The following is a 44,403-nucleotide window of genomic DNA, read 5'->3' on the forward strand; positions in this document are numbered from 1 at the left end:
ACCTTCTACACCAAGAACATCCTTCTGAATGAAGGTCTGCGTGCCTGGATGGCACCGGCTGACCAGCCGCACGAAAACTTCGTCTTCCCTGAAGAGGTTCTGCCCCGCGGCAACGCCCTCTGATCGCGGAGTCGACGTTTCCTTCAACCGCCCGACAGGGCGGTTTTTTTGTTCAGTTTTCGGCTGAATTAGTGCCCAGACGCAAGGTGAGATCAATGCAGTTGCATTGATCGAGCAGCGCTCGCAGAAGTGCATCGATCAGCAAAATAATGCCAAGCAGCTCCAAGGCTTCCTCCAAGCCTGTGATGGCCCCGTACCACGGGCTATGCAGGCGGATCAGGCTGGATCGAACGGCGAAACTGCCCACCATTTCCATGCCGATGGCACCGCCGATGTAAACGGCACCAGATCGCAGCAACCGTGATGCTGTTGCTCTGGAGAGCGAGCCGAGGAGGCGGCGAAAGCGCCATAGCAGGATGAGGACAAGGACGGCATAGGGCACCACCCAGGTGGATGCCAGGGCTGGGTGCACCTGGTGCCTGAGCCCTGGAATGATCAGGATCTCGTGGATCTGAAGGGCTTCGTCGAGTGCCAGAAAGATAAAAATCTTCGACAGCAAACGCCAGTCTTGGGCTGCGATGTGATCGCTGCTTTGCCCCAGTCGTCGCATCAACAAGGCCGCTATCAGCAACAGCGCGCTGCTGAACAGGGTGGGCAGGTTGAGCTCCCGGTCCATGTTGAGGCTGTCGAGCCAATGCTTCTCCGCCCCGAAGCCGTAAATGCCCACTTGCACGACGCTGTGGGCCACCAAAAGCCCTGCGGTGATGGCCATCAGAAGTTGGCGAATCGATCTTGGCGTGAGGGGAATGATTCCGATCTGGCTTGGATCCGTTGCAGTGGGTTGCTGAATCACGGTTGGCTTGTGCGGAGGATGAACCCCGGTCTCAGACTCCGGTTCTAAACCTCTGCTTAACCTGCGCATCGCGTAAGAGTCGGTTCGGTGGCATTGATCTACACACGGGGTCGCGCTCTTAAGACCGCCATTACCGGTTTGTTTGTAGTCGTTGCCGCAGCGTCACTGCTGACGGTGTTGGTGCAACTGGTTTTCGCGGCCTCGGGCGGACCGCCCCTGGATCCCGGCTGGGGGGTCATAGCTGGGGTGAGCACGGCGGTGGCAATCTGGACCACCCGTTCTCAGTGGCTGTTGCGGTTGCTGTCGGTTGCCGATCCATGGGCCCATCAGAGCCGCACCAGAGCGGTGTGGGGTCTGCTGGCGCTTGTGGTTTTGTTGGTTGTGGGCTTGAAGACCGGCTCGCCGGACCGTGACGCCTACAAAAACCTGGTGTTTGGTGAGGGGGGCCTGGTGGAGTGGAGCCAAGTGCTGGTCCTGGTGCTCGCCACCCGGGCAGCCTGGTTGATCGGCGCCGATTTGAATGCGCGTTTGCAGGAACGCCGACCCGGGCGTTTGTTCCAGTGCGGCGCCGCATGTCTAGCCCTGGTCTTGATGGAGGAGCTCGCCTGGGGGCAGGTGATTTTCAGTTGGCGGACTCCGCCCTTGTTGAACGAGATCAACGCGCAGCACGAGACGACCCTGCACAACATCGGTTGGTTACAGGATCGACTGGATGTGGGCACCTTCCTGGCGACCCTTGGGGTTTTGGCTGTTGTGGTTCTGGCACCTCGTTGGATGCGAGTTCTTACAACGAACTGGTCTGAATCGATGGCGGCCGTGACCCGGGCCCTCACGCCAGCTTTCTACAGCTGGCCGTTGTTCATGGCCGTTTCCGCACTCGCGTTTTGCATTGCCACTCGCACCTTCTCCGATCTGATCCTCAATCGGGATCAGGAGTGGGGTGAGCTGGTGCTCTATGCATCTCTCCTCCTCTTGCTTCTACGGACGCGAGTTCTGTTGGGTGCGGTGGAACCTCAAGCTCCTGATTGCGATGTAGAGGATCCTTAACCTTCCTCTATTGGACGTCAGGTTTGCATGAGCGATCCCAGCGCATCTGCTGCCCCATCCCGAGGTTCGATGCCAGCTCCGGTGGTGATCCTGGCAGCTGGATTTTTTTTGGCATGTCTGACCATTCAGGTCTGGCGGCTCGAGAGCCTTAGTGCCACCTATGACCAGGCCCTCTTCCTGCAAGAGCTCTGGTCAACGGCGCGGGGGCGGCCCTTTGAAAGTAGTTTGTCATCAGTGCTGTCCGCCGCTGTGAAAGTGGGCGGTGAGCTGCCGTCGGTGAGTTATCTCCACCTTGGTCAGCATGCCAATTTCCTCACGCTTTTGATTGCACCTTTGGTGCTTCTGCTCGGCAGCTGGGCGCTCCCACTGGTGCAGGTCTCTCTGTTGACTGCAGCAGGTTTGGTGCTTTGGCGGATTGCTGCCCGGCGACTGCCGGAGTCACTGGCGATCCGGATTACCGCCGCTTTTTACCTCAGTGGTGCTGTGATCGGCCCAGCCCTTGAAAACTTTCACGATCTGATCTGGTTTCCCCTGCTCGGGTTCCTTGTGGTAGAGGCACTCCTGGAGCAGCACAACCGTCAGCTCATTCTTTCCGCAGTGATGTTGTTGTTGGTTCGGGAAGACAGCGGGCTGGTGTTGTTCTCCTTGGGGCTTTGGGCATTGGTTCGTCAGCCCGCCGCTCGCTTGAAGGGTGTCGGCTTGATGGCGGGGTCGTTCTTCTGGGTCTTGCTGGTCACCGGATGGATCCAGCCGGCGGTTGATTCATCGTTATCCGATCGCTTTCTCCAGGAGAAGTTTGGTCATTTGGTGGATGACGTTTCGGGCGGCACCCTCTCGGTACTGGTTGCGATGTTGCGGAATCCACTGGCGGTTCTGCAGGCGATCCTTTCTCCCCCTGGAGCAACACTTGGTTTCCTGCTGGCCCTCAGTCTTCCTCTGCTGTTGATCCCGTTGCTGTCGGCCGATTCAGCTCTGTTGGTGGCCGTTCCTCTTTTTATCGCTTTAGTTTCGCAAGGGCGCTCGGCGCTGTCTGTGACGCTTCGCTATGTGTTGGCCCTGGTTCCTGGCCTTTATCTGGGCTCAGTTCTCTGGTGGCAGCGCCATGCATCGGTTTGGTCTATGCCTTGGATCCGTCGCTGCTGGTTTGGTGCTTTGGCGCTTGGTTTAACGCTCACCTTGGTGGCGAATCCCCATCGCAGCTTGTCGGCCCTCGTGCCCGATAGTTTTTCGCCTTGGGTTCATGTGTCTCCCGCGGCGATGCTCGAACGCCGTGCTGCATTAAGTGAAGCTGTGGCCTTGATCCCTGAGCAGGCCAGTGTCTCTGCCGATACGTCCGTGCTGCCCTGGCTGGCGCAACGAGAGATTCTGATTCGTTTCCCGATGTCCACGCAATATCTCGATCGTGCTGGAGAGCCTCAGTCGGTTGATTGGGTGGTGGCCTTCCCCGGTTACTACACACCGTTGGCACCGGTGTTCAAGCTCGAGCGCAATCTGCAACGCTGGATTGGCCGCAAGCTTTCAAAACTTGTTGCGACTGGGGATTATCAGCTGGTGCACTGTCATGAGGGGGCAGTGGTCTTGAAGAGGGTTTCAACTCAGGGCGGAACATCCGCTGAAGCTGCACTCGATCCTCGTTCCTGTTCGTGGTTGAACTGACCTTTGTCCTCTTTCCCGGCACGAACGTTGTGGATCGGAATTAAAAATTCTCTGGCAACCCCTCAATCGGAAGCAGGTAAGTTTGCTTTCGTGGATCAATCCAGGCGCCTGAGCTGGAAGCTGCCAGCTTTTCAAGCATCGTGCGCCGTTCTTTTGGCAGTGGGCTGTAGGTCTCTTCCCAGCGGAAGCCACCTGTGATGTGACTGGCTCCGGCGCGTTTCAACTTCGCGATGCGTTCCGGGGTGAGCTTCTTGTTTGAGATCAGCCAGCCCTGTCGTTGGGCCAGATTGAGCAGTGTCGGGTCGGGCCCTGTGACACTCACGATTCGGGCTTCGGACGGGAGTTCGCGGCGGATGGTGTCTGCAACTGGCATCCAGATGCTGCTCTGCCGTGCCTCTACAGCCCAGTAATCGAATGACAGCACCATCAAGCTGGTGAGGACTGCGAGGCTTAGCAACGTCTGAACCAGCCAGCGTCGCTGTTTGGATTGCCAGATTTGCCATCCCAGTCCCACCAATGGGGAGCTGAACAGCAACAAAGGGAACTGGTAGTACTCATGCACGGTGCTTGATTTCATCGTGGCCATGGTGCAGAGCAGCAATCCGATTACGCCTCCCAGGGCGATGCGCCCTCCCCCGAGCCGCCAGCTTCGAATGCTGCCGATCACGAGGAAGGGAATCCCCACCAAAACCAATGCGCGCAGCCCGGTTCGGATGCCAAGGTTGACCCAGCTCGAGAGATCCAGCACCAACGCGATGTTGCTGCGATCACTCTCCGCTCCCCAGAAGCCGAAGGTCAGACCGCTGGCTTCCCCCAATTGATAAGCGTGCAGATACCAGGCGGACGTCATGGCCAGGGCCGTTGCGGTGTAGACCCAGAACCATGGATTAAGCAGCAAACGCCTGATCCGTTGCAGCATCTGTTGAGGAGATTCAGCTGCTGCTTGGGGTGATGGGGTGAGCTGCACCATCAGCAGGGGCAGTCCCAGCCAAAGCAGTGGAATCACCTTGATCAGACCAGCGGTGGTGAAGCACATCCAGCTCAGGGCCAGGGCCCAGGGCAGCCGTCGTTCACGCCAGAGGCTCAGGCTCTCCAGGGCTCCTGCGGCACAGAGCAGCAAAAGGGCTTCGGCCTGAAAGGTGCGTCCGAAATACACCCCCAAAGGTGCGATGGCAAAGGCCAGGCCCGCCCACCAACCGGCTTCGGGGTTGAACCAACGTCGGCCCAGGCGCATCACCAGCCAGATAGTCAGTGCGCTGCAGAGCACTGATAGACCGCGACCCAGCCATTCCTGCACGCCCATCAGGTTGTAAAGGCGGCTCACCAGGTAGGGGTAGAGCGGAAATTCCGATTCCACAAAGCCGGCACTTGCACCGCCCCAATCGACCTGCGGCATCCAGATCGGTGTGCCTGCCTGGCTGAAATGCCTGGCCATGGCTGCAGTGTCGGCCTGCCGCCAGCTGTGAACGCCGACCACTGGCATCCAGATCTGCACCATCCGCAGCAGGCTTCCCAGGCCGATGGGCAGCCAGGTCGGCCTAGGGGCTGTTCCAGACAAATCGGGATGAGGCCGCATAGTTCCAGACGTAGACGACAACAATGCCCGCCAGTTGGGCCCACAGTGCATTGGCCTGGATCAGGGTGTAAAAACTGGTTGCAAGGCCGACGTTGGCGAGCGCCGGTAGGGAGGCCACCAGTAGGAACTTCAGCAACCCTTGGATCAATTGCCGTCCGCTCTGGCGTCGGTCGCGGAAAGTGAGGGCGTTGTTTACAAGGTAGTTCGAGCTTGCGGCTGTAATCACGGCCACCGGAAGCGCCTGCTGAAACGCCAGGTTGAACAAGCTCATCAGCAGTGCTGTTGACAGCAGCTGAACCATCACCCCGGAAGCTCCCACAAGCCCGAAACTGATCGCCCGTCGCGGCAGCAGACGCAGGGTTGCGGTGTGAATCAGGGACACCATGAAGTCCCAGAGGATGGCGAGATCGAGTTTGGAGCTGCCATGCAGCCGTGGCTGAAAGTTCAGTGGAATTTCTCCCACCTGCAGGCTGCCTTCGCTGATGGCCAGGAGCTCATAGAGGAATTTGAAGCCGTTGACGTCTACCTGCCGCACCAGCGGTAAGCAGCGGTTGAGGCGCAGCACGATGAAGCCGCTCATGCAATCGCTCAGGTGCCCATACGACCTGGGAAGACTCCATCGGGCCAGGCGGTTGGCGAGGGTGGAACCATCGGTGCGTCTATCGCTGAGCCCTCGGATTTCGGATTGGTCAAGGAAACGGCTCCCCGCTACGAGATCTAGCCCTTCTCGATTGAGGAACTGCACGGCCTCCACCACGGAGCCAGGTTCGTGCTGGCCATCGCTATCCATCACAACGGCGGTGGGATTGAGGGCTGCGATCAGGCCTTCTTTAATAGCGCTGGCAAGCCCGGAGCGTCCCACCCGTTGAATCATCCGGATCCTGGGGTCTTGGCGGGCGAGTGAGCGAACTAGATCAGGGGTGCCATCCCGGGAATCGTCATCAACGACCAGGATCTCGATCGGATGCTCCGTCTCAAGACGGAGCAGGGATTCGATCACTTGGCGGATCGAACCGCCCTCGTTGAAGGTGGGAAGCACAATCGACAGGCCGCTGTGGCTTGTCGCTCCTTCACGTTCCGAGGTGGACGACACAGTGTGCTCCAGTCGAAATCAGGTTACCGACAGTCGGCCAGCGTCCACCGCCCCGCTCGGCCTTCGACGATGCAACCCTCTTGGAGTTTGTCGCTTAAACGCCGGCTTGGGCCTTTTTTAAAACGACGGATGGGTTGTTCGGCATACCAGTTCAGGCTGGGGCGTTCGTCGTAACCCTTCAGCCTGATCTCACGTCCAGGGTTCGCTCTGGCTAAAGCTGCAACCGGTTGCACGGGCCAGGTTTCGTTGAGCTCCCATAGCCATAGGGGGGAGTGAAACAGCAGGGCCAACGCCGCCACGTTGCCGCAGCTCAGGCTCATCACCCCAAGGCGTCGTCGTTGCGGTGCGTCAGATCGCATCCACCATCCGCCGCCGCACCAGCCGAGGCCCAACACGGCCGCCAGGCTGCGATAGGGCGCCAAGGTGCTGCCAAGAAAGGTGAAGCTGCTTAGCCAGAGAAGAAGGAGCAAGAGCCCCAGCCCGCACCAGAACGAGGGAAGCCCTAACAGCAGCCAGCGGCATGGTGGCCTTGGGCTGTCGGGTGAATCTGATGCAGATGCGGGGGAGGATCGCTCTACCAGCCAGACCAACAGAGGAGCACAGAGGAGAGCGATGGGCAGCCAGAGTGGGTGGCTGTACCAGGGGAGCTGGGTGCGCAGCGGAAGAATGGCCCCGCCCAGGGTGACAAGGCAGGCCAGCGACCAGCGGCCCCAACGGCTCTGACGGCGCCGCCAAGCCCAGATCAGGGCGAAGGGCAGCAGCGGCAGCCAGGGCCAGCCCCCCTCCAGTACTTCGATCACCGGGACCCGCCAGCCCAGATCACTTCCTTCTCCAGCATTCAAAAGAACCCTCCCGGCGCCATCTCCGCCCCACAGCCAGAGCGCCTGGCTCCCGCGGATGTAGGCATGCCAGAGATGCCAGCCGATCCCCGGTGCCAGGCACAGCATCATTCCGCTGCAGGCTGCTGTGCGGTTGTTCCAGGCTTTCCATTCCTGGCCCCAGGCCAGCGCCAAGCCGCCGGCCACCACTGCCGGAACCAGCAGTGGGGCTTTAAGCAGGAGCATGGCGCTGGCCATCAGGCCGGCGAGTGCTCCCCAAAGTGCGCTGCAGCGGCTGCGGTTGAGCTGCAGCAGGGCCAGCCAGAACAGAGCCATGGCCGTCAGCTGGGTGCCATCAAGCATGGCCAGACGTCCGTGCCTGGCCACTGGCAACAGCGTCAGGAGGATCGCGCTGGTGGCGAGGGCGCTAGAGCGATCCCCCGGTCGCAACACCCATTGCAGCCAGCCTCCCAGGGGCACCACCAGACATGACAGCAATGCAGGAATCAGACGGACCGTCCACTCCGAGGGGAGTTGGTCGGGTCTGGTTGTTGCACTGATCACGAGGGCGATCAGGCTGTGCAGACCAGGGGCTTTGTTGAGGTAAGGCTTGTCCCAGAGGGTGGGTAGCAACGGGGCGCCCCCGAGCCCGTGGCGGAATTCCAAGGACACCCGGGCCACGGTGGCTTCATCGAAGTCCCGCAGGGGCAGATCACCGAGGCCGATCAGGGCCAGAACAGCAGCGGCTAAGCCGAGCCCTGCCAATGCGATCCAGGGGGCTGCCTTTTGAGCTGAGCCGGAGCGCATGGGTGCCCCTCGTTACGTCAAAAACTGAGTATGGTCCGGGTGTACAGGATGCAGCGGCGTGGAATGGTGAATCCTTCCTTCGGGAGGCGGTCACCCTTCCGAAGGCGTTGCCGGCATTCACAATCCTTCAGGAGGAGGTGTCCATGATTTCCAGTTGTTCGATTCAGGGTCTGCTGATCGCGGAGAACGCCGGCTGAACGGCGCCTTCTGATTGATCATCCGGTTCCGCGGCAAAAGCGGACCCGGCGAGAGCCCCCGCCCGGTTTGCCGAGCGGGGGCATCGTTCATGTAGGGGAAATTTGCCGAGGCTTAAACGGTATCTGTGGATACATGTCGATGTAAGCACCGGCACAAGCTTCATTGGATAACGAGTGACCAGCCCTCAAAATCCGGATTGGCGTAGTAGCGCCAATTTCCTGTGTGAGGAATTCAAATGAAGCTTTTCCAGCAACTGCTGGTGGCTCCTGCCGCCCTTGGCCTTCTGGCCACCGGCGCCAATGCCGCCGAGCTGAACATCAACGGCGTTTCTGATTACGCGGCTTCCGCTGATCAGGTCACCAGCGTCACCCAATTCTCCGACGTTTACCCCACCGACTGGGCCTATCAGGCTTTGGCTGGTTTGGTTGAGACCTACGGCTGCGTCGCCGGCTACCCCAACGGCACCTTCCGTGGTAACCGGGCCATGACCCGCTTCGAAGCGGCTGCCCTGCTGAACGCCTGCCTCGATCGCGTCACCGAAGTGACCGACGAGCTGCGTCGCCTCATGGCTGAGTTCGAGACCGAGCTGGCCATCCTTAAGGGTCGCGTTGATGGCCTCGAGGCCCGCGTCGGCGAACTGGAAGCAACTCAGTTCTCCACCACCACAAAGCTCAAGGGCTACACCGCTTGGGTTGCTGGTGCTGTTGACGGCATCGATGGCTCTGAAGCTACCACCCTCAACTACGACCTCCGCCTCAAGCTGGCTACCTCCTTCACTGGTAAGGACCAGCTGACCACCGTTCTGCGGTCCGGCAACTTCAACGATTCCATCTTCGGCACTGGCCTGACTTTCGTTGAAACCGCCATGAGCAGCGGTAACAGCGTGAAAATCGGCCGCTTGTTCTACACCTTCCCCGTTGGTGACTCTTTGAGTGTCACTGCAGGTCCCATCGTCCGTACGGACGATGCTTCCATGTACGCCGGCTATGCCACGTATTACCCCTCTGACCTGCTGCTGGACTTCTTCACCTACGGCGGTGCTCCTACCACCAACAACCTGGCTTACACCGGTTCTGGTATTGGAGCTGTCTACACCCTGGGTGATAGCGGCTTCAAAGTGAGTGGTAACTACGTTGCTGTTGATGGCGACGATTCCTCTAAGGGCATCGGTACCGACGACGGCACCACCACTTCTTCTTGGCAGTTGTTCTACGAAGGCGAAGTCTTCGATGGCAACCTCCTGGCTCAGGTTGGTTATTCCTACGAGCAGAATGCTGGCCTGGCTATTGGCACTGCTTCGACAACCGCTGACCGTAGCGGCTACAGCGTTGCTGCTGCCTGGAAGTCTGCTGATGCGGGATTCCTTCCCTCGATTAGCACTGGCTATTCATGGGCCGATGTAGACGGCACCTCCGACGACATTGACTCTTGGTATCTGGGCCTTGAGTGGAGCGATGTGTTCATCGAAGGCAACTCCTTCGGTGGCGCAATCGGTGAAGCTCCTAGCTTCGAAGATGAAGACTCCAGCACCATGTGGGAACTCTTCTACAGCTTCGCTGTGACCGACAACGTCACTATCACTCCTGCCATCTTTGGCATTGATGATGGTGGTGACGCCGATGAGGTCTTTGGTGGCTTGGTTAAGACGACCTTCGTCTTCTGATAGTAAGAATTTGGGGTCCCTTGGATCCTCATTTTCGGGAACTGCTCTCCACTTCGGTGGGGAGCTTTTTTTTTGGCGGATGGCGGATGGTCTTAACCGATACATAAACGCTGCTTCGCTAGTCCTTACTGAAAAAGTGATGTCACATCAATATCTTCGAAGCTCCGGCATGTCTTGCTGGAACTGTTCTCATGGTGTGAGATTCCAAAATGAAGCTTTTCCAGTAACTGCTGGTGGCTCCTGCCGCCCTTGGCCTTCTGGCCACCGGCGCCAATGCCGCCGAGCTGAACATCAACGGCGTTTCTGATTACGCGGCTTCCGCTGATCAGGTCACCAGCGTCACCCAATTCTCCGACGTTTACCCCACCGACTGGGCCTATCAGGCTTTGGCTGGTTTGGTTGAGACCCTTCGGCTGCGTCGCCGGCTACCCCAACGGCACCTTCCGTGGTAACCGGGCCATGACCCGCTTCGAAGCGGCTGCCCTGCTGAACGCCTGCCTCGATCGCGTCACCGAAGTGACCGACGAGCTGCGTCGCCTCATGGCTGAGTTCGAGACCGAGCTGGCCATCCTTAAGGGTCGCGTTGATGGCCTCGAGGCCCGCGTCGGCGAACTGGAAGCAACTCAGTTCTCCACCACCACAAAGCTAAAAGGAAAAGTCACCTTTGTAACTGGTGCCATTGATTCCCAGGACGATGGTGCCAAGGCTGATAACGACAAATTCAGCTTCTCTTACGACTACCGTCTCGGCCTGAAGACCTCCTTCACTGGAAAGGACCTTCTGTTTGCTCGCCTGCGTGCCGGCAACATGAAAGATGGTTCCGCTTTCTCCGGTGGCTTCCGAAAGTTGGATGTTTCCGGTATGTCCGGTAACACCCTTAAGTTGGACCGCCTGTACTACAAGTTCCCGGTCGCTTCAGGCTTTGAAGCCATCGTTGGCCCAATGGCCCGTAACACCGAAAGCCTTGGCATGAAGCCCACGGCTTACACGGTGAAGACCCTGAACATGTTCGGTGGGCAGTTTGGTGCTGGCAATGTCTACACCAAAGAGACCGGCGGTCTCGTTGGTGTGATCTGGAAGCAGAAAGTTGCCAAGGGTGAGCCCCGCCTGACAGCTGCTTTGAACTACGTCGCTGATGACGGAGAACAGGCCGATTCTTCTAAAGGCATGTTTACTGCTCAATCCAAGGGCAATACCACCGCTCAGATCGGTTACGGCACCAAAAAGTGGGGCGCTGCTCTCGGTTACCGCTATGGCCAGTGTGGTGCAGGCTTCGGCACCGCCTACAAGTCTGTTAAGCAGAGCTGTGGCAGCGACAATGTCGACTCCCAGAACTTTGCTCTGAACGGCTTCTGGAAGCCTGAAGAGACTGGTTTCATTCCTTCTGTAAGCCTTGCTTATGGCTGGTCTGATCTCGAGGGCAGCACCGTCGACGAGGCCCGCACTTGGATGGTGGGTCTGCAGTGGGACAAAGTCGCCAATACTCCCCACAGCCTGGCTGTTGGTTTCGGCGCCCCCCTTTATGTCGAGTCCCAAGACGGCACTGATCCCGATGCTCCCGAGCTTGCTTGGGAAGCCTCTCTGAAATACAAGGTCTCCAAGAACATCACCATGATTCCGGCAATCTTCTATCTGCCTGAGTCCAGCTCCAGCCAGGGCGTATCTGGTAAGGAGCAGTTTGGTGCCGTCCTCCAGACCGTCTTCAAGTTCTGATCATTTGGCCCAACTTCGGTTGGGTCATCAGAACATTTTCCTTACACACACATTTCAAGCCCTTCTCCTACGGAGGGCTTTTTTTATGGTCGTTCTGCGGTCAAGCTGCAGCCATGAGCATTGCTCCTGACATCACCGCCTTGATCGGCGGTACACCTCTGGTGAGGTTGAACCGCTTACCTCAGGCCTCCGGTTGCCAGGCCGAGATTCTGGCCAAATTGGAAAGCTTCAATCCTTCCGCCTCGGTGAAAGACCGCATCGCTAGCGCCATGGTGCTTGAGGCGGAGCAGGCCGGCACGGTCGTTCCCGGCCGAACGGTGCTGGTGGAGCCCACCAGCGGCAACACCGGGATCGCCCTGGCCATGGTGGCGGCGGCCCGGGGGTACCGGCTCATTCTCACCATGCCGGACACCATGAGTACTGAGCGTCGCGCGATGTTGCGGGCCTATGGCGCCGAGTTGCAGCTCACCGATGGTGCCCAGGGCATGAATGGGGCCATCGCGCTGGCCAAGGAATTGGTGGCGGAGATCCCCAACGCCTATCTGCTTCAACAGTTCGATAACCCGGCCAATCCAGCCGTGCATGAACGCACCACGGCTGAAGAGATCTGGCGCGATACCGAGGGCCAGATTGATGCCTTTGTGGCAGGGGTGGGGACTGGCGGCACCATCACCGGCTGTGCCCGTCTGTTGAAACAGCGCCAGCCTCAGCTTCAGGTGATTGCCGTTGAGCCCGAGGCCAGTGCTGTGCTTTCAGGTAAGCCCCCTGGGGCTCATCGTATCCAGGGGATTGGGGCTGGTTTTGTTCCTGTGGTGCTGGAACTGGACCGGATTGATTCGATCCTCACGGTTAGCGATGAGGAGGCGATGCAGGTGGGCCGGAGTTTGGCCCGGGAGGAAGGTCTGCTCTGCGGGATCAGCAGTGGCGCGGCAATGGCAGCGGCCCTTCGGGTGGGCCAAGACCCCTCGATGGCGGGCAAACGCCTGGTGGTGATGCTGGCTAGTTATGGCGAGCGATACCTCTCCACCCCGATGTTTAGTGCTGCGTCGCAACTCCCCGCTCGGAGGGATGGTCAGCTGTGAGCGACCCCTACACCGTGCTCGGAGTCAGCAGCACCGCTAGCAACGCTGAGATCAAGGCGGCTTATCGCCAGCTGGTTAAGCAGCACCATCCCGACGCTGGAGGCGACGATCAGCAGATGCTTGCCCTCAATGCCGCCTGGGAAGTTCTCGGGGATGTCGAGCGCAGGAAGGCCTTTGATCGCACGCGGCCTCAGCCGGGCCGTGCCGCATCCCCGACGGATCTGCACCGGGCCAGCCGTGCCCATGAGCGTGCTGTGGCTGCGGATGATGCCCTGGTGGAGTGGTTGCGGCGGGTTTATGCCCCCATTGACCGCATGCTTGGTGAGGTGATCAATCCCTTTCCCAAGCAACTCAAGGCACTGTCGGCTGATCCCTACGACGACGAGCTGATGGAGGCGTTCTGCAGCTATCTCGAGGCGAGCGGTCGCCGGATGGACAAGGTCAAGCAACTGTTCCAGTCATTGCCCACACCGGTCCCGGCCCGTGGCTTCGGTCTGAGCCTGTATCACTGCCTTTCGGAAGTGGAAGACGCTCTGGTCGAACTGGAGCGTTACACCATGGGTTACGTGGACGGGTACCTCCACGATGGTCGCGAGATGCTGCGAGAAGCAAAGCAGCGACGCAAGCGGCTCCAAGATGAACGGCGTCGCTTGGAGATCGTGTGAAACAGCGCTGGCGCTTCTGGGCTTCGGTTGGCCTGATCTGGGCGCTCTCCACCCTGGTGGATCGGCTGTGGTGGACGATGCAGACCGGAGTCCCTGCCTGGGATCAGGCTGACTATCTCAATAGCGCCATGGACCATGGCCGCGCCTTGGGCTTGCTGCCTGGCGGCGGTTGGCAGGGTTGGCAGGCGCTGCTGGATCTGTCACCGAAGATTCCGCCCCTGGCCTCGCTGGTGAACGGCAGTGTGATGGCCCTCAGTGGCGATGCCCCGGAGCAAGCGGCTTGGAGCCTGAGCCTCTGGCATGGGTTGCTGCTGGTGGTGATGGCGGGCTGGGGTCGACGGCTGCAGGGGGATGGCCTGGCATTGATCGCCTGCCTCTTGGCGGCTTTGACGCCAGCCTTTCTGGGTCTACGCACGGACTACGTGCTGGAGATGGCTCTGATGGCCAGCTGCAGTTTGGCGCTTTGGCGTCTTGGGATCTGGTGTGATCTCCAGAGCGGTGGCCGCTGGGGGCAGGCCTGGGGTTGCACCCTGGCAGCCATTGCTGCGGTGCTGGTGAAGCAAAGCGCCCTTCTGGTGCTGGCCTCCGCCGGTGTCTGGGCTGCAGGAATCGCGCTGCGACGTGGTGGCCCTTGGTTGCGGCAGGCCCTGCTCTTGCCCCTGCTCACCGCGGTGCTGATAGGCCCCTGGTTGCGTCATAACTGGATCACCAGTCTGGGCGGCACCAATCGGGCTGTGTTCGAGTCGGCGGTACGGGAGGGGGATCCAGGCGCGCTCAGTCTGACCAGCTGGCTTTGGTATCCCAGGATTTTGCCGGAACAGCTGGGCAGCGTGTTGTTGTTGGTGGGGCTGTCGGGGTTGTTGCTCTGGTGGCTGCAGCGCCAGCAGTCTTCAACCGATCACGCCTGGTCCTGGCGTTGGCTCTTGATCAATCTGGTGGCGGCCTGGGTGTTAACCACCCTGAGCCCGAACAAGGACGCTCGCTACATCACGCCGCTTTTACCGTCACTGGTATTGCTGCTGTCCCGGGGTTGGTGGCAGTGGGGCCAATGGTTGAAAGTCAGGCTTTCAAGGCTGGTGTGGCCCCTATTCGGAGCTGGGCTGCTGGCCTGCGTCCCTGCGGGTTGGTCTCATCAGCTGCATCGTTTTGAAGACCGGCCCCGTGGTCCAGTGCAGGCTTTGGTGGAGGCCGCCGGCGGTGCGGATCCCAGCAAGCCTCCTGCCACTTTGATCGTGGTGCCCAGCACCTCCGATCTCAACCAGCACAACGTTAGTTTTTACGGCCGTCGCCACGGGGGACGGACCGTTGGCCGGCAGCTGGGGGGCAGTCGCCAAGACCGTGAGCCTGTGCTGGCACGGACGGAGTGGGTGGTGTTAGCCGAAGGGAACCAGGGCTCGGTGCGCGAGGCGGCGATGCAGCTGGATCAAGCGGTGCGCAGCAGCGGTGTTTTCGAGCAGGTGCATCAGTTTGAGCGTACCCGGGGCGGAAGTTATTCCCTCTGGCGCCGCCGCGCAACGCATCCGATTGTGGGCCCCTCTTTTGTGGAGGTCTTCCCCGAGCTCGCCGCTGGTCTGGCGGCAGGGCCGGTAGGGCTCGATCCGGTGTTTGCTGTGGTGGGGCGGGAGCACATGTTGGGGGGCCATTTCAGCTATCGAGCTCCCGTGCGCTCTAAAGCCATGGAGGCCTTGGCCCAGGATCCCGATTCTGTTCAACCGCGTTGGACCCTTGCTCTGCTGGCGGTGCTGGAAAACCGCCCGGCGCAGGCAGCAGAGCAGTTCGAGGCTCTGGAACGGCTGTTGCCCGATAACCCCTGGCCAGCGGCTTACCGCAGTGTGGTCAGCTTGGCGGGTTGGGACCCCTGGCAGGCCGCCGCCGCTGCGGATGGGGCCAGCGTTTCGAATCCTGTGTTGGCTGCGCTTGGGGATCTCAGCGGCGTGCTTTCCGGTGCTGTTTGGCGCATCCCCGCAGCCATCACGTCAGTTCCTACGGCTGTCACTTCTGTGGAGGAGGCCCTGGAGCCCGCCTCCAATCAACGGCAGGGTCAGGAGCAGGCTTCCAGCTGATCCATGCGTAGCCACACATCGGGCACTGGACGGTTCCATCGCACCTGGCCGTAGTCCCCTCTTACCACCAGCAGTTCGCCGGGGCCTTCGAAGATGTAGTCGGGGGCAGTGGGGTCGCTGGCAGAGGCCTCAAGGCTGGCGCTGTAGGCGGCCTTGTTCACCTTGACCAAAGCACCTTTGCGCAACGCTGCAGGCTTGGCCTTGGCTGGGGCGGCGGCGTCGGATTCGGCCATGGCAGGGGAGGGTGATCCCAACAGGCTAAAACCAATCGCCCACGAACCCCTTAGCCTCCCAGCCGCACCACCACCGCTTTCATGCGTCTGCTGCTTTTCGGCTGCACTGGTTTTGTTGGCCGTGAGCTCCTGCCGCTCCTGCTTCAGGCCGGACATCAGCTCACGGTGATCAGCCGCCGGTTGGCCCGTTCCTATGACGCTGAACGGGCGGATGGGCGACTGACCTGGATGCAGTTCGACCCTGCCAGCAGCAGCACCTGGGCCGACACCGAGTTGTTGGATGCCCTTAACCAGGCCGATGCGGTGGTCAACCTGGCGGGCGAACCGATTGCCGAGAAACGTTGGACCCCGACCCACCGGCAGCTGCTTGAAACCAGCCGTCTGGAGACGACCTCTCAGTTGGTGAAAGCGATTAAGGCTTGTGCAACGCCACCGAAGGTGCTGGTGAATGCCTCGGCGATCGGCTTCTATGGATCCAGCCTGGACAAGCGTTTTCTCGAATCGAGTACCCCAGGCGACGACTTCCTTGCGAGCTTGTGTCAGCGCTGGGAAGCAGCGGCCGAGGCGGTGCCTTCTGCGGTTCGGCAGGTGACCTTGCGCATCGGCATCGTTCTGGCCGCCGACGGTGGCGCACTCGGAAAAATGCTTCCGATTTTCCGCACAGGGTTTGGCGGTCCGATCGGCAGTGGCAGGCAGTGGATGAGTTGGATCCACCGCAGTGACCTATGCGCTCTGATCCTTCAATCCCTCACGGACGAGAGCTGGAGTGGCGTGATCAATGCCGTGGCTCCGGAGCCTGTCTCCATGACGGCCTTCTGCAAGCAGCTGGGGCGCAGCCTGGGCCGTCCCAGTTTGTTGCCGGTGCCAGCCCCTGTGCTGCAGGTGCTTCTGGGTGACGGCGCCAAGGTGGTGTTGGAGGGCCAGGAGGTTGCTTCGGAGCGGCTTGATGCCCTGAACTTCAGCTTCCGCTACCCCGATCTGGCTTCAGCACTCGCCGCTGCCACCAGCTGAAGATGCCGCTCACCAGGGCGGCCATGATCAGCAGGCTGATGGCTGGGGCGAACAGGGGTTGCCACAGCACCTGAACCTGGTCCATCAGCCAGTCATCGCCTTGGCCCTGTCTGACCACAGCAACGGCGAAGACTCCTGCTCCGATAAACACCAGCAGCACATTCACCATCAGCAGGCGGTCGAGCCAGCGTTTCCAGGCCGGTTCTGACGGGGCACTCATGGAAGCAGTGCGCAAATGGCTGCAGCCATTCTCAGACCTCCACCCGCTTCTCCAAGGCGTCGTTTGGCTTCCACTTGGCATTGCTGTTGCAAGCCAGGATCCCTTCGCGCACGATCCAGCAGAGCCATGGCCAGCTCCGCTGTGGCCTTCAAGGCCTCACGGCTGCCACTCTCTCCGGAGGCGCAGAACACTGTGGGGCCCAGCAGGCGCCGTTGGGCTTCAGCGAATGCTTCTGTGAATTGAGGCCCCTGGCCCGGCACCTGCAGCACCGGTTTGGCCAGCCCAACGGCCTGCTCGATGGCGGTACCCGCCATGCCGATCACCAAGTCGCTGTGCTGAAGCACGGCACTGAAGCTCCCTCGGCAAACTTTGATCGCCCGGGCACCCTCTCTTTGCAGCATTCCCCTCTCCAAATGCCAACCGCTTCGTTCGCTGAGCCGCTGCAAGTTGTCGTCATTGAGGCTGGGCACCAAGGCCAAATCCACGTTGCAGCGAACTGTGCCGGGCAGCAGCTCGATCAGCAGCAGCAGTAGTTGCAGGTTCTGCTCCAGTTCCGGTCGGCGGCTGCCGGGCAACAGAGCGATGCGTGCTGTGCTCGTGGGCGGTGGTAGTGCCGCTGTGAGCACCGAATCCATGAAGGGATTGCCCAGGAAGGTCACCTGCCGTTGCAGTTGCCTGCTGAGGTCCTCGGCGGTGCGTTGATCGCGGCTGTACAGCGCTTTGAACCGGCGACTTTTCAGCAGAGCGGCGCAGGGCCAGGGCAGGCGCAGCGTCCCTTCGTAGTGACTGGAGTAGGCCACCAGATAGGTCGCCACTGGGCGATGGCTGAGCCATGCCGCTATCACGGGGATCACATCCCCCACCACCAGGATCAGATCAAAGTGATGCCGGTAGCGGATCAGACGGATCAGGCGTCTGAGCAGATACAGCACTTGACCCTGGAGGATCTCGGTGAGGCGACCGCGAAGACTGGTGTAGCCAATGCCACCGGTGCTGAATTCATAGCTGCTTCCCAGGAGCCGCATTCCGGCGTTTCGATAGGGACTGCCAAGTCCAGCGAGCGGTAGTGCTTGCACGCTGTGCCCCTTCTGCTGCAGCTCCTTGGCCAGCAGCGCGCCCGACAGGTCTTCGCCGTGGCCATTGCTCAGTAGAAGGATGCGTGCCATCGCAGGGGTGCCTTTCACCACATCCAGGTGTTCGGAACCGAACGATCCGATGGAGGCCGCTCGTAAAACCTGGACGGTAGGCGGTTGATGGTCCAGGTGGCTGTCATGCAGGGTCTGTCATGCAGGTCGACCGTCCGTTGTGATCAGAGCTCAAGCCAGGCTTTCACTTTTTCGAGAGCCTTCCAGCCGGGCTTTCGCTCGAGCCCATCGGCGATCGAGGCCTTGAGTTCACTGGACACCTCAGGGGCCAGGGCCATCACCTGCTGCACCACCTGGATGTGGTCGCGCACGCCCTTGGATTGGGTCTCAAGCAACGCCAGGCTCAGATTGATCCTGGCCTGGGGGTCCTGGCCGTTGAGTTTCACGGCGAAACGTGCCGACCGCAGCGCCTCTTCCGCCTGGTCGCAAAGCAGCTGCAGCCAGGCCAGGCAGGTCCAGCCAGCCGATTGGCGAGGAGCGGCTTCAACGATGCGGGCGAAATCAGGCAGAACCTCTTCGGCCGCGGCGCCGGCCTGATAGCGGGCCATGGCCTGTTCAAACAGGCTGTCCTGGGAAGTCTCCATCAACAGGGAGAGGGCAGTGATCTCCCCTCAGATTCCCACGCGGCTTCGCTCATACGGCGAAGGAACTACCGCAGCCACAGGTCTGGCTGGCGTTGGGGTTGGTGAAGTTGAAGCCACCACCGATCAGGGCAGTGCTGAAGTCCAGCTGCATTCCGTAGATGTAAAGCAGGCTTTTCGGATCACAGATCACCCGGAAGTTCTGGCCATCAGCGGCCACGTATTCGTACATCTCGTCGTCGTCGAGGGTGTCTGAGGCGGGCACGAAATCCATCGTGTAACTCATGCCGCTGCAGCCCCCGGAGCGGACCCCGACGCGCAGCACTTGGTTCTCACCTTGTTCGCCACACAGCTTCGCCAGCTGCTGCATCGCGGGTTCAGTAATCAGGATGCCCTTGCCGTCTTTGGCGGTATGGGCCGGCGCGGTATCGGGGGTGGAAGTCATGGTCGACGCAGGCTCGTGCTCTCACTCTATGAACGCTCATACATAGAGTCGGTTTAGTTGACCAGATCTTGTGCGGGTCGCGATCGTTGGTTCCGGCCTCGCCGGCCTCTCCGCTGCAGTTGACCTCGTGGATGCAGGCCATGAGGTAAATCTCTACGAAGCCCGCCCCTTCATGGGCGGCAAGGTGGGCAGCTGGGTGGATGAGGGCGGTAACCACATCGAGATGGGGTTGCACGTCTTCTTTTTCAACTACGCCAACCTCTTTGCCCTGATGCGCAAGGTGGGAGCGTTCGAGAACCTTCTGCCGAAGCAGCACACGCACCTGTTCGTGAACAAGGGGGGTGATCTGCGGGAGCTGGATTTCCGCTTCCCCATCGGTGCCCCCTTCAACGGCCTCAAGGCGTTCTTCACCACACCGCAGCTCAGCTGGATCGACAAGCTGCGTAATGCCCTGGCCTTGGGTACCAGTCCGATCGTGCGGGGTCTGGTGGATTACGAGGGGGCGATGCGCACCATCCGAGCCCTCGACTCCGTCAGTTTCCAGGACTGGTTTGTGGGCCATGGCGGCAGCCCCGAAAGCATCCGGCGGATGTGGAATCCCATTGCCTATGCGCTGGGCTTCATCGACTGCGAGGCCATCTCCGCCCGCTGCATGCTCACCATCTTCATGATGTTCGCGGCCAAGACTGAAGCCTCCAAACTCAATCTGCTGAAGGGATCACCCCACCGCTGGCTGACGGGTCCGATTTTCGACTACATACAGCAGCGTGGGGGCAAGTTGCATCTGCGTCACCGGGTGAAGCAGGTGGATTACAACGAGGGTGACTCCCCTGAGATCACAGGCCTGCAGCTGGGAACGCCCGAAGGAGACATTCGTGTTGAGGCTGACGCCTACTTGGCTGCCTGTGACGTCCCCGGGATTCAGAAACTGCTGCCCGAGGCCTGGAACTGTTACCCCCAGTTCAAGGCGATTCATCAGTTGGAGGCCGTGCCCGTGGCCACCGTTCAGCTCCGCTACGACGGCTGGGTGACTGAGCTGGGCGATGCCCAGGAAGCCCAGCGCCGGGATGTGGCAACACCCACTGGGCTCAACAACTTGCTGTATACAGCTGATGCCGATTTCAGCTGTTTTGCTGATTTAGCCCTGGCCAGCCCTGAGGATTACCGCAAGGAGGGAGAAGGCTCCCTGCTCCAATGCGTGCTCACCCCTGGTGACCCCTGGATTCCAAAGTCGGTGGACGAGATCGTGGCCCACACCGACCACCAGGTGCGCGAGCTTTTCCCCTCGGCTCGCAACCTTAAGCTCACCTGGAGCAACGTGGTGAAACTGGCTCAGTCGTTGTATCGGGAAGCCCCGGGCATGGAGCCTTACCGCCCGGAGCAGCGCACGCCGATCCGTAATTTCTTCCTGGCCGGTAGTTACACCCGTCAGGACTACATCGATTCGATGGAGGGGGCCACGATGAGCGGTCATCTGGCAGCGGCTGCCATCCTCGATCAGCCTGCGAAGCTGGCCACCAACGCGGCGGTGGCCTGATGGGACGCTGGCTCGAACACACGGTCACCTCCGAGGTGCAGGCACCGGCTGCCAAGGTCTGGGAGGTCTGGAGTGATCTTGAAGCGATGCCCCGTTGGATGCGATGGATTGAATCGGTTAAGCCCCTGGAAGATCCCGATCTCACCGATTGGACCTTGGCGGCCCAGGGCTTCCGCTTCAGCTGGAAAGCCCGAATCACGCAGCGGGTCGAAGCCCAGCAATTGCACTGGGAATCGGTGGGGGGGCTGCCCACCAAAGGGGCTGTGCGTTTCTACCCCGAACCCAATGACCGCACTACGGTCAAGCTGAGTGTGACCTACGAATTGCCAGGGGTCTTGGCACCGCTCATGGAACCCAGCATTCTGGGGGGCATCGTGACCAAGGAGCTCCAGGCGAACCTCGACCGTTTCCGTGATCTGGTGGAAGCAGACGGCTGAGCGCTGGCTTGCCCTTGTTGCCGTGTTGGTGGTCGTGGGTGGCTGTAGCGGTGAAACGCCAACGGCCACAGTGCTGCTACCGGTTCCAGTGAAACCTGCGCTGCTGTCGGAAACTTCAGCACCGGCGGCTCCACCGATAGGCCTCAACCCTCTGCCTTCTGCTAAGGAGTTGCAGCAGGCTGCCCCCGGCGGACGTGCGGATCCCTTTGGCCCTCTGGTTGTTGCCGATGCTCAGGCCCCCCATGACCGGCCTCACCTTGACGGTGGTTCCGCTTGTGGGAAAACAGAAACGAGCCGTGGTGACCACCCCCACCGGTAGCGGTGTGATTTGTATGGGATCTGATGGCCGCTGCGGCGAGGATGCACCGGTGCTGCTTCCGAGAGGATGGTCGGTGCTCAGCATCGATGTGGCGCCCGGCTGCATTCGCCTGGCGATGAACGATGAGCCTCAGGATCCCTTCTGCATCGCCTGAGCGCAGGCTGCGGCTAACCCTTCGAGATCGTGGGGGTTGGCCTCAGCATCCATCCGGCCGAAGCATTGGAGGCAGCTGCGGCTGGTCTGGGGGCCGATTGAAATCACCTTTACCCCCTCCAACCGTTCAGCCCAGCCAGCGCCGAAGCGTTGCTCCAGCAGTTGCGCGGTGTGCTCCGCTGTCTTGCCGCTGCTGAAGGCGATGGCATCGACCCTGCCCTCTTCTAGGGCTGCTGCTGTTGGCTCCGGCATTGCGGCGGGGCAGCCGGACTCGTAGGCCGCCACTTCCACCACCCGCACCCCGGCCTCACCGAAGGCGTCCGCCAGCAGGGTGCGACCACCGCTTTGCACCCGTGGCAAAAGCATCTTGAGGCCCCAGCCCGAGACTGGGAAGTGATCGATCAAGCTGTCGGCCACGAAGCTCGGGGGCACGAAATCTGCGGCTGCCCCAATGTCGTCCAGCACCTGCGCCGTTTTGCGACCCACCGCCGCAATCTTGAGGCTGGCGGGGCGTCGGGCCAGGCAACGGCCGAGGCGCTGCAGCCGCTCCTCCACGGCCTGTACGCCATTGGCGCTGGAGAACACCAGCCAGTGAAAGCTTTCCAAGTCTTCGAGGGCATCATCCAGGGGGCCCCAGTGGTCGGGTGGTCCGATCACCAGGGCAGGAAGGTCCAGCACCGTTGCCCCAAGCTCTTCCAGTAGCTGTCTCGCGGCCCCCTGCTGGTCGGCCGCGCGGGTGACGATCACTGTTCGGCTCTGCAAGGGATGGCTCAAGCCACAGCCTCCCCGTTCAGCTTCACGATCCCCCGCACCTTCTCGCGCAGTTGCTCAGCCGCGTCTGCGCTTCCTTGCGCCTGAAGCAGGTTGATGGCGCGGATGAAGCTGCTGCGAGAGGCGTCGATGTTGCCGCCCATTAATTGGGCTACAGCATTGTTTTGATGGCACTCGGCGTTGTTGGGATCCAGGGTGAGAGCACGCCCATAGGCCTCCAGGGCGTGCGCGAGGTCGCCGCGCCTCCGCTGCATCAGCCCCAGGTTGTACCAGGCAAGGGCCACTTCAGGAGCACGCTGGGTGGCAGTTTGGGTGAGGCTGATGGCTTCCTCCAGGCCCCCCTGTTCCATCAGTCGGGCTGCCAGGTTGAGACGCGCTCCAAGACTCACCCTTGTGTCTAGGGGAATCTCGAGGGCTTGCCGGTAGCAGCTCACCGCTTGGGTGGGATCATTGGGGCTCAGGGCCATGCCCAGATTCAGCAGCAGCTCATAGCGTTCGGCACTGGCCGTCGCGCACTGCTTTAGGCCGTTTTGCAGTAGGGGGATGGCGTCTTCGGTCTTGCCTTCGCTGATCAACAGTCCCCCGAGCTTGGCGCTGGCGTAGGGATCACCGGGACGGTTCTTCAGATCGTTTTCCATCGCCCTCCGCAGCCGATCTGCCTTGTCGCTGCGGGCGAGCAGCTCAGGTCGGTAGCCGTCATGGAGGATTGCCGGCTCACTGCAATCGGCGATGCGCCACTGGAGTTCTGTCTCCAGCAGGGTGCGAACGCTGTCGTCGATCATCGAGTGGTACGGCCGGCTCCACTGGATCGAGGGGTGGCGGCGGAACAGACGACTGACGCTGGAATAGGGCGCCATGGCGGCCCCAACTTCGTAGCGCAGCAGGTTGATCACCAGCACATCGGGCTGGGCCATCAGGGCTTTGAGTGCGGGGATGGCCTCAGGTCGAAGCTGCTCGTCCGCGTCCAGCACCAGCACCCAGTCACCGTTGAGAAATTCAAGGGCCTGGTTGCGGGCTGGAGCGAAGTCACCCGGCCAGGTGATCTGTTCAACCCTGGCTCCAGCAGCCTTGGCAATAGCCACCGTGGCATCGGTGGAGCCGGTATCTACCAACACCATCTCGTCGGCGAAGCCCAGCACAGAGCGCAGACACTCTCCGAGACGCGCCTCTTCATCGCGCACGATCATCGAGAGGCTGAGCATGGGCAGGCTGGAGGTTGGCGCGAGATTAGATGCGGTTGGCCAGTGCAGTTGGTTGGCGGTGGTCAGTCGGTGAATGCACTGCTGTTGCAAGCTGGCGATGCGGTGGGGAACAGCGCGGTGAGTACTTGGTGCTGGGCTTCCTGCATCTGGCCTGCGGAATAGGCGGCAGGGCAGTCGCTGGGTAGAACAGGCTGCAGGCTGTCCCAGAGGTAAGGACTGCCGTAGATCACCACTCCCGCGAGTCGGTTGAGGGCGATCAGTTGTTGGATCGCTGCGGCCCAGGGTTCTTGGGCATCTCGCCCGGCGCGGAAGGGGTTGCCCCGCAGGAACAGCTGCAGCATCACTGCTCCATCTCCGAGGCGGTCCAGCGCCAGGGGAGCTTCCGGCTGGCCGCTCCAGGGCGACAGGCCCTCGCCATGCAGCACGATCGAGCGGAACCCCTGGGCTTCGGGGAGGCGCAGGGCCGGTGACCAGCCGCTGAGGACGGCTGCGCTGGGAAGCAGTGCATCCACGCGCACCAGGTTGATTCCTGCATTCGGTTGAACCGCTGCGCCGCTGACCGTGATGCTGTGACGCACCAGCTCAGTCTCAAGGGCTTGCTCGGCTGCGCTGACGATCGGACCTGAAGGTGTGCTGGTTGGGATCGATGCCAGCGCATGAGCCCGGCGCTGCACGCTCTCGTCCAACCTCGCGAGGGGTAGCCGGCCGCTGCTGAAACCGTCGCAGAGACCATCGATGGCGGCATCCGCATTCGCCGGCATCAGAATCAGATCGGCCCCGGCTTCAAAGGCCAGCACAGCTGCTTCGGCGGCGCCGTGTCGTGCGCTGATTGCTTCCATCACCAGGGCATCTGTCACCACCAGCCCGTTGAACCCCATCTGGCGCCGCAGCAGATCGGTGAGTACGGCTTTGGAGAGGGTGGCAGGCTGCTGCGGATCCAGTTCCGGAAGCACCAAATGGGCCGTCATTACGCTGTCCACACCGGCGGCAATGGCGGCACGGAAAGGCGGCAGTTCGATCTGCTCCAGCCGTTCGCGGCTGTGGGGCAGCACCGGTAAGTACAGATGGGAGTCTCTGGTGGTGTCACCGTGGCCGGGAAAGTGTTTGGCGCATCCAAGAACACCTGCTTGCTTCAGCCCCTCTAGGAAGGCCACAGCCAGGGCGCTGGCACTGTTGGGATCTTCGCCCCAGGCCCGCACATTGATCACTGGGTTGACGGGGTTGTTGTTGACGTCGCACACCGGGCCTAGCACCCAGTTCAGGCCGCAGCGGCGGGCCTGTTCGCCGGTGCAGCGGCCATAGCGCTCAGTCAAAGTCACGGCCAGCTCGGGCTCCCGCTGGTGGAGACGTCCGAGGGCCAGGGGCGGCACCAGCCAGCTGGCACCTTCGAAGCGCTGGCCAACGCCCTCTTCAACGTCTGCGCAGAACAGCAACCGTTGCTCACTCCAGCTCTGCAGTTGCTGGGTTCGTTGTTGCAGCTCCACGGCGCTGCCCCCCAGCAGAATAACGCCACCAACACCATCCCGCAGCAGACGCTGTAGTTCGCTCTTTGGAAGCTCCCACTGCGGGTAGCGACGCTGCTGGTCGCTTAGATGACCACTGGCCCGAACCACCAGCAGTTTTGCCACCCGGCGCCGCAGACTCTCATTCACTGGATTGTCAGTCGTCGGGCTGTTCATCACTGCCCGGTGGAATCTCGCCACGCTGCTGCCGCTCGTCTTCAAGGCGATTCAGCAGTCCCAGTACAGAGGTGCCGCGCTCCAGTCCCCGATCCAGTTGGAACACCACGTCGGGGGCGCGCCGCATCTGCAGCCGCCGCCCCAGTTCTCCCCGCAGGAAGCCGCTGGCGGCCTGAAGCCCCTCGAGCACTTTGTCGCGCTCCTGAGCTTCCCCGAAGACGCTCACGAAGATCTTGCAGTGCTGCAGATCACCGGACACCTCTACCTCGGTGATGCTCACCATGCCCTGGTGCACCCTTTCATCCCGGATGCCGTTGATCATCAGTTCGCTGACTTCTTTGCGGATCAGAGCGGCTACCCGCTCCACTCGACGCCCCTGTGCCATTACGCCATCGGTGCTGAATGCACCATGGCACGCAGCACCAATGTGAGGCTGATTCCCCCGCTGATCAAGGCGCCGATTAAGGCCACGGCAGTGATTGGATTGCTCCTGCGTGCGGCCAGGGGTTCAACGACGGAATTCATCACCCCGAGGGTGAAAGCCACCAAGTAGCGGGGGTAACGGGAGACATTGAGGAAAAATTCTTTCATATCCAGCTGTTGCAGTGAGTTAGAAGATCTTAGTAGAACTTCGAAGTTTCTCCGACATTGGCAACTGTCGCTGCACAGGTCACGCTCTGTAGCGGATTAGAGCGAGATGCAAGCAAGTATGGAGTGTATCCAATGAAAAAATGCGTGAGATCTTTCTTGCGCATTTATATGGTCGAGCGCTTCGGCACTGCGCTTATCATTGAGAAAGTTTCTCGAGATTTATTTTAACGGCGATATTGCCTTTATTTTGCCAAAATAGCTTTATAGAATTCCGTTGATTTTAAGGAATTCCCAAAACTTAAACGACTAAAATACAATATGAGTAGTTAGTCCATAAAAACCCCATAAAGATGTGCTATAAAAGGACACGTTAATATAAGCTAATGGGCAAGAAGCTTTCGCTTGGGCGTGCGACCCCTCGGCAAATTTGTTCACTCCTGTGCAAAATATCCTTAAGTTTTTTTGTTCTGCACATTGCGAGCGAGGCGCTGATAAACTTCTATGGGGTTTCAGAGAGTTTTTACCAAGATTTTTTTGATGCAATCAATCTCGACGAAGAGTTTAATTTACCCGCAATATACAGTGGTCTGTTGCTTTTTGTGTGCTCTTTATTGTTGAGCCAAATTGGTGTCTCGTGCAAAACAGCCGAAAGAAAAGATTGGATTTTGTTAAGCAGGGTGTTTTTATTTCTTTCATTTGATGAGGTTTTTCAAATACATGAGCTTTTTGTTGTCTCTGAATTGCGACAATACGTGCATCCCTCTCTTGCGTCAATCTGGGTGATTCCTTACGGAATTTTATTCTTGTTATTTTCGTTTAGGTTTGTGCCTTTTTTCCTGCGCCTTCGTGGGCAAATGTCTTTTTTACCATTCGTCGCTGGTGGTATTTATGTGTCGGGTGCCATAGCCGTCGAGGCTTTAAATAGTTGGCTTGTTAGGACAAGTCAAATATCCCGAAGTGGCTTTTATTATGAAGCAATTTCAGGATTTGAGGAATTATTCGAAATGCTCGGGGTGATTATCTTTTTGTATGCAATTTTGCTAGAGTTGCAATCCCGAAATGGTCGCTTAAGCTATATCTTTAGCGTAAGTAAATAGTAGGCAATTGCATCGAATTATTTGTTGATTTTGATTTTAATTGTATATAAGCGATCTTATCGACAAAATCTTCTTTGCTTTTGACCGCTTCTGAAACTTGCTAGCTATTGTGCTTGCCATCCTGGCTGTTTTGGACATGTTGGAACTGCATCAATTCCGCCATTCCGCATTTTGCCTCAAGGTGCGGATGGTGTTGCAGGCCAAGGGGCTGAGTTTCCGCACCGTGGAGGTGACCCCTGGCGTTGGTCAGGTGGCGGTGTTCCGGCTGTCCGGTCAACGGCAGGTTCCCGTGTTGGTTGATGGCGATCAGGTGATTGCCGACTCCAGCGCCATTGCGCTGCATCTAGATCAGCGGGAGCCGGACCCTGCCCTGATTCCTGTTGATCCGCGCCAGGCCGCCCAGGTGCATCTGCTGGAGGACTGGGCCGACACCACGCTGGCGATGGCGGGCCGATCTTCTCTGGTACAGGCCGCGGCACTCGACCCCGAGCTTCGGGTTGCTCTGCTGCCTGACGATCTGCCCGACCCCGTGCGTTCCGTGATGGGTGTGATTCCCGGCGGTTGGGTCAGCAACATCACCGAACTGGTCAACCAGAGGGAGCGCACCGAGCTGCTTGCCAGCTTGGAGCAGCTCGCCACATCCGTGCAGGCCAGCCCCTGGTTGGTGGGCGACTGCATGACCCTGGCCGATATCGCCGTTGCCGCTCAGTTGTCGCTGCTTTGCTTCCCCTCCTCTGCAGGCTCAGCCTTAGCAGGCAGGGGGGTACCTGGGCTGAGCGATCACCCCAAGCTCCAGCCGCTGTTCCAGTGGCGGGACCAGATCGAACTCAAATTGATGGAGCGGACCCTGGAAGAGGTGTGAAGCGCAATTGGTAGTGGTGCTGGGCGATGGCCTGATCCCGCAGGCTCTCGCCCGGTGAGGCGTAGCGCCCCTGCCACTGCTCAGCGCAGATGTCCTCGCCGCAACGGTTGTATCGGCTCAGAGTTTCGATCCGGCTCAGCCGAGGCGGGCCGGGAGCATGCAGGATCTGCAGCACCAACTCGTCGGCCAGGAAGGTGTCGGTGCTCGGGCGCTCCTGACGGCGGCCCGTCACCGTGGTTTCGAGATAGAGATCGCCTTTGAGTCGCGCGATTTGGCGGTTGGCGGAGTCGGGGTCTTCTTCGACCCCCAGCAGCTGCTCCCCAAGCAGGGCACGACCGATGGCCGTGGCATTGAAGCTGCGATCGCCGATCAGTCGACCGCGTCGATCGACTTGGAACCGTGCTTGATGCAGCAGTGGTGGAACGTCTGGGGCATCGAGATCAACGTTCTCCACCTGCCACACCCCAGCAAACCAGTCGGGATAGATCAGGTCGTCTCGATTCGAGGGCCGCGGCAAGGGTGCCGGCAGGCTCCAGTCGGGCCAACTTTTCAACCGCTGTTCAAGACCTCCCTGAGCCCAGGCGGGGCCGCCATTGAGCAGGATGGTGAGGCCGATCAGAAGCATCCAAAACCCCCGTTCCATGTCTGATCCCCTGATCCGTGCTCTTGATGACTATGTGGTGCTGGAGCCAGGCAAGCCGGAGCAGCTGCTCAGCGCTGCCGACACGTTGACATGGCTGAGCGGTTGGTTGCGCAACCTTGATCAGTTGCCGGCCGATTTGGCTGATCAACCCGATGAGGAATCAGCTGCTCAGCGGTTGATCGATACGGCCTGTGATTTGGAGATCAGCCCCGGGATGACTTTGCAGTGGTTTGCGGTGCGGTTGGAGCCGCCAACGGCTTGAGTTCAGTCGGACCGGCGTTGGGTCGGATCCTTCAGCAGGCTTGGCAGCAGTTGCAGGATCCCGTCAGCCACGGTCTCTGGAGTTTCCTCGTTGATGACCACCGTTAGATCGGCTTCGGCATAGAGGGGACGGCGCTCGTTCAACAGCGCGTTGAAAGCCGCTTCAGGATCTGAGGTCTGCAGCAGCGGGCGCACCGTGCTGTCTGCGTTCAACCGTTGCAGTAACTGATCGGGAACCACATCGAGCCAGATCACAATGCCGCTGTGCAGCAATCCCCAATTCTCCGGCTGGCTCACCACACCGCCGCCGGTGGCCACTACCAGGGAGTGGCGCTGACTGATGGCACTGAGCACTTGGCTTTCCAGGCTGCGGAAGCCCGCTTCGCCATCCCGATCAAAGATCTCCGGAATGCCGCAGCCGGCCGCTTGTTCGATTACCGCATCGGCATCCACAAAGCCGTAGCCCAGGCGTTCGGCCAGGGGTCGGCCAGTACTCGTCTTACCGCTGCCCATCATTCCCACCAGATAAAGACTGCGCCCGCCAAGACGCTGCTTGAGGGTGAGGGTGGAATCCGCCATGACTCAAAAACGGCAATAGCTCATTAGGATGCCTCGCGGCCGGAACGTCACATGACTGAAACGAAGTCACCAGCACGGCACGGCCAAGGTCGTGGTTGTGTCATTACCAGGAGGGCCTGTTTCAGTGCCAGCCATCGCTATTGGCTGCCCGAACTGTCAGCTGATGACAATGCTGCCCGTTTCGGGCCCTGCGCTATGGCTGCTGGCCATGGCCACAACTACGAGCTGATTGTGTCCATGGCTGGCGGTCTGGACGCCGACGGCATGGTGCTCAACCTTTCTGAGGTGAAGCACGCCATCCGCAATGAGGTGACGGGCCAGCTCGATTTCCGCTTCCTCAATGAGGCCTGGCGAGAATTTGACGTTTCCACCCCTGCAGGTTGCCTCCCCACCACTGAGGCCCTGGTGCGGGTGATTTGGCGACGCCTCAGCCCTCATCTGCCGATCACGGCGTTGCGCCTCTACGAACAACCGGGCCTTTGGGCCGACTATCTCGGACATCCCATGGACGCCTTCCTCACCATCCGCACCCACTTCGCCGCCGCTCACCGACTGGCCCGCCCGGAGCTCAGCCAGGAGGAGAACGAAGCGATCTACGGCAAGTGCGCCCGTCCCCACGGTCATGGCCACAACTATTTGGTGGATGTGACTGTGCGCGGTGAGATCGATCCCCGCACCGGCATGGTCTGCGACCTCTCCGCGCTGCAGCGCCTCGTGGATGATCTGGTAGTCGAGCCCTTCGACCACACCTTCCTCAACAAAGATGTGCCCTTCTTTGAGGAGTGCGTTCCCACGGCAGAGAACATTGCCCTTCATATCGCTGATCGTCTCTCCAGCCCGATTAAGGCCATCGGCGCCAGCCTCCACAAAGTGCGGCTGCAGGAGAGCCCGAACAATTCGGCCGAGGTCTACGCCGAAGCACCCCAGCTGGAGGTGTCTCCGGCAGCTCTCGATGCCGTGGCTGCCGTCTGATCGACGGCTTGATGCCACAACGCCCCACCCCTTCACGCCCCTTCGTTCGGCTGGTGCTGGCCATCAGCATCGATGGCCGCTTGGCTCCGCCGGATGGGGGTGCCGCCCAGCTGGGGGGTGAGGGCGACCGTCGTGCTCTGGAGCAGGCACTCGCCTGGGGGGATGCCTGCCTGATCGGTGCCGGAACCCTGCGGGCCCATCAGTGCACTTGTTTGATCCGCAACCCTCAGCTGCTTGAGCAACGTCGCCGCGAGGGGCGGGCGGAGCAGCCGGCTGCTGTGGTTGTGAGCCGATCCCCTGACTTCTCGAGCACCTGGCGTTTCTTTGATCAGCCGCTTCAACGTTGGCTGCTGGCTCCTGAGCCTGTGGATCAAGGCTTTGATCGTTGGTTGCCTTTGGCACCAACCTGGCTGGAGCGGCTCAATGAGCTTGGAGAAGCTGGGATTCAGCGTCTGGTGCTTCTGGGTGGCGCCCAACTCAGCGCCGATCTGTTGCAAGCCGATTGCGTCGATGCGCTTCAGCTCACCTTGGTGCCCCAGCTCCTAGGCGGCCGCTTCAGTTGGTTGCCTTGCACCGATGCGCGGTTGCCAGCTGCTTTGACGCAACTGGGTGCTTGGCAGTCCGACGGCGCTGAGGATCTCGGGGATGGGGAGTGGCTTGTTCGCTACCAAAGGATCCGTCCTGGTTAAGGTCATCGCAACAAGGCCAAAGACACCGTCGCAATGACGTCACTCACGGCCCGCTGGCATCGCTCCATCAACGAAATCCCGGAGCAGCAGTGGAACAGCCTGGTGGGAGCCGACGCGATCCCCTTTTACCGATGGAGCTGGCTGGAGGCTTTGGAAAGCTCAGGCAGCACCGTCCCCGAGCAGGGCTGGCAGCCCCTCCATCTGGCCCTCTGGCGCGATGACACGCTGATTGCGGTAGCTCCTCTGTTCCTCAAGGGCCACAGCTATGGCGAGTTTGTGTTCGACCAGACCTTTGCCCGTCTTGCGGCGGATCTGGGGCTGCGCTACTACCCCAAGCTCCTAGGCATGAGTCCGGTCAGCCCCGTGCTGGGCTACCGCTTCCATGTGCGATTTGGAGAAGACGAGGCTCTGCTCACCCGGGAGTTGTTGCGGGCGATCGATCGCTTCTGCGAACAGAACGGCATCCTCAGCTGCAATTTTCTCTACGTGGATCCGCAGTGGCGGCCCCTGGCGGAAGCCGCCGGTTGTGCCGCTTGGCTGAATCAGCAAAGCCTGTGGAGCCGCGGCGATGACCAGAGTTTTGAGGATTACCTCAAGGGCTTCAATGCCAACCAGCGCCGCAACATCAAGCGGGAACGCAAGGCTGTAGCCAAGGGCGGGATCACCGTGACACCCCTCAGCGGCGACCAGCTGGACCTGGCGCTGTTGCAGACCATGCATCGCTTCTATGAGCAGCACTGTGCTCGCTGGGGACCGTGGGGCAGCAAGTACCTGGAGGAGAGCTTTTTTCAAGCGTTGGCACGGCTGCACCGCGATCAGCTGGTGCTCTTTTCAGCCCATCGCGGTGATCCGCTCGATCCGGTGGCGATGTCGATGTGCGTGCAGGACGGTCGTCAGCTTTGGGGCCGCTACTGGGGCAGCCACGAGGAGGTTGATTGTCTTCACTTCGAAGTCTGTTACTACGCCCCGATCGAATGGGCCCTGGCCAATGGCATCGTCAGCTTTGACCCTGGAGCTGGCGGCAGCCACAAACGCCGGAGAGGCTTTGTCGCACGTCCCCACGCCAGCCTGCACCGTTGGTATCAGCCCCAGATGGATCAATTGATCCGCACCTGGTTGCCCAAGGCGAATGGCTTGATGCTGGAGGAGATCGAGGCCATCAATGCGGACCTGCCCTTCAAAGCGGAACCTCAGGCCTTGGCTTTGTAGGTTGAAGGCATGACCACCACCCCGGAAGCACCGGCATCCACCGCCGCGGCGATGGATGCTCTGGATCAGCGACTTTCCCAGCGGTTCATCGCTCTGGATCCCAGTGGCTATTTCTTGATCAAGCTGGATCGTGAAGCCGCCGAACTGGTGCTGGAGCGTTACTGCAACACCATCGATGACAAGGGGTTGGCCAGGGATTCGGAAACCGGTGAGGTGTTGCGCTGCGACGGCGGCAATCCTCCACGGCGTCCCTCAGCCGTCTATCGCGGCAATACAGCTAAACAGCTGGGCATTCAGCTCACGGAAGGCGAAGGCCCACACCCGGTCACTTGCCTCGACCATGCTCTCTATCTGGGGAGGGAGTTGCAGAAGGCCGAGCAGTGCCTGCGCGATGGCACGGTCTATGTCCAGGACTAACGATCAGGCGGGCTGCAGTTCTTTTGTTGCCGTGGATTCAACCGGTCTCCCCCCGTTCCAGGGCATCTAGGAACATCGACAGGGTGTTTTCCCCTTCGTCGAGAATTTTTTCGTAACTCCAGAAAGTCTTCGGGAACTCTGGATAAACGAAAAGAGTGCGCATGGCCTCGGGCGTTGGTGGATGGACGTCTGGTTGGCCTTGCTGGAGATACTTTTCAATCGGTGTCAGCTGCTCACAAACCCAAAGCGCACTGGCCTGAACCCAGGCCAGTGGGTGATCTAATGGTGATCACCTCCGTACTTGCACATGGGCGTCGGCATCTATCTCGGCCTGGTTGGTTCTGGTCTGGTGACGGCTTTTGTGCTCACCAAGCTGCTCAAGGGAATCAAGCTCATCTAAGAGGCTCCAACGTTTTCGCACCTCGCTTTCGCATCCAGAGCACAGCCACAGCAGCGCTGAGCCCACCCGTGACTGTGAAAGCCGTGGAGAGGCTGCTGATCATCACCATCAGGGCAACGATCAATCCACTGATCCCGCCTCCGCCCAGGAAGGCGATCTGGCTAAGCCCAGCCATGCGACCGCGCATCACCTGCGGTGAGCCGATCTGACTGATCAAGTTGCAGCTGCTCAGCAGCCCTGCTGTGCCGGTGCCGATCAGAAATGCCATGGCCAGGCAGAAGAAAGGCCCTGGCGTCCGGGCCATTCCCAGCTGGGCCACTGCGGTAATCAAGCCAAAGCCCCCGAGGGTGAGGAACGGGCGCCGGCAGAAACGCTGGCTGTTGCGTTGCAGCACCAGGCCGCCCACGATGCTGCCGCTCGCCAGCACGCTGGTGAACAGCCCCAGATCCGTGGGCTTGGGCCCCAGTTGATCGAAGGCAATCAACGGGGCTAGTCCCGGGTGATAAAACCCGATCAGACACAGCACTGCGGTGAAGCTGAGCACCCCCTGCATGGTGCTGCCGCACTGGCGCCAGGCATTGAGCAAGCTGGCGTCTCGGCCGCCGCTGCTCCGCACTTCCTGATCCCTATTCGGGTTGAGCATGAACGTCACACTGGCGATTGGCAGGAGATAGCTGGCCGCATCAATGCCCAGGGCCCAGGCCGGGCCAGTGGCCGCCAGCAACAACCCGCCGATCGGGGGGCCCACCAGCTTGCCCACGTTGAACACCACCGAAAAGCTCGTGAGGTAGCCCGCCAGCTGGTCGGGGCGTTCCACCAAAATTGAGCAGTATTTGTTGCGAGCCGTCAGCTCGTAGGCTCCTGCGATTCCTACCAGCAGGGTGCTGAACAGCAGCAGCAGTACCTGGGCTGTGCCTTCCAGCAGGGGGATCGCCAGGGCTCCTAGGCCAGAAGAGGCCAGCAGTGCCCATTGCGCCTGAACCAGCACCTGTTCACAGCCAACGCGGTCGGTGCGCACTCCCGCAGGACCACTCACCAGCAGTGTGGGCAGCGATAGCGCGGCGAAGTTCAAGGCAAGCACGAAGGGATCCACGCCCCCTTTCATCAGAATCCAGCCCTTGGCGGTGATGCCGGCGAAAGAACCCGCCGTGCTCATGCCGGAGGCGATCAGAAAAAGCTGGCGTTGATGTTCGGCCCGCAGTTGGAGAAGGGTCAACCCTGGCGTCTCGCTGCGGCCACCATGGCGCGGGCACCAACAACCCGCCCGCTGAGGTCGTAGATGTCGGCCCCGGTGATCTCTACTGGTACCAGGCTGCCTGGAGCGGCCTGCTGACCATCGTCGCCGGGTTGCACCCGCACTTCACCGTCCACTTCGGGTGCAAAGCGGGCGCAGCGACCGATCATTTCGCCGTTTTGCGGGTTGTGCTGTTCGATCAGCACGTCAACAGTGCGCCCTACCCAGCGGCTGTTCCGTTCCGCCGAAATGGGTTGTTGCAGAGCCATCAGTGCATCCTTGCGGGCCTGAGCCACCTCGGGATCGACGCGATCTGGCAGGTCGGCAGCTGCCGTGCCGTCCTCAGGGGAAAAGGTGAACACACCCACGTGATCAAAGCGCTGGTGCTCGAGGAAGCCCATCAGATGTTGGAAGTGCTTTTCGGTTTCGCCAGGGAACCCCACGATCAGCGTGGTGCGCAGCACCGCGTCGGGGAGTTGTTCGCGGATCTGATCCAGCAGGCGGTCGTTCACATCCGCCTGCCAGGGGCGATTCATCGCCCGAAGCACCTCCGGATGGCTGTGTTGCAACGGCAGATCGAGATAAGGCACCACATTGGGCACCTCCCTGTAAGCGGCCAGCACATCTGGGGTCAGACCGGTGGGATAGGCGTAGTGCACCCGGATCCAAGGGATCTCCACCTCGCCCAGGGCCCGCAGTAGTTCTGCCAGCTTGGGTTTGCCGTAAAGGTCAAGGCCGTAGTTGGTGGTGATCTGGCTGATCAGGATCAGCTCCTGCACCCCCTGTTCGGCCAGTTGGTGGGCTTCGGCCACGATCGATTCAATCGGTCGGCTGCGCTGATCTCCCCGTAGCTTCGGAATGATGCAGAAGGCGCAGCGATAGTCGCAGCCTTCAGCCACTTTGAGGAAGGCCACTGCTTGGTCGGTGGTGCGCTGGCGCGGCAGGTGTTCGTCACCCACAAAGGTGGGAACGGCGCTGACCTGGTTCACCCGCTCCCCCGCTTCCACCCGTTGCAGCACATCCACGATGTGCTGGTAGTCGCCGGTTCCCACGATGGCTTTGGCCTCGGGGATCGACTCCAGCAACTCCTCCTGGAAATGCTGGGCCAGGCATCCCGCGATGATTAATTCCTTTCCCTGTTCCGCCAGACCCACCAGGATGCGAACCGATTCTTCGCGGGCGTCCTGGATGAAGCTGCAGGTGTTCACCACCACCACGGCGGCATCGCGTTCATCGGTGCTGACGCCATAGCCCGCTTCCGCCAGCAGCCCCACCATGTGTTCGGTGTCTACCCGATTTTTTTCGCAGCCCAGGTGGGCGAAGGCGACCTTCGGTTTCGTCGGGGTGCTTGTCATCACGTCGCCGGCAGGCCAATGATCAGCCTACGAAGCGGTCTGATCACGCCAGAACTGACAGAATCTGATCACTTGAAGATCAAGGATGGGCACCACCCGTCTCATCAGCCGTCGCCGCCAGGATTCCGGGGCTAAGTGGTCTCGCATTGCCATGGCGGTGCTGGCAACTGCAGGGTTGATCGACACCGGTTCGATCACCCTGAAGCGCTGGGGTCTGCTCGGCAACCTCACCTGTCCGATGGGGGCCGATGGCTGCGACAAGGTGCTCAACAGTGCTTGGGGGACGCTCTTCGCCGGGATTCCGCTGTCGATGGTGGGGGTGTTGGCCTACGGGGCCGTGCTGCTGATGGCGCTGCTGCCTTTGCTGCCTGGGCTGCAGGAGAACAAGAGCGACCTGTCACGCCGCACCTGGTGGGGCCTGTTCACGGTTTCTCTGGCTATGGCTGTCTTCAGCGGTGTGCTGCTGGGGGTGATGATGCTCAAGATTCAGGCCTTCTGCTTCTTCTGCGTTCTCTCCGCAGGGCTGTCACTCGCCCTGTTCGTGTTGTCCATCGTTGGTGGCGGTTGGGACGACTTGGGGCAGCTGCTATTTCGCGGCGTGCTTCTGGCCCTGACGGTGCTGTTGGGGGGCTTGATTTGGGCGTCTGTGGTGGATCCGAATCGGCCAGAGGCCGTGGCCAGCGGATCCGGCGTCGCACCGCTTGTCACCACCAAGAGCACGCCAGCTTCGATTGCCTTGGCTGAGCACCTCACCAGCAGCGGCGCCGTGATGTACTCCGCCTACTGGTGCCCCCACTGCCATGAACAGAAGGAGTTGTTCGGCAAGGAGGCCTCCGATCAGCTGAAGGTGGTGGAGTGTGCGCCGGATGGTGAGAACAACCAGGTCGAACTGTGCCGCAGCAAAGGATTGGAGGGTTTCCCTAGCTGGGAGATCAACGGCAGTATTGATTCCGGGGTGAAAGGGCTCGACGCCCTGGCGGAACTCAGCGGCTACAAGGGCGACACCGAATTCTGAATCAGGGATGCTCTTAGTCCCGGACGGCACGGGTGATGATGCCTCGCTGCCGTTGCTGCCGGGAATGCTGCATCCATTGCGGCAGCGGGGCGGGAGCATCGCTGCGGTAGTGCCCTCCTCGACTTTCTTCGCGAAACATGCAGGCCTCCAGCATCAGACGGCTTGTCAGCAACCTGTGGTGGAGATCCAGCAACAGGTTTAGATCGCGTCGGCTGCTTTCAGCTAAATGCCTGGGGGCACAGGGGTCCTCCTGCAGGAGGGCTTGCAGCAGCGCCTGCTGCTCCAGGTGCTGTTCGTCGGTTTTGACTTTGCCGATGGCCTGGCGCAGTCCAACGGCGGATCGTTCCACCCCTGCCCGTCGCCAGCAGAGCTGTCGAAGCTGCTCGATCGCGTCTATCAATTGCGAGCTGCTGCCGCCGTCGAGGTCCAAAGCGAGCTTTTGCGATGTGCCTTGGGCGCGGGCCGTTGGGACGGGGCCGAGCTCGATCTCTTTGAGGCGATGGGCGAACACCAGGCATTCCATCAGGGAGTTGCTGGCCAGTCGGTTGGCGCCATGCAGGCCAGTGCATGCCACCTCCCCCACGGCATAGAGCCCCGGCAGCGTGGTGGCGGCCTGCAGGTCTGTGGCCACACCTCCCATCCAGTAGTGGGCGGCTGGGGCCACGGGGATCGGCTGTTCCAACGGATTCAGTCCGAGTTCGTCGCAGCGGTCCAGGATTGTTGGAAAGCGTCGCTCCGCCTGGTCGCGTGGGATGGCGGCGAAGTCGAGCCACATCTGTTTCACCTGCTGCCGCTGCATGGCCTGCATCAAGGCTCGGCTCACCTGGTCCCGCGGTGAGAGGTCGCGTTGGGGCAGGTGGGCCACAGGGCTGCCTCCGAGTGCATCCACCAGCACCCCGCCCTCGCCACGAACTGCTTCGGAGATCAGAAAGCAGGGGGCGTCATCCAGGCGGATGGCCGTTGGATGGAACTGGACGAATTCCAGATCTTCCACGGCTGCGCCTGCCTGCCAAGCGAGAGCGATGCCTTCGCCGCAGGCCTGGGCAGGGTTTGTGGTGTTTGCGAACAGATGGCCACCCCCGCCGCTGGCCAGCACCACGGCGCGAGCTTCGATCCCGTGAAGATGTGCCCCATCCAGCACCTGTATGCCGCAACAGCGCCCATCGCGCACCAGCAGCTGCGTTACGCGAACGCCGCGGCGGTGCAACAACCCCGGCCGCTGCTCTACACGATCCCGCAGCACATCCACCAGGGCTCGCCCGGTGCGGTCTTGCACATGCAGCACTCGTCTGTGGCTGTGGGCTGCTTCCAGGGTGGTGGCCAGGCCGTCCTGATCCCGGTCGAAGGCCATCCCCAGCTGCCCCAGGCGCTCCACGCAATGGGGTGCCTCATGTACCAACAGCCGCACCGCATCGCCATCACAAAGGCCGGCTCCAGCCAGAATGGTGTCCTCCGCATGGTTTTCGGCGCTGTCCTCTTTGCGGGTCACTGCGGCGATGCCCCCCTGGGCCCAGCGGCTGCAGGAACGCCGTCCTGTGTTGCGGTTGAGCAGCAGCACCTTGAGCCCAGGGGGCAGATCAAGGCAGGTCATCAAGCCAGCAGCCCCGGCACCGATCACTACCACGTCCCAGGGACCTGAGGGGATGGGATCAGAGCTGCGGGGCTGGGTCATCAAGGGGACAAAAAAACCGCCGGTGGTCCGGCGGTTCAACCAGTTACAACCAGTGTGACGGAGTTAAAAATCAGCGGTATTGGCCGTCATTGATGCGGTCGTCGCCCTCGTTCAGAGCAATTGAGGGAGGGGTGACGGTGAAGTTGTCGCGGTACTTAGCGAACAACTCCTGCTGACGCTCGGTCAGATCAAGCGACAGCACATCGTCGACGCTGTCGTAAGGACCACCCAGAACGATCTTTCCAGCCATGGTCGGATACATCCCAGGGAACTGCTGGAAACGCCGGACGGAAGAATTGTTGAGGTCAACTTTTCCTTCACGTTCAGCGATCTTGTCGTCAACAACGTTGCGGATCACGTTGCCGGAATACTTGTCGCGAAGGTCGTCTTCGGCGTGGACGCTGCTGGGAAGCACAAGGCCTGCCATCAGACTTGCCATAACCAGGGCGCCGGTCAGCCAGCTCAGAAGCCGCTTCATCTCAACTCTCGATCAGGGGGGTCGGAACGGGTCGACCGGCGGTGCCGGCTCCGGAAGACTACAAGTCGTTGCGCCGTTCAAGCCCCTGAATCGGTGGAGCTTTTGCAGTTCGTTTCACTCGATCAGGCCACTTAGCCCGGGCTGCAGCAAGGCCGAAAGCAGGAACAAGCCGTCCACCCACAGGGTGGTGATTAAGACGGCAGCTGCCATGGATCCAGCATCACCTGCGAAACCGCTGATGTTTTTGCTCAGGCGACGCCCAGCCATCAGCACCAGGAGTGCTGAGATCAGCAGGGTGGCAAGAGGGAGGGGTTGGAGCAGATACACCCCCGCTTGATGAAGCAGTAGCGGCGCTTGATCCAGGGAGGCGGTTACCACCGCGGGCCAGAACTGCATCACTCCGGTGGCCGCCATGGCCAGGTCTGTACAGGCTGTGCCCACCAGGGACGACAGATAAAACGTCGCCGCCAGGCGCCAGCGCCCTTGTAGGCCTCCCAGGGCCACAGGTAAAGCGAAAGCTTCCACCGGTAGGTGCAGTACGGGATGGGCTCGCAGCCAACCCCAGAAAATACAACCCGCGAGCCAGCTTCCGCTGAAGCCCACCATTAGTGAACCCAGGTCGGATGCCGTCTGGGAGCGGCTCTGATGCAGTACAAGGCCGGCTGCAATCAGCACCGCAGTGAACAACGTGGCCGAAAACGGATCCAGTCGCACCCAGGGAGCTTGAAGGAACACCGGCAGCACCACCATTGCTGCGGCGATGCGGGCCACAGGGAAGGACCACGACCGCGCGGGGGCTGAGGTTTGCCAGGTACCGCCGATCAAATGTCCATTGTGAAGAAAGTCACGGAACCTTAGAAGACATCTCCAAGTGACGCGGCTGACATGCCCGCTACGCCTGCCGGGGATACCGTCAAAGCGACATATATATGTTGATGGCGGACCCCTCTGCATCCCTCACCCTGCTTGAGGCCTGCTGGCGTGATCTGGTGTTGGGGGTGATCCAAGGGCTCACTGAATTTCTGCCGATCAGCAGCACCGCCCATTTGAAGGTGGTTCCTGAGCTTTTGGGTTGGGGCGATCCGGGTGTCTCCGTGACCGCTGCCATTCAGCTGGGCAGTGTCATTGCCGTCATCGCCTATTTCTGCACCGATCTCAGCCAGGTGCTGCGGGGTATCAGCCGCGCCTTTCGCTATGGCCAGTGGCGTGAACCAGAGGCGCGTCTTGGGTTCGCCATGGTGTTGGGCACCCTGCCGATTTTGCTGATCGGTTTAGGGATCAAATTCACCTGGGCCCAGGGCTATGAACATTCACCCCTGCGCAGTATTCCCTCTATTGCCATCGTCTCGATTGTGATGGCGCTGCTGCTGGCCCTGGCTGAACGGGTCGGCGCTCGGCGCAAGCAGCTTCCAGTGGTTTCAGGTCGTGATGGCCTTCTGGTGGGACTGGCCCAGGCGCTTGCGTTGCTCCCGGGGGTGTCGCGTTCCGGCAGTACCCTTACAGCGGCTCTATTCGACGGCTGGCAGCGTGCTGATGCAGCCCGCTTTTCCTTTCTCTTGGGCATTCCCGCCATCACCATCGCGGGTCTGGTGGAGCTCAAGGATGCTTTGAGCGCTAGCCCTAGCACCGGTCCCCTGCCGTTGCTGGTCGGAATTGGTTCGGCTGCAGTGGTGTCGTGGCTGGCGATCGATTGGTTGCTGAATTTCCTGCAGCGCAACAGCACCTGGCTTTTTGTCGCCTACCGGCTGCTCTTCGGGCTGCTGCTGCTGGTCTACTGGGGCGTTTACGGCGCACACTGAGTTCAGATGAAGCCGGCTTGTGTGGAATGAGCCATCCGCCGGGGTTGCTGTTGCAGCTCTGGATCCAAGTAGCAATGGTCGTCAACCGCAGCCGGCGGTGGTGGCGTCCGTGGAGCCCGGCTCGATTGGGGAGGAGCTGGGTTTTGAGCCGGGCGATCAGTTGCTCAGTATCAATGGCATTCGCCCACGCGATCTGATCGATTACCGCTACCTCTGCGCGGAGGAGGAGCTTTGTCTTGAGGTGCGTGATGCAAAGGGTGCGCTGCATCGGGTGGAGCTGGAGAAAGATGCCGATGAAGGCCTTGGGCTGGCCTTCACCGAGGCTCTCTTCGATGGCTTGCGCCAGTGCAACAACAACTGTCCTTTCTGTTTCATCGATCAGCAGCCCCCTGGGCGGCGCGACAGCCTGTATCTCAAAGACGACGATTATCGGCTGAGTTTTCTGTACGGCTCCTATCTGACGCTCACCAACTTGGGCGAGGCCGACTGGAAGCGGATTGAGGAGCAGCGCTTATCGCCTTTGTTTGTTTCGGTGCATGCAACGGATCCCGAGTTGCGCTCACGACTGCTGGTGAATCCGCGGGCTGCCCAGGTAATGGACCAATTCGCCTGGTTTGACCAGCGTGATCTACAGATCCATGCCCAGGTTGTCGTTTGCCCAGGGCTGAACGACGGTCCTGCCCTGGAGAGAACGCTGAACGACCTCGCCTCCTTCGCGGCAGGCCCTCTGCCGGCGGTGCTGTCTGCGGCGGTGGTGCCGGTGGGGCTCACCCGCTTCAGGCCGGCGGACGACGGCTTGGCTCCTGTGGATCTTGACTGCGCCCGCAGGGTGATTGCTCAGGTGGAACCTATGCAGCAGCATTTTCAGGAGGTATTGGGCACCCGTTTTGTTTGGCTCTCCGATGAGTGGTATTTGTTGGCGGGATTGCCTTTGCCTCCCCGGGATAATTACGAGGATCTCCCGCAGCAGGAAAACGGCGTAGGCAGCATCCGTGCCTTCCTTGAAGCATTGGATGCCGCAACTGAGGATTTGCCCAGCATCGTCCCTGGGCCCCGTCGTTGCAGCTGGGTGGTCGGACAAATCGTGGCTCAGGCGTTGCAGCCTGTGGCTGAACGGCTGAATGCTGTTGATGGCGTCGAGTTTCATCTGATCGGGTTGCCGAGTCCCTATTGGGGGCAAGAGCAGGTGGTGACCGGACTGCTGACGGGACAGGATCTGCTCACTGGCCTGCAGGGTCAAGAGCTGGGCGATGAGCTGCTGCTTCCGTCGGTGATGCTGCGACAGGGGGAGCCTGTCTTTCTGGATGACATGACCCTGGAGGCCCTGGCCGCACAGCTGCCGGTCCCCATCCGGATCGTGCATGGGGCGGCTGACATCGTGGCCTCGGTTTTGGATGCACTAGGAAAAAGTCCCTAAGCTCAGCTAAATACTTTTTGTGTTGTGCGCCGGATCACTGCGGGTATCTGCCTCGTTGCTGGCGTTGTTTTAACCGATTTTCTCCCTGCTCTCAGCGAACACGCTGTTCAGGCTGAGTCTGCCTTGGTTGACCAGACAATGCTCCCGGATGCGATTGATCTGAAGGGTGCTCGTCCCAAGGCAGACCCCTCAAGTTTTCCTCCAGCAGTGGATGCTTTGCCGCCATCCCTCGAAAATCTGGTTGCTCCTCCACCTTTGGCTCTTCCAGATGTTCCCTCTCAGGTGCGCATCCATGAGCTGCGTCCTCTCACGCTCACAGAAGCCATTCAGCTGGCCGAGGTCAATAGCCCAACACTGAAGGCTGCGGCTAGTCAGGTTGATCAAGCGAAATCATCTTTGCGTGCAGCTGTTGCCGCCTGGTATCCCACCATCGACCTGTCTGCAAGCGGTCTCCCTGAATACTTTGCTTCCTACTCCTATCGGAACCCAGATTTCGTCACCACAGATCCTCTGACAGGCAATCCCAACAATGAGCTCTATGGCCGCGAGTGGCGGGTCAATGGCAGCTTGCAGTTCAGTTGGGATCTGATTAACCCCGCCCGCGTTCCTCAGATTGCTGCAGCTCGAGATCGCTTCGAGCGAGCCGGGGACTCCTATTTAATTGCTCTTCGTGATCTTCGTCTCGAGGTGCAGACGGCCTACTTCGCGCTGCAGCAAGTCGATGAAGGCGTACGTATCGGCCAGGACTCTGTTAAAGCGTCACTGGTCAGCTACCGCGATGCGCGGGCGCGTTTCAACGCAGGGGTGAATACAAAGCTGGAGGTCCTCGAAGCGGAGACCCAGCTGGCTCGTGATCGCAACATCCTGACAACCAATCTGCGTGATCAGGACACTCAGCGCCGCAACCTGGCCAGTCTGCTCGACCTCCCTCAGGACGTCACTCCCACCGCCGCGACGCCCTCGTCACCCTTGGGGTTATGGGAGCCCTCACTTCAAGAAAGCATTATTGCTGCTTACAACTACAGCGAAGAACTCGATCAACTGATCCTTGACATCTCGATCAACAACAGTCAAGCCAATGCGTCCCTTGCGGCAGTGCAGCCTGTCCTGAGATTCGTGAATTCCACCTCGGTGTCGCGCACGGAAGGGCAAAACGGCCAAACTTCTTTAGGTGATATCGATATGGGGGATTTCACTTATGGTGTGCAGAACAGCACTGCCCTGACAGCGAGCTGGCGCTTGTTTGATGGTGGGCGTGCTCGTGCTGAATACAGGCGCTCTAAGCAGGCTGCGGAAGAAAGCCGCCTCAATTTTGCGAGAACTCGCGATCAGATCCGTCTTCAGGTGGAGAGAAGCTTTTTTGGTTTGCGAGCCGCCATTCAGAGTATTGACACCACAGCCACCGAGGTTCTTTCATCACAAGAATCTCTTCGGCTGTCTCAGCTGCGAGTCCAAGCGGGCGTTGGGGTTCAGAGAGAGGTGGTTAACAGCCAGCGTGATCTCACTCAGGCTGAGTTGAAATACGCCCGTGCCATTAATGATTACAACACCAATTTGGCGACCCTTCAGCGCCGCACAGGACTGGATGCCTTGATCGCCTGCAACGCGGTCTCCCTACCTGGGACCAAGCCAGAGCCTGATCAAGAACCGATTCCTATTGAGCCAAGGCCGCTCAAGACCGCCTGTCCATCTGTGGCTACTGGAGGTTCGTCGGTAAATCAAACTAATGACAGTCCTGTTCAGCCTCCGTGGTGACGTTGGTGCTCAGTGACGATCAACTGGGCGCCGTTCATCTGTTGCTGAATCGCATCCGTGCTCGTCAACTCCAAGATTTTGGCCAGATCGGTTCCGATGTAAAGCCTGATGGTTCGTTAATCACAGATTGCGATCGCTGGAGTGATGCAGCTTTGGTGGAGGGGTTGGCAAGCATCGCCCCTGGGGAGGGTGTCCTCAGCGAGGAGGGATCAAAAACAGTTCCTACGTCGCGGGCCTATTGGGTGGTTGATCCCCTAGATGGAACCACTAACTTTGCGGCCGGCATTCCCTATTGGGCGATTTCGGTGGCGCGCTTCGTCGATGGTCGTCCCAGTGAGGTTTTCCTGGATGTGCCAGCGCTGGACCAACGCTTTGTCGCTTTGCGTGGTCGCGGTGCCACACGAAACAATCAACCGCTGACGTCGGAGACCCGAGCCTTGGCCACCAGTGCCTGTGTTTCGCTCTGCAGCCGCTCGATTCGTGTGCTGCAGCGCAAGCCTGATCAGCGCTTCCCAGGAAAGATTCGTCTTTTTGGTGTCGCCAGCCTCAATTTGGTGAGTGTTGCGATGGGTCAGACCATCGCTTCACTGGAGGCCACGCCAAAGATTTGGGATCTGGCAGCTGCATGGTTGGTGCTTGACGAACTGGGTTGTCCGATTCGCTGGTTGGATGCCGATCCTGCGCAGCTCTCTCCTGGAGAAGACGTCGCTGACAGTGGATTCCCGATGTTGGCGGCCGGTTCATGGGCTCATTTGGCGTGTTTCCTCCCCTGGGGAGAGGCTCTGGTGCAGCGCTGAAACATTGCTATTGCACCCCAGAAGGTGGTGGTGTTATGGTTTTGTCTTGCGCGGGAGCCGAGAGGCTGTTGCGCAAGCCGAAGCGCTTGAGGCGAAAGCCTTGATGTGTCTGAGGCGACTTACGAGACCAAGAG

At 60.4% G+C, this 44,403-nt stretch carries 45 protein-coding genes and 2 pseudogenes; 25 read left to right on the forward strand and 22 right to left on the reverse strand.

Features of this window, described 5'->3' with window-relative positions:
- A pseudogene (locus tag FZZ85_RS10805) lies at positions 1-123 on the forward strand (photosystem II D2 protein (photosystem q(a) protein)); the annotation flags it as partial.
- Positions 124-172: 49 nt separating this feature from the next.
- On the opposite strand, the gene FZZ85_RS10810 reads toward FZZ85_RS10805, so the two are convergent.
- Complete coding sequence (locus FZZ85_RS10810) at positions 173-913, reverse strand: hypothetical protein (RefSeq protein ID WP_226415095.1); 741 nt, start codon at positions 911-913, stop codon at positions 173-175.
- 87 nt (positions 914-1,000) lie between these two features.
- Here FZZ85_RS10810 and FZZ85_RS10815 point away from each other — a divergent pair, with 87 nt between their 5' ends.
- Both FZZ85_RS10815 and FZZ85_RS10820 read left to right on the forward strand, forming a co-directional pair.
- Positions 1,001-1,960, forward strand: a complete 960-nt coding sequence (locus tag FZZ85_RS10815; protein ID WP_226415099.1) for a hypothetical protein — start codon at positions 1,001-1,003, stop codon at positions 1,958-1,960.
- Between the two features lie 27 nt (positions 1,961-1,987).
- Entirely contained in the window at positions 1,988-3,616 is a 1,629-nt protein-coding gene (locus tag FZZ85_RS10820) for a DUF2079 domain-containing protein (RefSeq protein ID WP_226415102.1), read from the forward strand.
- Positions 3,617-3,656: 40 nt separating this feature from the next.
- Here FZZ85_RS10820 and FZZ85_RS10825 read toward each other — a convergent pair whose 3' ends face one another.
- Genes FZZ85_RS10825 through FZZ85_RS10835 form a run of 3 tightly spaced genes read right to left on the reverse strand, consistent with a single transcriptional unit; the run spans position 3,657 to position 7,910 of the window.
- Entirely contained in the window at positions 3,657-5,192 is a 1,536-nt protein-coding gene (locus FZZ85_RS10825; protein ID WP_226415105.1) for a glycosyltransferase family 39 protein, read from the reverse strand.
- On the reverse strand, positions 5,155-6,285 hold the full coding sequence (locus FZZ85_RS10830; protein WP_226415108.1) for a glycosyltransferase family 2 protein: 1,131 nt from the start codon (positions 6,283-6,285) through the stop codon (positions 5,155-5,157). Before FZZ85_RS10830 ends, FZZ85_RS10825 begins: the two co-directional genes overlap by 38 nt.
- A 23-nt stretch (positions 6,286-6,308) precedes the next feature.
- Positions 6,309-7,910: a glycosyltransferase family 39 protein gene (locus FZZ85_RS10835; RefSeq protein WP_226415110.1), complete on the reverse strand. Its 1,602-nt coding sequence runs from the start codon at positions 7,908-7,910 to the stop codon at positions 6,309-6,311.
- A gap of 433 nt (positions 7,911-8,343) precedes the next feature.
- Here FZZ85_RS10835 and FZZ85_RS10840 point away from each other — a divergent pair, with 433 nt between their 5' ends.
- The 5 genes and pseudogenes from FZZ85_RS10840 to FZZ85_RS10860 all read left to right on the forward strand — a co-directional run bounded on the left by FZZ85_RS10840 (position 8,344) and on the right by FZZ85_RS10860 (position 15,294).
- Complete coding sequence (locus FZZ85_RS10840) at positions 8,344-9,771, forward strand: iron uptake porin (protein ID WP_226415113.1); 1,428 nt, start codon at positions 8,344-8,346, stop codon at positions 9,769-9,771.
- A 227-nt stretch (positions 9,772-9,998) separates the two neighbouring features.
- Positions 9,999-11,484 (forward strand): annotated as a pseudogene (locus FZZ85_RS10845) (iron uptake porin).
- Between the two features lie 113 nt (positions 11,485-11,597).
- Positions 11,598-12,566 (forward strand): cysteine synthase A, encoded by a 969-nt coding sequence (gene cysK / locus FZZ85_RS10850; RefSeq protein ID WP_226415116.1) that lies wholly within the window; start codon positions 11,598-11,600, stop codon positions 12,564-12,566.
- Positions 12,563-13,231 carry a J domain-containing protein gene (locus FZZ85_RS10855; RefSeq protein WP_226415119.1) on the forward strand — a complete coding sequence of 223 codons (669 nt, stop codon included), beginning with the start codon at positions 12,563-12,565 and terminating at the stop codon, positions 13,229-13,231. Before cysK ends, FZZ85_RS10855 begins: the two co-directional genes overlap by 4 nt.
- A complete protein-coding gene (locus FZZ85_RS10860) occupies positions 13,228-15,294 on the forward strand; it encodes a 4-amino-4-deoxy-L-arabinose transferase (protein WP_226415121.1) in 2,067 nt (688 codons plus the stop codon). The genes FZZ85_RS10855 and FZZ85_RS10860 overlap by 4 nt, the downstream gene beginning before the upstream one ends.
- Here the strand turns inward: FZZ85_RS10860 and FZZ85_RS10865 are convergent.
- The gene (locus FZZ85_RS10865; protein ID WP_226415124.1) at positions 15,273-15,527 is read right to left on the reverse strand and encodes an NAD(P)H-quinone oxidoreductase subunit O; all 255 of its coding nucleotides are present in this window, start codon (positions 15,525-15,527) and stop codon (positions 15,273-15,275) included. The two genes, FZZ85_RS10860 and FZZ85_RS10865, sit on opposite strands and share 22 nt — an antisense overlap.
- An 81-nt stretch (positions 15,528-15,608) precedes the next feature.
- Between FZZ85_RS10865 and FZZ85_RS10870 the strand changes: the two genes are divergently transcribed.
- Positions 15,609-16,538: a TIGR01777 family oxidoreductase gene (locus FZZ85_RS10870; RefSeq protein WP_226415126.1), complete on the forward strand. Its 930-nt coding sequence runs from the start codon at positions 15,609-15,611 to the stop codon at positions 16,536-16,538.
- Here the strand turns inward: FZZ85_RS10870 and FZZ85_RS10875 are convergent.
- The 4 genes from FZZ85_RS10875 to FZZ85_RS10890 all read right to left on the reverse strand — a co-directional run bounded on the left by FZZ85_RS10875 (position 16,486) and on the right by FZZ85_RS10890 (position 18,929).
- Positions 16,486-16,758 (reverse strand): hypothetical protein, encoded by a 273-nt coding sequence (locus FZZ85_RS10875; protein ID WP_226402905.1) that lies wholly within the window; start codon positions 16,756-16,758, stop codon positions 16,486-16,488. The two genes, FZZ85_RS10870 and FZZ85_RS10875, sit on opposite strands and share 53 nt — an antisense overlap.
- A complete protein-coding gene (locus FZZ85_RS10880) occupies positions 16,755-17,924 on the reverse strand; it encodes a lipid-A-disaccharide synthase-related protein (RefSeq protein WP_226415188.1) in 1,170 nt (389 codons plus the stop codon). The genes FZZ85_RS10875 and FZZ85_RS10880 overlap by 4 nt, the downstream gene beginning before the upstream one ends.
- Before the next feature lie 143 nt (positions 17,925-18,067).
- The gene (locus tag FZZ85_RS10885; protein WP_226415129.1) at positions 18,068-18,487 is read right to left on the reverse strand and encodes a hypothetical protein; all 420 of its coding nucleotides are present in this window, start codon (positions 18,485-18,487) and stop codon (positions 18,068-18,070) included.
- 49 nt (positions 18,488-18,536) lie between these two features.
- Positions 18,537-18,929: an iron-sulfur cluster assembly accessory protein gene (locus FZZ85_RS10890; RefSeq protein WP_226415132.1), complete on the reverse strand. Its 393-nt coding sequence runs from the start codon at positions 18,927-18,929 to the stop codon at positions 18,537-18,539.
- Between the two features lie 70 nt (positions 18,930-18,999).
- Here FZZ85_RS10890 and zds point away from each other — a divergent pair, with 70 nt between their 5' ends.
- The 3 genes from zds (at position 19,000) to FZZ85_RS10905 (ending at position 21,376) form a co-directional block, all read left to right on the forward strand.
- Positions 19,000-20,466, forward strand: coding sequence for a 9,9'-di-cis-zeta-carotene desaturase (zds, locus tag FZZ85_RS10895; RefSeq protein ID WP_226415135.1), 1,467 nt, complete (start codon positions 19,000-19,002; stop codon positions 20,464-20,466).
- On the forward strand, positions 20,466-20,903 hold the full coding sequence (locus FZZ85_RS10900) for an SRPBCC family protein (protein WP_226415137.1): 438 nt from the start codon (positions 20,466-20,468) through the stop codon (positions 20,901-20,903). Before zds ends, FZZ85_RS10900 begins: the two co-directional genes overlap by 1 nt.
- A gap of 194 nt (positions 20,904-21,097) precedes the next feature.
- Positions 21,098-21,376, forward strand: a complete 279-nt coding sequence (locus FZZ85_RS10905) for a hypothetical protein (RefSeq protein WP_226415140.1) — start codon at positions 21,098-21,100, stop codon at positions 21,374-21,376.
- On the opposite strand, the gene FZZ85_RS10910 is transcribed toward FZZ85_RS10905, so the two are convergent.
- The 5 genes from FZZ85_RS10910 to FZZ85_RS10930 all read right to left on the reverse strand — a co-directional run bounded on the left by FZZ85_RS10910 (position 21,352) and on the right by FZZ85_RS10930 (position 25,618).
- Entirely contained in the window at positions 21,352-22,149 is a 798-nt protein-coding gene (locus FZZ85_RS10910; protein ID WP_226415143.1) for a uroporphyrinogen-III synthase, read from the reverse strand. The genes FZZ85_RS10905 and FZZ85_RS10910 overlap by 25 nt on opposite strands.
- The gene (locus FZZ85_RS10915) at positions 22,146-23,348 is read right to left on the reverse strand and encodes a glycosyltransferase (RefSeq protein WP_226415146.1); all 1,203 of its coding nucleotides are present in this window, start codon (positions 23,346-23,348) and stop codon (positions 22,146-22,148) included. Before FZZ85_RS10915 ends, FZZ85_RS10910 begins: the two co-directional genes overlap by 4 nt.
- 62 nt (positions 23,349-23,410) lie before the next feature.
- A complete protein-coding gene (locus tag FZZ85_RS10920; protein ID WP_226415149.1) occupies positions 23,411-25,027 on the reverse strand; it encodes a glycoside hydrolase family 3 N-terminal domain-containing protein in 1,617 nt (538 codons plus the stop codon).
- Complete coding sequence (gene rbfA, locus FZZ85_RS10925; RefSeq protein WP_226415151.1) at positions 25,008-25,412, reverse strand: 30S ribosome-binding factor RbfA; 405 nt, start codon at positions 25,410-25,412, stop codon at positions 25,008-25,010. The genes FZZ85_RS10920 and rbfA overlap by 20 nt, the downstream gene beginning before the upstream one ends.
- Complete coding sequence (locus tag FZZ85_RS10930) at positions 25,412-25,618, reverse strand: DUF751 family protein (RefSeq protein WP_226415153.1); 207 nt, start codon at positions 25,616-25,618, stop codon at positions 25,412-25,414. The genes rbfA and FZZ85_RS10930 overlap by 1 nt, the downstream gene beginning before the upstream one ends.
- A 383-nt stretch (positions 25,619-26,001) precedes the next feature.
- Here FZZ85_RS10930 and FZZ85_RS10935 point away from each other — a divergent pair, with 383 nt between their 5' ends.
- Entirely contained in the window at positions 26,002-26,715 is a 714-nt protein-coding gene (locus tag FZZ85_RS10935) for a hypothetical protein (RefSeq protein ID WP_226415155.1), read from the forward strand.
- Positions 26,716-26,851: 136 nt separating this feature from the next.
- Complete coding sequence (locus FZZ85_RS10940) at positions 26,852-27,577, forward strand: glutathione S-transferase family protein (RefSeq protein WP_226415190.1); 726 nt, start codon at positions 26,852-26,854, stop codon at positions 27,575-27,577.
- Here FZZ85_RS10940 and FZZ85_RS10945 read toward each other — a convergent pair.
- A complete protein-coding gene (locus FZZ85_RS10945; protein ID WP_370631187.1) occupies positions 27,543-28,220 on the reverse strand; it encodes a DUF6816 family protein in 678 nt (225 codons plus the stop codon). The genes FZZ85_RS10940 and FZZ85_RS10945 overlap by 35 nt on opposite strands.
- Between FZZ85_RS10945 and FZZ85_RS10950 the strand changes: the two genes are divergently transcribed.
- The gene (locus tag FZZ85_RS10950) at positions 28,219-28,482 is read left to right on the forward strand and encodes a chlororespiratory reduction protein 7 (RefSeq protein WP_226415159.1); all 264 of its coding nucleotides are present in this window, start codon (positions 28,219-28,221) and stop codon (positions 28,480-28,482) included. The two genes, FZZ85_RS10945 and FZZ85_RS10950, sit on opposite strands and share 2 nt — an antisense overlap.
- A gap of 2 nt (positions 28,483-28,484) precedes the next feature.
- On the opposite strand, the gene FZZ85_RS10955 is transcribed toward FZZ85_RS10950, so the two are convergent.
- The gene (locus tag FZZ85_RS10955; protein WP_226415161.1) at positions 28,485-29,060 is read right to left on the reverse strand and encodes a shikimate kinase; all 576 of its coding nucleotides are present in this window, start codon (positions 29,058-29,060) and stop codon (positions 28,485-28,487) included.
- A gap of 51 nt (positions 29,061-29,111) precedes the next feature.
- On the opposite strand from FZZ85_RS10955, the gene FZZ85_RS10960 reads away from it, so the two are divergent.
- From FZZ85_RS10960 to FZZ85_RS10975, 4 genes are read left to right on the forward strand one after another with little or no spacing between them, the layout of a single operon-like run.
- Positions 29,112-30,032: a 6-carboxytetrahydropterin synthase gene (locus FZZ85_RS10960; RefSeq protein WP_226415163.1), complete on the forward strand. Its 921-nt coding sequence runs from the start codon at positions 29,112-29,114 to the stop codon at positions 30,030-30,032.
- 11 nt (positions 30,033-30,043) lie between these two features.
- The gene (locus tag FZZ85_RS10965; RefSeq protein WP_226415165.1) at positions 30,044-30,721 is read left to right on the forward strand and encodes a dihydrofolate reductase family protein; all 678 of its coding nucleotides are present in this window, start codon (positions 30,044-30,046) and stop codon (positions 30,719-30,721) included.
- Between the two features lie 33 nt (positions 30,722-30,754).
- A complete protein-coding gene (locus FZZ85_RS10970) occupies positions 30,755-31,930 on the forward strand; it encodes a GNAT family N-acetyltransferase (protein WP_226415167.1) in 1,176 nt (391 codons plus the stop codon).
- Positions 31,931-31,939: 9 nt separating this feature from the next.
- The gene (locus FZZ85_RS10975; protein WP_226415169.1) at positions 31,940-32,347 is read left to right on the forward strand and encodes a DUF4346 domain-containing protein; all 408 of its coding nucleotides are present in this window, start codon (positions 31,940-31,942) and stop codon (positions 32,345-32,347) included.
- Positions 32,348-32,384: 37 nt separating this feature from the next.
- Here the strand turns inward: FZZ85_RS10975 and FZZ85_RS12095 are convergent, their stop codons facing one another.
- Positions 32,385-32,510 carry a hypothetical protein gene (locus FZZ85_RS12095; RefSeq protein ID WP_255616190.1) on the reverse strand — a complete coding sequence of 42 codons (126 nt, stop codon included), beginning with the start codon at positions 32,508-32,510 and terminating at the stop codon, positions 32,385-32,387.
- Positions 32,511-32,654: 144 nt separating this feature from the next.
- Between FZZ85_RS12095 and FZZ85_RS10980 the strand changes: the two genes are divergently transcribed.
- Positions 32,655-32,747 (forward strand): hypothetical protein, encoded by a 93-nt coding sequence (locus FZZ85_RS10980; RefSeq protein WP_011365270.1) that lies wholly within the window; start codon positions 32,655-32,657, stop codon positions 32,745-32,747.
- Here FZZ85_RS10980 and FZZ85_RS10985 read toward each other — a convergent pair.
- Together FZZ85_RS10985 and rimO are read right to left on the reverse strand one after the other, a co-directional pair.
- Positions 32,740-33,963, reverse strand: a complete 1,224-nt coding sequence (locus FZZ85_RS10985) for an MFS transporter (RefSeq protein WP_226415171.1) — start codon at positions 33,961-33,963, stop codon at positions 32,740-32,742. The two genes, FZZ85_RS10980 and FZZ85_RS10985, sit on opposite strands and share 8 nt — an antisense overlap.
- Positions 33,960-35,336: a 30S ribosomal protein S12 methylthiotransferase RimO gene (rimO, locus tag FZZ85_RS10990; protein WP_226415174.1), complete on the reverse strand. Its 1,377-nt coding sequence runs from the start codon at positions 35,334-35,336 to the stop codon at positions 33,960-33,962. The genes FZZ85_RS10985 and rimO overlap by 4 nt, the downstream gene beginning before the upstream one ends.
- A gap of 85 nt (positions 35,337-35,421) precedes the next feature.
- On the opposite strand from rimO, the gene FZZ85_RS10995 reads away from it, so the two are divergent.
- Entirely contained in the window at positions 35,422-36,351 is a 930-nt protein-coding gene (locus FZZ85_RS10995; RefSeq protein ID WP_226415176.1) for a vitamin K epoxide reductase family protein, read from the forward strand.
- Positions 36,352-36,364: 13 nt separating this feature from the next.
- Here FZZ85_RS10995 and nadB read toward each other — a convergent pair whose 3' ends face one another.
- The 3 genes from nadB to FZZ85_RS11010 all read right to left on the reverse strand — a co-directional run bounded on the left by nadB (position 36,365) and on the right by FZZ85_RS11010 (position 39,326).
- Positions 36,365-38,023, reverse strand: coding sequence for an L-aspartate oxidase (gene nadB / locus FZZ85_RS11000; protein WP_226415192.1), 1,659 nt, complete (start codon positions 38,021-38,023; stop codon positions 36,365-36,367).
- A gap of 70 nt (positions 38,024-38,093) precedes the next feature.
- A complete protein-coding gene (psbU, locus tag FZZ85_RS11005) occupies positions 38,094-38,501 on the reverse strand; it encodes a photosystem II complex extrinsic protein PsbU (protein ID WP_186493929.1) in 408 nt (135 codons plus the stop codon).
- A 114-nt stretch (positions 38,502-38,615) separates the two neighbouring features.
- Positions 38,616-39,326, reverse strand: a complete 711-nt coding sequence (locus FZZ85_RS11010) for a DUF3120 domain-containing protein (RefSeq protein ID WP_226415178.1) — start codon at positions 39,324-39,326, stop codon at positions 38,616-38,618.
- Positions 39,327-39,436: 110 nt separating this feature from the next.
- Between FZZ85_RS11010 and FZZ85_RS11015 the strand changes: the two genes are divergently transcribed.
- The 4 genes from FZZ85_RS11015 to FZZ85_RS11030 are packed head-to-tail and all read left to right on the forward strand — an operon-like array spanning position 39,437 to position 44,269.
- Positions 39,437-40,300 carry an undecaprenyl-diphosphate phosphatase gene (locus FZZ85_RS11015; protein ID WP_226415180.1) on the forward strand — a complete coding sequence of 288 codons (864 nt, stop codon included), beginning with the start codon at positions 39,437-39,439 and terminating at the stop codon, positions 40,298-40,300.
- A gap of 19 nt (positions 40,301-40,319) precedes the next feature.
- Positions 40,320-41,717 carry a TIGR03279 family radical SAM protein gene (locus FZZ85_RS11020; RefSeq protein WP_226415182.1) on the forward strand — a complete coding sequence of 466 codons (1,398 nt, stop codon included), beginning with the start codon at positions 40,320-40,322 and terminating at the stop codon, positions 41,715-41,717.
- A gap of 24 nt (positions 41,718-41,741) precedes the next feature.
- Positions 41,742-43,472: a TolC family protein gene (locus FZZ85_RS11025; protein WP_226415184.1), complete on the forward strand. Its 1,731-nt coding sequence runs from the start codon at positions 41,742-41,744 to the stop codon at positions 43,470-43,472.
- On the forward strand, positions 43,466-44,269 hold the full coding sequence (locus FZZ85_RS11030) for an inositol monophosphatase family protein (protein WP_226415186.1): 804 nt from the start codon (positions 43,466-43,468) through the stop codon (positions 44,267-44,269). The genes FZZ85_RS11025 and FZZ85_RS11030 overlap by 7 nt, the downstream gene beginning before the upstream one ends.
- Positions 44,270-44,403 lie beyond the last annotated feature (134 nt).

The sequence above is a fragment of the Synechococcus sp. MU1642 genome (genome assembly GCF_020514115.1).
GTDB lineage: Bacteria > Cyanobacteriota > Cyanobacteriia > PCC-6307 > Cyanobiaceae > Parasynechococcus.

Excerpts from the sequence above, each read along its gene's own strand:
- FZZ85_RS10820 (WP_226415102.1), top strand. The coding sequence starts at position 1,988 with ATGAGCGATCCCAGCGCATCTGCTGCCCCATCCCGAGGTTCGATGCCA.
- FZZ85_RS10825 (WP_226415105.1), bottom strand. The coding sequence starts at position 5,192 with ATGCGGCCTCATCCCGATTTGTCTGGAACAGCCCCTAGGCCGACCTGG.
- FZZ85_RS10835 (WP_226415110.1), bottom strand. The coding sequence starts at position 7,910 with ATGCGCTCCGGCTCAGCTCAAAAGGCAGCCCCCTGGATCGCATTGGCA.
- FZZ85_RS10840 (WP_226415113.1), top strand. The coding sequence starts at position 8,344 with ATGAAGCTTTTCCAGCAACTGCTGGTGGCTCCTGCCGCCCTTGGCCTT.
- cysK (WP_226415116.1), top strand. The coding sequence starts at position 11,598 with ATGAGCATTGCTCCTGACATCACCGCCTTGATCGGCGGTACACCTCTG.
- FZZ85_RS10865 (WP_226415124.1), bottom strand. The coding sequence starts at position 15,527 with ATGGCCGAATCCGACGCCGCCGCCCCAGCCAAGGCCAAGCCTGCAGCG.
- FZZ85_RS10870 (WP_226415126.1), top strand. The coding sequence starts at position 15,609 with ATGCGTCTGCTGCTTTTCGGCTGCACTGGTTTTGTTGGCCGTGAGCTC.
- FZZ85_RS10875 (WP_226402905.1), bottom strand. The coding sequence starts at position 16,758 with ATGAGTGCCCCGTCAGAACCGGCCTGGAAACGCTGGCTCGACCGCCTG.
- FZZ85_RS10880 (WP_226415188.1), bottom strand. The coding sequence starts at position 17,924 with ATGGCACGCATCCTTCTACTGAGCAATGGCCACGGCGAAGACCTGTCG.
- FZZ85_RS10885 (WP_226415129.1), bottom strand. The coding sequence starts at position 18,487 with ATGGAGACTTCCCAGGACAGCCTGTTTGAACAGGCCATGGCCCGCTAT.
- FZZ85_RS10890 (WP_226415132.1), bottom strand. The coding sequence starts at position 18,929 with ATGACTTCCACCCCCGATACCGCGCCGGCCCATACCGCCAAAGACGGC.
- FZZ85_RS10900 (WP_226415137.1), top strand. The coding sequence starts at position 20,466 with ATGGGACGCTGGCTCGAACACACGGTCACCTCCGAGGTGCAGGCACCG.
- FZZ85_RS10915 (WP_226415146.1), bottom strand. The coding sequence starts at position 23,348 with ATGCTCAGCCTCTCGATGATCGTGCGCGATGAAGAGGCGCGTCTCGGA.
- FZZ85_RS10920 (WP_226415149.1), bottom strand. The coding sequence starts at position 25,027 with ATGAACAGCCCGACGACTGACAATCCAGTGAATGAGAGTCTGCGGCGC.
- rbfA (WP_226415151.1), bottom strand. The coding sequence starts at position 25,412 with ATGGCACAGGGGCGTCGAGTGGAGCGGGTAGCCGCTCTGATCCGCAAA.
- FZZ85_RS10930 (WP_226415153.1), bottom strand. The coding sequence starts at position 25,618 with ATGAAAGAATTTTTCCTCAATGTCTCCCGTTACCCCCGCTACTTGGTG.
- FZZ85_RS10935 (WP_226415155.1), top strand. The coding sequence starts at position 26,002 with ATGGGCAAGAAGCTTTCGCTTGGGCGTGCGACCCCTCGGCAAATTTGT.
- FZZ85_RS10940 (WP_226415190.1), top strand. The coding sequence starts at position 26,852 with ATGTTGGAACTGCATCAATTCCGCCATTCCGCATTTTGCCTCAAGGTG.
- FZZ85_RS10950 (WP_226415159.1), top strand. The coding sequence starts at position 28,219 with ATGTCTGATCCCCTGATCCGTGCTCTTGATGACTATGTGGTGCTGGAG.
- FZZ85_RS10945 (WP_370631187.1), bottom strand. The coding sequence starts at position 28,220 with ATGGAACGGGGGTTTTGGATGCTTCTGATCGGCCTCACCATCCTGCTC.
- FZZ85_RS10955 (WP_226415161.1), bottom strand. The coding sequence starts at position 29,060 with ATGGCGGATTCCACCCTCACCCTCAAGCAGCGTCTTGGCGGGCGCAGT.
- FZZ85_RS10960 (WP_226415163.1), top strand. The coding sequence starts at position 29,112 with ATGACTGAAACGAAGTCACCAGCACGGCACGGCCAAGGTCGTGGTTGT.
- FZZ85_RS10965 (WP_226415165.1), top strand. The coding sequence starts at position 30,044 with ATGCCACAACGCCCCACCCCTTCACGCCCCTTCGTTCGGCTGGTGCTG.
- FZZ85_RS10970 (WP_226415167.1), top strand. The coding sequence starts at position 30,755 with ATGACGTCACTCACGGCCCGCTGGCATCGCTCCATCAACGAAATCCCG.
- FZZ85_RS10975 (WP_226415169.1), top strand. The coding sequence starts at position 31,940 with ATGACCACCACCCCGGAAGCACCGGCATCCACCGCCGCGGCGATGGAT.
- FZZ85_RS12095 (WP_255616190.1), bottom strand. The coding sequence starts at position 32,510 with ATGCGCACTCTTTTCGTTTATCCAGAGTTCCCGAAGACTTTCTGGAGT.
- FZZ85_RS10980 (WP_011365270.1), top strand. The coding sequence starts at position 32,655 with ATGGGCGTCGGCATCTATCTCGGCCTGGTTGGTTCTGGTCTGGTGACG.
- rimO (WP_226415174.1), bottom strand. The coding sequence starts at position 35,336 with ATGACAAGCACCCCGACGAAACCGAAGGTCGCCTTCGCCCACCTGGGC.
- FZZ85_RS10995 (WP_226415176.1), top strand. The coding sequence starts at position 35,422 with ATGGGCACCACCCGTCTCATCAGCCGTCGCCGCCAGGATTCCGGGGCT.
- nadB (WP_226415192.1), bottom strand. The coding sequence starts at position 38,023 with ATGACCCAGCCCCGCAGCTCTGATCCCATCCCCTCAGGTCCCTGGGAC.
- psbU (WP_186493929.1), bottom strand. The coding sequence starts at position 38,501 with ATGAAGCGGCTTCTGAGCTGGCTGACCGGCGCCCTGGTTATGGCAAGT.
- FZZ85_RS11015 (WP_226415180.1), top strand. The coding sequence starts at position 39,437 with ATGGCGGACCCCTCTGCATCCCTCACCCTGCTTGAGGCCTGCTGGCGT.